This window comes from Streptomyces adelaidensis (assembly GCF_016598475.1).
Lineage (GTDB): Bacteria > Actinomycetota > Actinomycetes > Streptomycetales > Streptomycetaceae > Streptomyces > Streptomyces adelaidensis.
Map to the genome: position 1 here is coordinate 1 of NZ_JAEMUX010000054.1, position 57,393 is coordinate 57,393.

47 protein-coding genes and 8 pseudogenes are annotated in these 57,393 nt (G+C 70.7%); 26 read left to right on the top strand and 29 right to left on the bottom strand.

The features are described 5' to 3' along the window. Positions 1–406 precede the first annotated feature (406 nt). From eccD to I8N67_RS27060, 12 genes and pseudogenes are all read right to left on the bottom strand, one after another. On the bottom strand, positions 407–1,780 hold the full coding sequence (gene eccD, locus I8N67_RS27005) for a type VII secretion integral membrane protein EccD (RefSeq protein ID WP_234046356.1): 1,374 nt from the start codon (positions 1,778–1,780) through the stop codon (positions 407–409). 31 nt (positions 1,781–1,811) lie between these two features. Further along, positions 1,812–2,141 carry a hypothetical protein gene (locus tag I8N67_RS27010; RefSeq protein ID WP_200306456.1) on the bottom strand — a complete coding sequence of 110 codons (330 nt, stop codon included), beginning with the start codon at positions 2,139–2,141 and terminating at the stop codon, positions 1,812–1,814. 27 nt (positions 2,142–2,168) lie between these two features. After that, positions 2,169–2,480, bottom strand: a complete 312-nt coding sequence (locus I8N67_RS27015; protein ID WP_200306458.1) for a pore-forming ESAT-6 family protein — start codon at positions 2,478–2,480, stop codon at positions 2,169–2,171. Positions 2,481–2,527: 47 nt separating this feature from the next. After that, a complete protein-coding gene (locus I8N67_RS27020) occupies positions 2,528–2,860 on the bottom strand; it encodes a hypothetical protein (protein WP_200306460.1) in 333 nt (110 codons plus the stop codon). Between the two features lie 347 nt (positions 2,861–3,207). Then, the gene (gene rbsD / locus I8N67_RS27025) at positions 3,208–3,597 is read right to left on the bottom strand and encodes a D-ribose pyranase (protein ID WP_200306468.1); all 390 of its coding nucleotides are present in this window, start codon (positions 3,595–3,597) and stop codon (positions 3,208–3,210) included. Beyond that, the gene (locus tag I8N67_RS27030) at positions 3,594–4,493 is read right to left on the bottom strand and encodes a ribokinase (protein WP_200306470.1); all 900 of its coding nucleotides are present in this window, start codon (positions 4,491–4,493) and stop codon (positions 3,594–3,596) included. Before I8N67_RS27030 ends, rbsD begins: the two co-directional genes overlap by 4 nt. Positions 4,494–4,596: 103 nt before the next feature. After that, positions 4,597–6,390, bottom strand: a complete 1,794-nt coding sequence (locus tag I8N67_RS42940; RefSeq protein ID WP_234046357.1) for a LacI family DNA-binding transcriptional regulator — start codon at positions 6,388–6,390, stop codon at positions 4,597–4,599. Positions 6,391–6,579: 189 nt separating this feature from the next. After that, positions 6,580–7,377 (bottom strand): annotated as a pseudogene (locus I8N67_RS27045) (methyltransferase domain-containing protein); the annotation flags it as partial. Continuing rightward, positions 7,376–7,576 (bottom strand): annotated as a pseudogene (locus I8N67_RS27050) (helix-turn-helix domain-containing protein); the annotation flags it as partial. The pseudogenes I8N67_RS27045 and I8N67_RS27050, both read right to left, overlap by 2 nt. A gap of 13 nt (positions 7,577–7,589) precedes the next feature. After that, positions 7,590–8,108 (bottom strand): DUF6879 family protein, encoded by a 519-nt coding sequence (locus I8N67_RS27055; protein WP_200306472.1) that lies wholly within the window; start codon positions 8,106–8,108, stop codon positions 7,590–7,592. Continuing rightward, positions 8,089–8,353 (bottom strand): annotated as a pseudogene (locus tag I8N67_RS42945) (hypothetical protein). The gene I8N67_RS27055 and the pseudogene I8N67_RS42945 overlap by 20 nt, the downstream one beginning before the upstream one ends. Positions 8,354–8,449: 96 nt before the next feature. Further along, positions 8,450–8,854, bottom strand: a pseudogene (locus I8N67_RS27060) (ATP-binding protein). 180 nt (positions 8,855–9,034) lie between these two features. Between I8N67_RS27060 and I8N67_RS27065 the strand changes: the two are divergent. The 3 genes and pseudogenes from I8N67_RS27065 to I8N67_RS27075 all read left to right on the top strand — a co-directional run bounded on the left by I8N67_RS27065 (position 9,035) and on the right by I8N67_RS27075 (position 11,045). Further along, the gene (locus I8N67_RS27065; RefSeq protein WP_200306474.1) at positions 9,035–9,871 is read left to right on the top strand and encodes a helix-turn-helix domain-containing protein; all 837 of its coding nucleotides are present in this window, start codon (positions 9,035–9,037) and stop codon (positions 9,869–9,871) included. Positions 9,872–9,879: 8 nt separating this feature from the next. Continuing rightward, a pseudogene (locus tag I8N67_RS42950) lies at positions 9,880–10,047 on the top strand (DUF397 domain-containing protein); the annotation flags it as partial. A gap of 674 nt (positions 10,048–10,721) precedes the next feature. Beyond that, a complete protein-coding gene (locus tag I8N67_RS27075) occupies positions 10,722–11,045 on the top strand; it encodes a helix-turn-helix domain-containing protein (RefSeq protein ID WP_200306478.1) in 324 nt (107 codons plus the stop codon). 263 nt (positions 11,046–11,308) lie between these two features. On the opposite strand, the gene I8N67_RS27080 is transcribed toward I8N67_RS27075, so the two are convergent. Then, a complete protein-coding gene (locus I8N67_RS27080; RefSeq protein ID WP_234046358.1) occupies positions 11,309–11,584 on the bottom strand; it encodes an RICIN domain-containing protein in 276 nt (91 codons plus the stop codon). A gap of 220 nt (positions 11,585–11,804) precedes the next feature. Here I8N67_RS27080 and recD2 point away from each other — a divergent pair, with 220 nt between their 5' ends. Further along, on the top strand, positions 11,805–14,075 hold the full coding sequence (gene recD2 / locus I8N67_RS27085; RefSeq protein WP_200306480.1) for an SF1B family DNA helicase RecD2: 2,271 nt from the start codon (positions 11,805–11,807) through the stop codon (positions 14,073–14,075). Positions 14,076–14,334: 259 nt separating this feature from the next. Beyond that, on the top strand, positions 14,335–15,624 hold the full coding sequence (locus I8N67_RS27090; RefSeq protein WP_200306488.1) for a citrate synthase: 1,290 nt from the start codon (positions 14,335–14,337) through the stop codon (positions 15,622–15,624). Between the two features lie 646 nt (positions 15,625–16,270). Here the strand turns inward: I8N67_RS27090 and I8N67_RS27095 are convergent. Both I8N67_RS27095 and I8N67_RS27100 read right to left on the bottom strand, forming a co-directional pair. Then, on the bottom strand, positions 16,271–18,574 hold the full coding sequence (locus tag I8N67_RS27095; protein ID WP_200306490.1) for a heavy metal translocating P-type ATPase: 2,304 nt from the start codon (positions 18,572–18,574) through the stop codon (positions 16,271–16,273). A 64-nt stretch (positions 18,575–18,638) separates the two neighbouring features. Further along, positions 18,639–18,878: a heavy-metal-associated domain-containing protein gene (locus tag I8N67_RS27100; protein ID WP_200306492.1), complete on the bottom strand. Its 240-nt coding sequence runs from the start codon at positions 18,876–18,878 to the stop codon at positions 18,639–18,641. Positions 18,879–19,289: 411 nt separating this feature from the next. Between I8N67_RS27100 and I8N67_RS27105 the strand changes: the two are divergent. After that, positions 19,290–20,174: pseudogene (locus I8N67_RS27105) on the top strand (transposase); the annotation flags it as partial. 82 nt (positions 20,175–20,256) lie between these two features. Further along, positions 20,257–20,403, top strand: a pseudogene (locus I8N67_RS27110) (alcohol dehydrogenase); the annotation flags it as partial. A 110-nt stretch (positions 20,404–20,513) separates the two neighbouring features. Here I8N67_RS27110 and I8N67_RS27115 read toward each other — a convergent pair. Together I8N67_RS27115 and I8N67_RS27120 are read right to left on the bottom strand one after the other, a co-directional pair. Further along, positions 20,514–20,714: a helix-turn-helix transcriptional regulator gene (locus I8N67_RS27115; protein WP_200306494.1), complete on the bottom strand. Its 201-nt coding sequence runs from the start codon at positions 20,712–20,714 to the stop codon at positions 20,514–20,516. Between the two features lie 364 nt (positions 20,715–21,078). Continuing rightward, the gene (locus I8N67_RS27120; RefSeq protein ID WP_200306496.1) at positions 21,079–21,996 is read right to left on the bottom strand and encodes a sugar phosphate isomerase/epimerase family protein; all 918 of its coding nucleotides are present in this window, start codon (positions 21,994–21,996) and stop codon (positions 21,079–21,081) included. A 194-nt stretch (positions 21,997–22,190) separates the two neighbouring features. Here I8N67_RS27120 and iolC point away from each other — a divergent pair, with 194 nt between their 5' ends. The 8 genes from iolC (at position 22,191) to I8N67_RS27160 (ending at position 34,105) form a co-directional block, all read left to right on the top strand. Next, a complete protein-coding gene (gene iolC, locus I8N67_RS27125) occupies positions 22,191–23,141 on the top strand; it encodes a 5-dehydro-2-deoxygluconokinase (RefSeq protein WP_200306498.1) in 951 nt (316 codons plus the stop codon). Between the two features lie 158 nt (positions 23,142–23,299). After that, positions 23,300–24,178, top strand: a complete 879-nt coding sequence (locus I8N67_RS27130) for a Cgl0159 family (beta/alpha)8-fold protein (protein WP_200306561.1) — start codon at positions 23,300–23,302, stop codon at positions 24,176–24,178. Between the two features lie 8 nt (positions 24,179–24,186). Then, complete coding sequence (iolB, locus tag I8N67_RS27135) at positions 24,187–25,044, top strand: 5-deoxy-glucuronate isomerase (RefSeq protein WP_200306500.1); 858 nt, start codon at positions 24,187–24,189, stop codon at positions 25,042–25,044. Beyond that, on the top strand, positions 25,041–26,936 hold the full coding sequence (gene iolD, locus I8N67_RS27140; RefSeq protein ID WP_200306502.1) for a 3D-(3,5/4)-trihydroxycyclohexane-1,2-dione acylhydrolase (decyclizing): 1,896 nt from the start codon (positions 25,041–25,043) through the stop codon (positions 26,934–26,936). Before iolB ends, iolD begins: the two co-directional genes overlap by 4 nt. Positions 26,937–26,952: 16 nt before the next feature. Then, a complete protein-coding gene (mmsA, locus tag I8N67_RS27145) occupies positions 26,953–28,455 on the top strand; it encodes a CoA-acylating methylmalonate-semialdehyde dehydrogenase (RefSeq protein WP_200306511.1) in 1,503 nt (500 codons plus the stop codon). 338 nt (positions 28,456–28,793) lie between these two features. Beyond that, positions 28,794–31,454, top strand: coding sequence for an alpha/beta fold hydrolase (locus I8N67_RS27150; protein ID WP_200306513.1), 2,661 nt, complete (start codon positions 28,794–28,796; stop codon positions 31,452–31,454). Then, entirely contained in the window at positions 31,451–32,332 is an 882-nt protein-coding gene (locus I8N67_RS27155; RefSeq protein WP_200306515.1) for an ABC transporter permease, read from the top strand. The genes I8N67_RS27150 and I8N67_RS27155 overlap by 4 nt, the downstream gene beginning before the upstream one ends. Before the next feature lie 159 nt (positions 32,333–32,491). Further along, complete coding sequence (locus I8N67_RS27160) at positions 32,492–34,105, top strand: vWA domain-containing protein (RefSeq protein ID WP_200306517.1); 1,614 nt, start codon at positions 32,492–32,494, stop codon at positions 34,103–34,105. Between the two features lie 15 nt (positions 34,106–34,120). Here I8N67_RS27160 and I8N67_RS27165 read toward each other — a convergent pair whose 3' ends face one another. Next, complete coding sequence (locus tag I8N67_RS27165; RefSeq protein ID WP_200306519.1) at positions 34,121–34,738, bottom strand: chorismate mutase; 618 nt, start codon at positions 34,736–34,738, stop codon at positions 34,121–34,123. A 122-nt stretch (positions 34,739–34,860) separates the two neighbouring features. On the opposite strand from I8N67_RS27165, the gene I8N67_RS27170 reads away from it, so the two are divergent. The 3 genes from I8N67_RS27170 (at position 34,861) to I8N67_RS44315 (ending at position 38,229) form a co-directional block, all read left to right on the top strand. After that, positions 34,861–36,783: an AMP-dependent synthetase/ligase gene (locus I8N67_RS27170; RefSeq protein WP_200306521.1), complete on the top strand. Its 1,923-nt coding sequence runs from the start codon at positions 34,861–34,863 to the stop codon at positions 36,781–36,783. 217 nt (positions 36,784–37,000) lie between these two features. Continuing rightward, on the top strand, positions 37,001–37,258 hold the full coding sequence (locus I8N67_RS27175; RefSeq protein ID WP_200306523.1) for a chaplin: 258 nt from the start codon (positions 37,001–37,003) through the stop codon (positions 37,256–37,258). 107 nt (positions 37,259–37,365) lie between these two features. Further along, positions 37,366–38,229 (top strand): chaplin, encoded by an 864-nt coding sequence (locus I8N67_RS44315; protein WP_307835381.1) that lies wholly within the window; start codon positions 37,366–37,368, stop codon positions 38,227–38,229. Between the two features lie 55 nt (positions 38,230–38,284). Here I8N67_RS44315 and I8N67_RS27185 read toward each other — a convergent pair whose 3' ends face one another. Both I8N67_RS27185 and I8N67_RS27190 read right to left on the bottom strand, forming a co-directional pair. Further along, complete coding sequence (locus tag I8N67_RS27185) at positions 38,285–39,553, bottom strand: NAD(P)-binding domain-containing protein (RefSeq protein WP_200306525.1); 1,269 nt, start codon at positions 39,551–39,553, stop codon at positions 38,285–38,287. A 28-nt stretch (positions 39,554–39,581) separates the two neighbouring features. Next, complete coding sequence (locus I8N67_RS27190) at positions 39,582–40,829, bottom strand: carboxylate--amine ligase (RefSeq protein ID WP_234046360.1); 1,248 nt, start codon at positions 40,827–40,829, stop codon at positions 39,582–39,584. 176 nt (positions 40,830–41,005) lie between these two features. On the opposite strand from I8N67_RS27190, the gene I8N67_RS27195 reads away from it, so the two are divergent. Beyond that, the gene (locus tag I8N67_RS27195; protein ID WP_200306529.1) at positions 41,006–42,322 is read left to right on the top strand and encodes a glycoside hydrolase family 26 protein; all 1,317 of its coding nucleotides are present in this window, start codon (positions 41,006–41,008) and stop codon (positions 42,320–42,322) included. Positions 42,323–42,343: 21 nt separating this feature from the next. Here I8N67_RS27195 and I8N67_RS27200 read toward each other — a convergent pair. The 9 genes and pseudogenes from I8N67_RS27200 to I8N67_RS27240 all read right to left on the bottom strand — a co-directional run. Continuing rightward, positions 42,344–43,456 (bottom strand): annotated as a pseudogene (locus I8N67_RS27200) (GNAT family N-acetyltransferase); the annotation flags it as partial. A gap of 29 nt (positions 43,457–43,485) precedes the next feature. Then, positions 43,486–44,139, bottom strand: coding sequence for a YveK family protein (locus I8N67_RS27205; protein WP_200306565.1), 654 nt, complete (start codon positions 44,137–44,139; stop codon positions 43,486–43,488). A 26-nt stretch (positions 44,140–44,165) separates the two neighbouring features. Further along, positions 44,166–45,311, bottom strand: a complete 1,146-nt coding sequence (locus tag I8N67_RS27210; protein WP_200306531.1) for a glycosyltransferase — start codon at positions 45,309–45,311, stop codon at positions 44,166–44,168. Between the two features lie 4 nt (positions 45,312–45,315). Beyond that, positions 45,316–46,008 carry a polysaccharide deacetylase family protein gene (locus I8N67_RS27215; RefSeq protein ID WP_200306567.1) on the bottom strand — a complete coding sequence of 231 codons (693 nt, stop codon included), beginning with the start codon at positions 46,006–46,008 and terminating at the stop codon, positions 45,316–45,318. Positions 46,009–46,069: 61 nt separating this feature from the next. Then, positions 46,070–47,740 carry a lipid II flippase MurJ gene (locus I8N67_RS27220; RefSeq protein ID WP_200306533.1) on the bottom strand — a complete coding sequence of 557 codons (1,671 nt, stop codon included), beginning with the start codon at positions 47,738–47,740 and terminating at the stop codon, positions 46,070–46,072. After that, complete coding sequence (locus tag I8N67_RS27225) at positions 47,737–49,059, bottom strand: O-antigen ligase family protein (protein ID WP_200306569.1); 1,323 nt, start codon at positions 49,057–49,059, stop codon at positions 47,737–47,739. The genes I8N67_RS27220 and I8N67_RS27225 overlap by 4 nt, the downstream gene beginning before the upstream one ends. Before the next feature lie 63 nt (positions 49,060–49,122). Beyond that, complete coding sequence (locus I8N67_RS27230; RefSeq protein WP_200306541.1) at positions 49,123–50,559, bottom strand: exopolysaccharide biosynthesis polyprenyl glycosylphosphotransferase; 1,437 nt, start codon at positions 50,557–50,559, stop codon at positions 49,123–49,125. Beyond that, complete coding sequence (locus I8N67_RS27235) at positions 50,556–51,791, bottom strand: glycosyltransferase (RefSeq protein ID WP_200306543.1); 1,236 nt, start codon at positions 51,789–51,791, stop codon at positions 50,556–50,558. The genes I8N67_RS27230 and I8N67_RS27235 overlap by 4 nt, the downstream gene beginning before the upstream one ends. Positions 51,792–51,832: 41 nt before the next feature. Further along, positions 51,833–52,936 (bottom strand): DUF3344 domain-containing protein, encoded by a 1,104-nt coding sequence (locus I8N67_RS27240; RefSeq protein ID WP_200306545.1) that lies wholly within the window; start codon positions 52,934–52,936, stop codon positions 51,833–51,835. A gap of 260 nt (positions 52,937–53,196) precedes the next feature. Between I8N67_RS27240 and I8N67_RS27245 the strand changes: the two genes are divergently transcribed. The 7 genes from I8N67_RS27245 (at position 53,197) to I8N67_RS27280 (ending at position 57,327) form a co-directional block, all read left to right on the top strand. Then, positions 53,197–53,442 (top strand): chaplin, encoded by a 246-nt coding sequence (locus I8N67_RS27245; RefSeq protein ID WP_200306547.1) that lies wholly within the window; start codon positions 53,197–53,199, stop codon positions 53,440–53,442. Positions 53,443–53,672: 230 nt separating this feature from the next. Further along, positions 53,673–54,518 carry a hypothetical protein gene (locus I8N67_RS42955; RefSeq protein WP_234046362.1) on the top strand — a complete coding sequence of 282 codons (846 nt, stop codon included), beginning with the start codon at positions 53,673–53,675 and terminating at the stop codon, positions 54,516–54,518. 337 nt (positions 54,519–54,855) lie between these two features. Next, entirely contained in the window at positions 54,856–55,146 is a 291-nt protein-coding gene (locus I8N67_RS27260) for a hypothetical protein (RefSeq protein ID WP_200306553.1), read from the top strand. 262 nt (positions 55,147–55,408) lie between these two features. After that, complete coding sequence (locus I8N67_RS44680; protein ID WP_200306571.1) at positions 55,409–55,585, top strand: DUF5949 family protein; 177 nt, start codon at positions 55,409–55,411, stop codon at positions 55,583–55,585. Next, positions 55,585–56,220 (top strand): vitamin K epoxide reductase family protein, encoded by a 636-nt coding sequence (locus I8N67_RS27270; RefSeq protein WP_200306555.1) that lies wholly within the window; start codon positions 55,585–55,587, stop codon positions 56,218–56,220. Before I8N67_RS44680 ends, I8N67_RS27270 begins: the two co-directional genes overlap by 1 nt. Before the next feature lie 436 nt (positions 56,221–56,656). Further along, positions 56,657–56,899: a hypothetical protein gene (locus I8N67_RS27275; RefSeq protein WP_200306573.1), complete on the top strand. Its 243-nt coding sequence runs from the start codon at positions 56,657–56,659 to the stop codon at positions 56,897–56,899. A 155-nt stretch (positions 56,900–57,054) separates the two neighbouring features. Further along, entirely contained in the window at positions 57,055–57,327 is a 273-nt protein-coding gene (locus tag I8N67_RS27280; protein ID WP_200306557.1) for a hypothetical protein, read from the top strand. Positions 57,328–57,393: the final 66 nt, after the last annotated feature.

Sequence of the window (57,393 nt, forward strand, 5' to 3'; positions counted from 1 at the left end):
GGGCGGCGGCACGGCAGACCGCACCGCCTGCCGCGCAACGGGCTCCGGCACCGGCCGTACGGGCCGGTCATCCCCGGCGGTCTCCCCTGGGGGACCCGCCGGTTCCGCAGGCCCCGCGGACCCTGCCGTTTCCGAAGGTTCCGACGGCACCGACCGCACCAGCCGCAGCGTCGGCTCCGCCCGCCGGGCAGGCGCTCCAGGCGCCCCCGCCACACCGGACGTACCGGACGCACCCACCGCCGGACCAGCCGCTCCACCCGCACCAGCACCCGCACCAGCACCGGCCCCGGCACCAGCCCCGGGTCCATGACTCCCCCCGTCGGCGGAGCCAACCCCCTCCTGCCCCAGCTCGCGCAGCACATCCCGCTGCCAGTCCCCTGCCTGCGTCATGTGCGGCCCCCAGCTCCTAAGCGAAGGTGTCGAGCAGTCGTCCGTACACACCGAACACCCCGATGAGCAGCGGGAGCAGGGCGATGACGCCGATCGTTTCGAGGGTGTCGCCGAGGCGCCGGAGCCGTACGCGTACGTGCTCGGCGGGCTGTACCGCGAGCACCAGCAGCGGCAGGACGGCGAGCAGGACGAGGACGGCGAGCGGACCGGCGGCCTCGCCGGAGTGCTCCAGCCAGACCGAGACCAGCCGTACGGCGAGCGTCGCGGCCGCGCCGAGCAGCACCACGACCTCGGCGACCAGCGGGAAGGCCCGCGCGCGCAGGGCGAGGACGACCATGGTGACCACGGCCAGCAGGACCGTCCACTGGGTGGGCGCGCGCAGGGCGAACACCCCGGCCGTGGCGGCCGAGACGGCCGTCGTGACCGTGGCGAGGACGAGCCCCCGGTGGGTGGCGGCGAGGGCCGCCGAGACCTGGTGGCGGCTCACCGAGGTACCGCCGGAGCGCCGGTCGTCGAGGCCGGAGAGGCCCGACGCCATCAGCGCCAGCCGGGGCAGCAACCCGAGGACGATCACGGAGACCACCGCGAGCACGGCCCCCACCTCGGCCTGCTCGCCCACCGTCGACGACAGCCCGCCCGACACGAACGCGGCGACCGCCAGCCAGCACACCACGGCCCCGGCCAGCGCCCCGGCCCCGACCAGCCCACCGCGCCCGAGCGGGGTGAACAGGCCGAGCAGTACGAGGGTGACGATCCCGGCGGCGGCCATGGCCGCGACCTGCGGCGTACCGGTCCAACTCCGCGCCGCGGCCAGCGCCGAGGCGCCGAGCAGCCCCAGCGCACCGGCCGTCGTGATGAGCGTCGTCGCCAGCCCGCGCTTCCCGGCCCGCCCCAGCAGCGCGCCCGCGAGGGCGGCCACGACGGCGACGCCGAGCAGCGCCCCGGCGACGGTTCCGGGCTCGTACGCGGCGCGCGCGAACGACCCGGCGGCCAGGGCCCAGCCCACCGTGGCGATCCCGGCGGTGGCCCGGCGCGTGGCCGGCCGCCAGCGCCAGCCACGGGCGTCGAGGTCCTCGGCCGCCTCGTCCGTGACGTCGTGCACGACGGGTGCCGACGGCGCGTCCTCGGCCCGTACGAGCCGCAGTACGGCGCCGTCGGGGATAGCGGCGGACTCCAGCGTGCTGTCGTGGGCCAGCGCGGAACCGTCCGCGGTGACCAGATGCCGCAGCTCGGGCTGCCCGCCGACCCGGTCGTCGAGCAGCCGCATGACCTCGGGCAGCAGCAGTCCGACCGGCTCGCGCGACGGCAGCACGAGATCCACGCGCCGCCGCTCGCCCACCAGCGTGACCCGGCTGAGCGCCGTACGCACACCGTCCGTGGCTTGTCCCAAGGCCCCCGTAGACATCACGCGATCGAACCTATCATCGGCTAGAAGTGCTGGTCGGAGCCGTGGAAACGGCCGGGGAAGGCGTGCCGGAGGGAGTCACCGAGGGCGTGGCGGAAGGAGTACCTGACGGCTGTACCGAACTCCCGTACGGGCTCTTGCCGATGATGCGGTTCGACACGAAGGACCACCCCACACATCCCGCGCACAGCACCGCCGCGATGACGATGCCGACGAACACCTTCCCGACCCGCTCGTCCGCCGAGCGGCGCTGCCGCTGCGCCCCGAACAGCAGGGCGTCCCGCAGCCGTCGGCGCCGCACCGACACCGACTCCAGCAACTGGCTGTCGTAATCCTGCGCTGCCACGGCTACGGGACCTCGATCACTTCGGCGTCAGCCGATCTGGTCGACCGCCGCGCGGGCCTTGGCCAGCGTGGACTGCGCGGTGCCGTCGTTCTGTTCCAGCGTGGTGCGCACCAGGCGGATGATCTCGCGGACCTCGCCCGCGGCCTTCTTCCAGCGCTCTTCCTTGCCGTGGTAGTCGTCGGAGACGCCGTCGGCCTGGAACTCGGTCATCGCGGCCTTGACGGCGGCGTCGCGGTCGCCGAGCACCCGCTCCAACTGCCCCACGATCGTGCCGAGCGCGGTCTGCACCTCACCCGAGGCGCCGGTGTCGTACGAACGGCGGTCCTGATTCTGACCCATGGTTTCCTTCCCCCTTGTCCGGCTGTGCGGCTGTGCGGCTGTGCGGCTTATCGGGCGCCGAAGCGGGCCGCGTCGAAGTTGGCCAGGCCCATGTTCTGGTTGGCGTTGTCCTGGGACTCCACGTCACCCGTGCCGAACGCGTTGTCCATGCCCGACTGACCGCCCAGGATCGCGGCGAGCGAGCCGTTGAGGTCCGCGGTGATCTCGTCCGCGCGGTTCTTGAACGAGTCGAACGCGGCCTTGCCCGAGCCGTTGAACTTGCCCTCCAAGGGCTCCGCCGCGCTGATCAGCAGCTGGATCAGAGTCCCCAGGTCGTCACCCGATCCGACCGTGCTCTTCCCGAGCTCAGCCAGAGTCGTCGACCCCATGTCGAACTTCACGTCGTGTCCACCCCCGTGTGTCTGGGTCACCTACGTCCCGGACATGCTCTCCCACAACGCGTTGCACCCGCAACGCACTTGCTCGCGAAGTGACATGATCGGGACACAACCCGGACAAAAAAACATCTCCGGAATCACCGGAATCACCTTCGAAAAAATCTCCGGAGCCCGTGCAACCCTTCCGCCAACTCGCGGGTCGTACTTGGCATCAGGACTTCTCGGAGGGGGATCTGGGGGGATCGTGGGGGTTCTGATACGGAGGGGAAAGCCGAGGGGCCCGGTCCACTGAACCGGGCCCCTCGAAACGTCCCGGGTACGGGGGCGCTCCTGCTGGAAGAACACTCCCGCTAGAAGAACACCCCACACCGCAGCAGCACATTCGCGTACGGCCGCGCCTCCCCGGTCCGTACGACCAGCCGCGCCCCCGCCGACAGCTCCTTCAGCTTCTCGTGGGAGACCAGCTCCAGCTCGGGGAACCGGTCCTCCAGCAGAACGGTCGCGTCGAGATTCGCCTCACGGACCTCGTGCGCGGCGGTCGCGCCCTCGACCACGATCTCGTCGAGCAGCCCGTCCAGCACCTCCGCGAAGGACGGCACCCCGGCCCGGAAGGCGAGGTCGACCACGCGCGGCCCGTCCGGTACGGGCTTGCCCGCGTCGCACACCAGCACCCCGTGCCCGTGCCCCAACTCGGCGATGGCACCCGCGAGATGGCGGTTGAGTATCCCGGCCCGCTTCACAGCGCCGCGACCTCCTCGGCGGTCGGGAAGGACACCTGTGCCCCGGCCCTGGTGACGGCGGCGGCCCCCACCCGGGCCGCGTACGCGGCGGCCTCGGCCGGCTCCGCGCCCGCGCCCAGCCGCCACGCCAGCGCCGCGGTGAACGCGTCCCCGGCCCCCGTGGTGTCCACGGCGTCCACCTTCACGGCCGGCACCCGCGCACTGCCCTCGGCGGTCGCGACCAGCGCGCCCTGCGCGCCCAGCGTGACGACCACCGAACGCGGTCCGAGCGCCAGCAGCGCCCGCGCCCAGTCTTCCGGCGAACCCGCCAGCTCGCCCCCGGCGATGACCTTCGCCTCGTGCTCGTTGACGATCAGCGGATCACAGGCGGCCAGCACCTCCCCGGGCAACTCCCGAGGCGGCGACGGGTTCAGTACGAAACGGACACCCTCCGGCAACCGCCGTACGACCTCCACCACCGTCTCCAACGGGATCTCCAGCTGCGCCGAGACCACCCGCGAGGCCCGCAGCAGCGGGTCCGCCGCCCGGACGTCCTCGGGGGCCAGTTTCCCGTTGGCGCCGGGTGACACCACGATGCTGTTGTCGCCCGACGGGTCCACCGTGATCAACGCGACCCCGGTGGGCGCCCCGCCGACCAGCACGCCCGCCGTGTCGACCCCGGCCGCTCGCTGCGAGTCGAGCAGCAGCCGCCCGTGTCCGTCGTCGCCGACCCGCGCCAGCAGCGCCGTACGCGCCCCGAGCCGGGCCGCCGCCACCGCCTGATTGGCGCCCTTGCCGCCCGGGTGCACGGCCAGATCCGAACCGAGCACGGTCTCCCCGGCCCCCGGCCGCCGCTCGACACCGATGACCAGGTCGGCGTTGGCCGATCCCACGACCAGGAGGTCGTAGTCGTACATGAATTCTCCCTGTGGCAGGTGGGTTGGTGGCAGGTGAGCCGGAGCTGCTCTCAGCCGTCGTTCGGCATCCGTCGATCAGTCGTCGTTCATCGCTCGTCGTCCGTCAGCCGCTGAACTCGGCCACGTTCTCTTTCGTGACCACCTTCACCGGCACCATCACCGACTTCTCGACCTTCTCACCGTCGGCGGCCTTGACCGCGTTGCGCACGGCGATCCTGCCGAGTTCGGCCGGCTGCTGCGCGACCGACGCGTACAGCGTGCCCGCCTCGACGGCCTTGAGCCCGTCGGCGGTGCCGTCGAACCCGATGACCTGGACGGACTTGCCGGCCTTGGCGCCGAGGGCCTTGATCGCGCCGAGGGCCATCTCGTCGTTCTCCGCGAAGACGCCGTCGACGTCGGGGTTGGCCTGGAGAAGGTTCGTCATGACGTCGAGGCCCTTGGTGCGGTCCCAGTCGGCGGGCTGCCTGGCGAGGACCTTGATGCCCGGGTAGGCCTTCAGGCCCTCGGTGAAGCCGGCGCCGCGCTCGCGGCTGGCGGAGGTGCCCGCCTGGCCCTGGAGGATGACGATCTCGCCCTTACCGCCCAGCTTCTCGGCGAGCGACTCGGCGGCGAGCTTGCCGCCGCTGACGTTGTCGGAGGCGACGAGCGCGGTGGTGTCCGCGCCGTTGACCGCGCGGTCAACGGCCACCAGCGGGATGTCCGCCTTGTTCACGGCCTTCGCCGCCGGGGTCACCGCGTCGGAGTCCACCGGGTTGACGATGATCGTGCCGAGTCCCTCGCTGGTGAAGTTCTGCAGCTGGTTGGCCTGCTGCGAGGCGTCGTTCTGCGCGTCGGTGACGGACAGGTCCACGCCCAGTTTCTTCGCCTCGTCCTGCGATTGCGGTGGCGTCTGTTGAGGTGGTGGCTCACCGCACGACCGGCGTACGACGAGCCGCGCGGGAAGCGCGTCGGGCTCGGCCAGGGGCGCCCGCCCCTCGATGCGGTCGACCAGCACCCGTACGGCGGCCCGCCCCAACTCGCCCGTCGGCTGGGCGATCGCGGTGATCGGCGGATCGGTGTGCACGAACCACGGGATGTCGTCGAAGGCCGCCAGCCCGATGTCCTCGGGAACCCGCAGCCCACGCGCGCGGACGGCGTCCAGCGCGCCGAGCGCCATCAGGTTGTCGGCAGCGAAGACGACCTCGGGCGGCTCGGGCAGGTCGAGGAACCCTTCGGTCACCCGACGCCCGCTCTCGGCCTGGAAGTCGCCCTGCCCTATGTACGCGTCCGGCAACGCCAGCCCGTGCTCGCCCAGCGCCTCCCGGAACGCCTCGACCCGCTCCCGCCCGGTCGTGGTCGCCGCCGGCCCCGCGATGATCGCGAGCCGGCGGTGCCCGAGCCCGTACAGATGCGCGACAAGATCCCGTACGGCGCCCCGTCCCTCCGCCCGCACCACCGGCACGTCCACACCCGGGATCCACCGGTCCACGAACACCATCGGCGTGCCCGCGCGGGCGGCGTCCAGCATCAGCGGGGAGCCACCGTCGGTCGGCGACACGAGCAGCCCGTCGATCCGCCGGTCGAGCAGATTCCGCACATGGTGATCCTGCAACTCGGGCCGCTCATCGGCGTTCCCGATGATCACGCTGTACCCGAGCGCCCGCGCTTCCTCCTCGACGGCCCGCGCCAGCTCCGTGAAGTACGGGTTCATCACATCGCTGATCACCAGCCCGAGGGTGTGGGTCTGGTCGGTGCGCAGGGAGCGCGCGACGGCGTTCGGCCGATATCCCAGCACCGCCACGGCGGCCACCACACGCGCGCGGGCGTCCTCACTCACCGACGGATGATCGTTCAGCACCCGCGACACCGTGGCGACGGACACCCCGGCCTCGGCAGCGACATCCTTGATGCCGGCCATCGCCGCTCCACCTCCTCGTGGGACCAATGGAACTCTTGGAATCGATTACATCGACGTGTACGGAGGATTGGAATCGATTACACGGAGGCGAGGCAAGGGGGTGGCAGTGGCTGAAATCGAATCGTGACCGAGGAATCGTGGCTGGGATGTGCGGTCCCACGAGCTCCAGACGCTCAGCGGGGGACATGGGTGGTTCCAGCGGAGGGCTGGTTGGTCGCCGATCCAGTAGCCGTGCGCCGTGGGAGTGACTTCCATGCGAACGGAGGTGATGTCAGGTTCGCCGGCATTCCGCCAAGCGGTGACCGCGCTTTCGATGGCGTCCCAGATGAGGACCGGCCCTCCCTGCCGGACGTTCCACTCGTCCCCGTCAACGGTGAGGGCGGCGAACGCCTCACGGCTGGTGTCGAACAGGTAGACCGTCTCCCTGCTGCCGCCGACGGCTCGTACGAGCTGGGCGGCAGGTGCTGCGAGCTGGGCCAGGAAGGCGGGCATCCAGTCGTTGAGGACATCGGGGTGGAGACTGGTCCGCCGCTCGGTGTCGGCGTAGGCGGCGCGGGCGGAGAGGTCACCGGAGAACGGGACGGCCGCTTCCGCTCGGGCGGGCTTGAACGAGGTTCGGTCGATGATCCGGCCCTCTACGGTGCCGTCGTCCTTGACTGTGAGTTTCGCCAGGCCGGTGCCATAGGACCAGGCGCTGGGGCCCACTGTGGCGAGGATGATTCCGCCGGGCTTGGTCTGCCTGACCCAGGCGTACGGGATGCGGCGGAGGGCGCAGGTGGCGATGGTTCGGTCCTACGGGGCCCGGCGGGGGTGTCCGACGAGGCCGTCCCCGGTGACCGTCCAAGTGGAGTACCCCGCCTCCTCCAGGGCCTCGTCCGCCCGCTGCGATACGGCGGGGTCCACTTCCACGCTGGTGACGTTGTCCTCTCCCAGGCGGTGGCACATCAGGCCCGTGGAGTAGCCGGTGCCGGTTCCGATTTCCAGGACATGCCCGGCACCAGGCGCGGATGTCGTCAGCGGATGGTGAGGTCTTCGCGGTCGAGATCCGAGAGACCTTGGACGGGTGCCAACCGCATGCCTGGGCGAGTTGTCTGCCGTCCAACCCGGCGTCCTTGCATATCTCCCGAAGTCGATCGGCAAGGACTTGCCGGGCCGCATGAACGCTTGAAGATCCTGATGTCGCCATGGTGCGGTCCCGGTCAGCCCGGCGTGTACTCCTCGTGCGGTGTAGCGCGCTCCCAGACTGCTTCGAATGCTGAACTGACCAGTTCCACAGTCGCCCGTTCGGTGCACCATTCCCGGTCCACCACCTCCCCGACTCCGGAGAAGTAGGTGAACAACACCGATGACTCGTCGAACATCCACAGGTCGGTGCCGGGTAGCGCAATGTCGGCTGCCTTGCGTCGTGGCAGCCAGCGGACCGACTCACCCGCCGCGATATTGGCGAACGTGAGGTCATGCTCGAACCGGATGTAATCCGTGACCGGCTCCGACACGATTCGGGCCCGCCTCATCGCGACGCCGCGAGCCGTGGTCTCGGCCACCAGGTCGCGCCAGGGCCACCACCAGTCAGGCAGCTTCGCGAAGTCCTGGTCGTACTGATGTCCTGCGCGCCACCGGGCGAACTCCGGATCATCCGGCGTGTAGATGTCGCGCATTTCCAAGTGAACGGCGGAGTGTTGCGCTTTGGTGATTCCTTCACGTACGGGGTACTTCACCGAGGCAGTCCTCCGGTTGCGGGACGTACTTCAGCATCACGGCCGGAAGTCGGATGATCGTCTCGTGATCCGGTACGTCCGTCGAGTGGCCAGGGACGGAGCCGATCTCCTGGCACGCCTTCACCTCTTCCTCAGTGGCCTTGGTAGGACTGGATCAGAAGATCCCCGGTGCCCTCATCGAGCCAGATGGTCGGCGAGTCGTCAACGGGCGTGTTCGGGATGATCCCAAGGAAACGTAGCCGCACACCTTCTCCGTGCGTCGACACGATTGCGTCCGATTGCATGACCTTCACCTTGGTGATGGAGCGTGTCAAGGGGCCCTCGCTGTAGGGAACTTGGCCCTACGCCGCCACCAGCTCGCACCACACGTACTTGCCCGGACTGCCGAATCTGGCCGACGGCATTCAGCCCCAGTACTTCGTGCAGGCCACGACGAGACCCAGCCCCCGTCCGTCCTCCTGCTCACCCACCCGCTCCAACGGCTGCGGCGGTCGCGGCGGTTCGGGATCGGCGTCCCACGCCCCGATCCACACCGTGCCCTCCACCGACCGCCGCACCCGGAGCGCGGCGGGCCCCTTCGTGTGCCGTACGGCATTGGAAACCAGCTCGGTCGCGAGCAACTCCGCGGTGTCCACGAGGCCGATGAGGCCGTGCATGGTGAGGATCAGGCGCAGGGTGCGGCGGCAGATGGTGACCGCTCTGGGGTCGTTGGGGATCTGGAGGGTGTAGTCCCAGGTTTCGGGCATGGGGCATCAACTCCGGTGAGTGAGGGGGGTTTCGGGCACGGTGGCATTGCCGACGCCGTCGTGGCAGGACGGGACGGTGCGCTTCCGTAGCGTGTCCGTTGCGTCACCGACGGTATGGGTAACCTGTAACCCGAATCAAGTCGGTCGCGTGATCCGGCCCCGAAAGATGGAGAGCAACGCATGGTCCAGAGGCGCGAACCAACGGCTCGTCAGGTACGCCTGGGCATCGAACTGCGCAGGCTCCGCGAGGCCGCCGGCCTGACGGCCATCCAGTCGGCGGCGCTTCTCGGGGCGAACAGAGTGCAGATCAGCCATATCGAGCTGGGGCTCATCGGGGTGAGTGAGGAGCGACTGCGTCGACTCGCGTCCCATTACGCCTGTACGGACGTGGAGTTCATTGAAGCGCTGGTCGCGATGGCTGCGGACAGGACGCAGGGTTGGTGGGAGGAGTACCGGCGACTGTTGCCCACACCCTTCCTGGATCTCGCCGAGTTGGAACACCATGCCGAGTTCCTGTGGGAAGTGGCGATCCTGTACGTCCCGGGCATGCTTCAGACGGAGGGCTACGCCCGCGCGGTGTTCTCCTCCAGAGTGCCCGAACTCACGGACAAAGAGCTTGAGTTGCGCGTCCGCCATCGAATGGGGCGCCAGCGGATCGCGATCCCGTACGAGTTGGTGATCCACGAGGCGGCCTTGCGTATCAGGGTCGGCGATCGCGCCGCCTCCCGGGCTCAACTTGCCAAGCTTCTCGATCACTCCGATGCTGACCACGTCACCGTGCGCGTCATCCCCTTCGATCTGGATGGCTTCGCCCGAGCCGCCAGCACCATGACGTACGCGGGTGGCGCTGTGCCCAAACTCGACACGGTGGTGCGAGACGTGCCCACCGGTTCGGCATTCATCGACTCCGAAGCGCAACTCAACGCCTTTCGAACGCGCTTCCGTAAAGTGGAAGCCGTATCGCTCGACCCCGAACGGTCGCGTGACTTCATCAACCGGCTGGCGAAAGAGCTGTGAGGTGTCTTATGCATAACTGGCGGAAGTCGTCCTACTCGGGCCCGGACGACGGCAACGCCTGCGTGGAGATAGCCACCACCCCCACCCACATAGCCGTCCGCGACTCCAAAACCCCTGCCGACCGCACCCTCACCTTCCCCACCCCCGCCTTCGCCGCCTTCCTTGAAGCCCTGAAGGCGCACCCCGTCGCTGATCCGCCACCCTTGTCGTACCTCACCGGTACCGTCGGATCATGGCTCAACATGCGGGACCCCCGGGGCGAACGGCGACTCGCCGTGCTCGAAGGCGTGAAGGTTTAAACATCGGGATACGTCGAACTCCTGGGCGAGGCCGCGACACCTGAGGAAGCGGCCGCAGTGGCGGTGGCCAACTTGCCGCCGGAGGGTGGCGCGTGACTCCGCCGGCGGGCGGCTGACGCGTCCGCGTGGGTGGGTGACGCTCGGCGATGCGACCCCGGAGGGCGGCGATCGCAACGCCATCGACTTCTGTCTGGTCCGCCGGGCGCCCTGGCCTCGGCCTTCCGGCCCGGGCTCACGAGGCCTCGTACGAGTGAAGTCCCCGGATCCCGTCTCGTGGAAGAGCAGTGGGACGTGTAACTGACCGACGAGGCGGATCAGTGGCTGCACGACCTGGGGAAGTCCGATGCGGACTCGTACGTGCTCGTGAACCAGGCGACGCATCTGGATCCTTGCCTGCCACGGACCTGCTGAGGGTCGTCCACTGGTGGACCGGATCAAGGGATCGGCTTTACACAACCTCAAGGACTGGAACGCCGGTACGGCGAGGCCATTCCGCCGGCCGAGCGTCGGTACGCGGAGTGCGTGGCTGATCGGAAGAGGGAGTTGGAGAAGTGAACGGACACGTCGCGTGGTCGGCGAGCGGGCATCGGGAGCGGGCGGAGGAGTTGGCCGGCGGCCGGGACGCGTTCGTCGAAGGCACCCAGCGCATGCTCGCAGAGGCCCACGCCTGGCGGTTGGCCGACATACGCCAGGAGCGCGGCATCACCCAGGCTCAGGTGGCCGAGCGTATGGGTGTGAGCAAGGGACGGGTCTCGCAGATCGAGAGCGGCCAGGTCTCCGGCACAGACATCGTCGCGAGGTATGTCGAGGCGCTGGGCGGGAGTCTCGTCATGGTGGCGGTCTTCGGTGACGGGGAGCTGCGCAAGGTCGGGTGAGCACTGACGGTTCCGGCCAGGTACTGCTTGTCGTAGTCGCTGGGCAAGCGTCTCTGATCAGCTGAGCGATCCCATGCCGGACGTGGTGTCCGGCGTGGGATCTGCCCACCGTGGAGGAGTGGCGTGGGCGTGCAGGTGGGAGCCCGCCCCCCCAGTGCTGCTCGGTGGTCACGTACGCGAACGCGCCCGCCGCGGCCCCAGGAGCTGGCCGCGGCGGACGTCCGGTCACGAAGTGAACGTGTCGGTCACGAAGGTCACGAAGGTCACGAAGTGAACGGTGTCGAACCGTCCTCCGCGACGATGCTCCACAGATGATCGGCGGTGCCGCTGTCGTCCCACTGCAGGGCCTGGGCCCCGGACGACGTGGACATTCCATCGATGCCGAGCACCAGGCCGCTGTTCTTGTTGACGAGCTTGGCGTAGCCGCCGCCGGCGTCCACCACCGACCACAGGTGGTCGGCCGTGAGGGTGTCGCCGCACAGGGCGGCCGGCGCGCGGCTGTTACGTCTGGGACGGTGACGTGTAGAGGTGTCCTCCATTGGGCACTCATGCGATGGTTCGAAATGTTCGAAATGGCGAAGGTTGTTCGAAATCCCGAGAGACGGCAATGGCAGGGCTCACAGGAAGTCAATAGATAGGGCAAGGGCGACTTAAAGCGCTGTAAGCAGGCGGCGTGCATGCGGTCGGAGGTGCGGACCTGTCCGCACGTGAACCGCACACGTGATCCGCACTGTCGGACCTCGGCGGTACCGTCGGACCATGCCCAATCAGACGGGGGCCCCGCAGCAGCCGGGGACCGGCGAGCGCAACCTGGCCGTACTCGAAGGCGTGCTCGAACGCATCACATACGCGAACGAGGAGAACGGCTACACGGTCGCGCGCGTGGACACCGGCCGGGGCGCCGGCGACCTGCTCACCGTCGTCGGCGCGCTGCTCGGCGCGCAGGCCGGCGAGTCCCTGCGGATGGAGGGCCGCTGGGGCTCGCATCCGCAGTACGGCAAGCAGTTCACGGTCGAGAACTACACGACGCTCCTCCCCGCCACCATCCAGGGCATCCGCCGCTATCTCGGCTCCGGCCTGGTCAAGGGCATCGGCCCGGTCTTCGCCGACCGCATCACCCAGCACTTCGGCCTGGACACCCTCCAGATCATCGAGGAGGAGCCGAAGCGTCTCATCGAGGTCCCCGGCCTCGGCCCCAAGCGCACCAAGAAGATCGCCGACGCCTGGGACGAACAGAAGGCGATCAAGGAGGTCATGCTCTTCCTCCAGACGGTGGGGGTGTCGACGTCCATCGCCGTCCGTATCTACAAGAAGTACGGCGACGCCTCCATCTCCGTCGTCAAGAACCAGCCGTACCGCCTCGCGTCCGACGTCTGGGGCATCGGCTTCCTCACCGCCGACAGGATCGCCCAGTCCGTCGGCATCCCGCACGACAGCCCGGAGCGCGTCAAGGCGGGCCTGCAGTACGCCCTTTCGCAGGCCACCGACCAGGGCAACTGCTACCTCCCCGAGGAGCGGCTGATCGCCGACGCGGTCAAGCTCCTCCAGGTCGACACGGGCCTGGTCATCGAGTGCCTGGCCGAACTCGCCCTGCCGGACGAGGACTCAGGCGACCCCGGCGTCGTACGCGAGAAGGTGCCCGGCCAGGACGGCGGAGACCCGGTCACCGCGATCTACCTGGTCCCCTTCCACCGCGCCGAGCTCTCCCTCTCCGCCCAGCTGCTGCGCCTCCTGCGCACGGACGAGGACCGCATGCCCGGCTTCCATGACGTGGTCTGGGACAAGGCGCTGACGTGGCTCAAGGGGCGTACGGGCGCGGAGTTGGCCCCCGAGCAGGAGGCGGCCGTACGCCTCGCGCTCACCGAGAAGGTGGCCGTGCTGACCGGCGGCCCGGGCTGCGGCAAGTCCTTCACGGTCCGCTCGATCGTGGAGCTGGCCCGCGCCAAGAAGGCGAAGGTCGTGCTCGCCGCCCCCACCGGCCGTGCCGCCAAGCGCCTCGCCGAGCTGACCGGAGCCGACGCCTCCACCGTCCACCGTCTGCTGGAGCTGAAGCCCGGCGGCGACGCGGCCTACGACAGGGAACGCCCCCTGGACGCCGACCTGGTGGTCGTCGACGAGGCCTCCATGCTCGACCTCCTCCTCGCCAACAAGCTGGTGAAGGCGGTGGCTCCGGGGGCGCACATCCTTTTCGTCGGGGACGTCGACCAGTTGCCCAGCGTCGGCGCGGGCGAGGTCCTCCGGGACCTGCTGGCCGACGGCAGCCCCGTCCCGGCCGTCCGTCTCACGAAGGTCTTCCGCCAGGCCCAGCAGTCCGGCGTGGTGACCAACGCGCACCGGATCAACTCCGGGCAGCATCCGGTCACCGAGGGCATGAAGGACTTCTTCCTCTTCGTCGAGGACGACACGGAGGAGGCCGGGCGGCTCACGGTGGACGTGGCGGCCCGTCGTATTCCGGCCAAGTTCGGGCTCGACCCGCGCCGGGACATCCAGGTGCTCGCGCCGATGCACCGGGGCCCGGCCGGCGCGGGCAACCTCAACGGGCTGCTCCAGCAGGCCATCACGCCCGCCCGCCCCGACCTGCCCGAGAAGCGGTTCGGCGGCCGTGTCTTCCGCGTCGGCGACAAGGTCACCCAGATCCGCAACAACTACGACAAGGGCGCGAACGGCGTCTTCAACGGCACCGTCGGCGTGGTCACCGCCCTCGACCCGGTCGACCAGCGACTGACGGTCCTGACGGACGAGGACGAGGAAGTGGCGTACGAGTTCGACGAACTGGACGAGCTGGCGCACGCGTACGCCGTGACGATCCACCGCTCCCAGGGCAGCGAGTACCCGGCCGTGGTGATCCCGGTCACCACCGGGGCGTGGATGATGCTTCAGCGCAATCTGCTCTACACGGCGGTGACCAGGGCGAAGAAGCTGGTTGTCCTCGTCGGCTCCCGCAAGGCGATAGGCCAGGCGGTGCGCACGGTCTCCGCCGGTCGGCGCTGCACGGCCCTCGACTTCCGGCTCGCGCCACGGTCTCTTTGAGGGACACACGGTTCCTGTGCGGACCTCTCGTGAAGAGCCGTCGCCCCGTGAGTGAAATTTGATCGATCAAACGAGTCGTAAAGGTCACACAGCCCTTCCAGATGTCGGACGGAGGGGGCAGGATGAACAAGTTGGCGGCACTCAGTGCCGCCGATAGGCCCGATGGTCGACCCCGAGTGCACTCTCCTGCGCCAACTGGGGGATGGTAGAGACAGTCAGGGCACCTCGAAGAAGAGGCACTACGTCGGTGAGGGATGACGTGAGCGACAACTCTGTAGTACTGCGGTACGGCGACGGCGAGTACACCTACCCGGTGATCGACAGCACCGTCGGCGACAAGGGCTTCGACATCGGGAAGCTCCGGGCCCAGACCGGTCTGGTCACCCTGGACAGCGGTTACGGCAACACCGCCGCCTATAAATCCGCCGTCACCTATCTCGACGGTGAGCAGGGCATCCTTCGGTACCGCGGGTACCCGATCGAGCAGCTGGCCGAGCGCTCCACCTTCCTTGAGGTGGCGTACCTGCTGATCAACGGCGAACTGCCGACCGTTGACGAGCTCTCCACCTTCAGGGGTGAGATCACGCAGCACACCCTGCTGCACGAGGACGTCAAGAACTTCTACCGGGGCTTCCCGCGTGACGCCCACCCGATGGCGATGCTGTCCTCCGTGGTCAGCGCCCTGTCGACGTTCTACCAGGACAGTCACAACCCGTTCGACGAGCGGCAGCGCAACCTCTCCACGATCCGGCTGCTCGCCAAGCTGCCGACCATCGCGGCGTACGCGTACAAGAAGTCGATCGGTCACCCGTTCGTCTACCCGCGCAACGACCTCGGTTACGTCGAGAACTTCCTGCGCATGACCTTCTCGGTCCCGGCCCAGGAGTACGACCTCGACCCGGTCGTCGTCTCGGCGCTCGACAAGCTGCTGATCCTGCACGCGGACCACGAGCAGAACTGTTCGACCTCCACGGTCCGCCTGGTCGGCTCCTCGCAGGCGAACATGTTCGCCTCGATCTCCGCCGGTATCTCCGCGCTCTGGGGCCCGCTGCACGGCGGCGCCAACCAGTCCGTCCTGGAGATGCTCGAAGGCATCAAGGCCAACGGCGGCGATGTCGACTCCTTCATCCGCAAGGTGAAGAACAAGGAGGACGGCGTCCGCCTGATGGGCTTCGGCCACCGGGTGTACAAGTCCTTCGACCCGCGCGCGAAGATCATCAAGGCGGCCGCGCACGACGTCCTCTCGGCCCTCGGCAAGTCCGACGAGCTGCTGGACATCGCCCTGAAGCTGGAGGAGCACGCGCTCTCCGACGACTACTTCGTCTCGCGCAACCTCTACCCGAACGTGGACTTCTACACGGGTCTGATCTACCGCGCCATGGGCTTCCCGACCGAGATGTTCACGGTCCTCTTCGCCCTCGGCCGCCTCCCGGGCTGGATCGCCCAGTGGCACGAGATGATCAAGGAGCCCGGCTCTCGCATCGGCCGCCCGCGCCAGATCTACACGGGCGTCGTCGAGCGCGACTTCGTGCCGGTCGAGTCCCGCTAGCAGGGTCCCGCCGGCCGGGGGCCCGCCAGGGCGCACCGCACACGCTGAACACACTGCAGAGCCCCGTACGGAGAGCCGTCCGTGCGGGGCTTCGTGGTTTCTCGGTACGGCCGCCGCGGGCCGCCTGTGAGCCGCGAGCGCGGCTGCATGCGGGCATTAAGAAGGCGCCCTGCAACGCTGGTCCCCCCACGGGCCGGCGAGCAGGGCGCCTTCCCATGTCCCGGTGCGGATTCCCCCCACGGGATCCGGCCGGGCGTCTGGTGGGCCAGCGCCTGAATCGCTGAGCTGAACGAGCAAAACTCGTCCTACCTGTGTGCGGTCTGCCGGGACGCGTACGTACGGGAGGGCCGCTCAAAGCTCCCCGGTGCACGTGCCCCGGCAACGCAATTCCGGGAACGTCCCCCAAGACATCCCCAGATGTCAGTCACGCCCCCCAAGACGCTTCTGACATCGCCAACTTAGACTCACGAACCCCTTCGATGGTTACGTTCACACTACTGTGATCTGCGTCTCTTGCCGTATGTCCTGAAGATACGCAAGAGGGCAGAAGCGGTGATCGGGACCCCAGCGTAAGGATGATGCGTGAGCCTTGTGAAGAGCTTATGTGAGGCTCGTTCCGGACTCTAGAGGGACTTTTGCCCCACCGTCACGAGAATGTCCTGAGTCGCAAGCTGTTCGTTACCACAAAAACGGACGAAAAGGCCATTGCGGCCCCCGCGATCATCGGGTTGAGCAATCCGGCGGCGGCCAGCGGCAGCGCCGCCACGTTGTATGCGAAGGCCCACACCAGATTTCCCCTGATCGTGGCCAGGGTCCGCCGCGACAGCCGGATCGCGTCGGCGGCCACCCGCAGGTCCCCGCGGACGAGCGTCAGGTCGCCCGCCTCGATCGCCGCGTCCGTCCCCGTGCCCATGGCGAGCCCGAGATCGGCCGTGGCCAGCGCGGCCGCGTCGTTGACCCCGTCCCCGACCATCGCGACCGTGCGGCCCTCGCGCTGGAGCCGCCGTACGACGTCGACCTTGTCCTCGGGCAGCACCTCGGCGATGACGTTCCCGGGGGAGATGCCGACCGCCGCGGCCACGGACCGGGCGACCCGCTCGTTGTCGCCGGTCAGCAGTACCGGGGTGAGCCCGAGCGCCCGCAACCGCCGGACGGCCTCGGCGCTGCTCTCCTTGACCGCGTCGGCGACCGTGACGACACCGAGTGCCACTCCGTCGCGGGCGACCACGACCGCCGTGTGTCCCGCGTTCTCGGCGGCCGCCCTGGCGCTCTCCAGGGCTTCGGGGAGCGGCCCGTCGAGGACGCGGCCCACCTGGACGTCGTGGCCGTCCACACGGCCGCGTACGCCCCGCCCGGGCAGGTTCTCGAAGTGCTCGACGGCGGGCAGGGTGCCGACGCGCTCCTCGGCGCCCGCGGCGATCGCCCGGCCGACGGGGTGTTCGGAGGCGTGTTCGACGGCGCCGGCGAGACGCAGAACGTCCTCCTCGCGGACGTCTTCGGTGGCGTCCTCGGTGACGTACACCTGCTGGAGGGTCATCCGGCCGGTGGTGACGGTGCCGGTCTTGTCCAGGACGACGGTGTCGACGCGGCGGGTGGACTCCAGCATCTCGGGGCCCTTGATGAGGATGCCGAGCTGGGCGCCGCGGCCGGTGCCGACCAGCAGGGCGGTCGGCGTGGCGAGACCGAGCGCGCACGGGCAGGCGATGATCAGGACCGCGACGGCCGCCGTGAAGGCGGCGGTGGTGTCGTCCGTGACGCCGAGCCAGGCGCCGAAGGTGGCGACGGCGACGAGCAGGACCACCGGGACGAACACGGCGGAGATCCGGTCGGCGAGCCGCTGCACCTGAGCCTTGCCGTTCTGCGCGTCCTCCACCAGCCGGGCCATCCGGGCCAGCTGGGTGTCCGCGCCGATCCGGGTCGCCTCGACGACGAGCCGGCCCCCGGCGTTCACGGTCGCGCCCGTGACGGTGTCCCCGACCGTCACGTCCACCGGCACCGACTCGCCGGTCAGCAGGGACGCGTCGACGGCGGAGACGCCCTCGACGACCGTCCCGTCGGTGGCGAACTTCTCCCCGGGGCGTACGACGAAGCGGTCGCCGACGACGAGCCGCCCCACCGGAATCCGCACTTCCCGTCCCTCGCGGAGCACCGAGACGTCCTTGGCGCCCAGCGTCAGCAGCGCCCTGAGCGCGGCGCCGGCGCGGCGCTTGGCACGGGCTTCCAGCCAGCGGCCGAGCAGGATGAACGCGACGACCCCGGCGGCCACTTCGAGATAGATGGTCGACGAGGCCGCCGTACGGGACACGGTGAACGTGAAGCCGTGCCGCATCCCCGGCATGCCCGCGTGCCCCCAGAACAGCGCCCACAGGGACCAGCCGAAGGCGGCCAGCGTGCCGACCGAGACGAGGGTGTCCATCGTGGCCGCGCCGTGCCGGAGGTTGGTGAACGCGGCCCGGTGGAAGGGCAGCCCGCCCCATACGACGACCGGCGCGGCGAGCGTCAGCGAGAGCCACTGCCAGTTGTCGAACTGGAGTGCCGGGATCATGGACATCAGGATCACGGGGGCGGCGAGCAGCGCCGAGACGGCGAGTCGGCGGCGCAGGGCGGCGAGCTCGGGATCGTCCTCCGCCTCCGCCGCCCGCTCCGGCTCCGCGGCGGCCTCCGGGGGTGCCGGGGGCGGTGGCTCCTCGGCGGTGTAGCCCGTCTTCACCACGGTGGCGATCAGCTCGGCGACCGCCACGCGCGCGGGGTAGGTGACCTTCGCCTTCTCCGTCGCGTAGTTCACCGAGGCCGTGACCCCGTCCATGCGGTTGAGCTTCTTCTCGACGCGGGCCGCGCAGGAGGCGCAGGTCATCCCGCCGATGGTCAGCTCGACCTCATGGGCGGGCTCACTTATGCCGCCTACGTCGCCGTTCGGGGGCGCGGGGGCCGCTGCCGTGGTGCTGGTCATGTCCGTGTCCGTGCTCCTGGGGGCGGGCTGGGCGGGCTGGGGTGGTCCGGTGCGGGCCGGTGCCTCAGGCCTTGCCGACCAGCTCGAAGCCCGCCTCGTCGACGGCGGCGCGCACGGCCTCCTCGTCGAGCGGGACGGCCGAGATCACGGTGACCTCGCCGCTGGAGGCGACGGCCTTCACGGAGGAGACACCGGCGAGCTCGGAGATCTCACCCGATACGGCGCCTTCGCAGTGCCCGCAGCTCATGCCGCTCACCTTGTAGACGGCGGTGACGGAGCCCTGGGTGTCGGTCTCGGTGGTCATGTCGTTACTCCTCGTCGGGGCGTGTGGGGTTCGAGTAACCCTTCAGAATGCCCAGCTTATACCCCCTAGGGGTATGAATCCAAGAGTGATGTGGCAGGAGCGACAGGCGCGGTGGGCTGCCTGGGTCGTCAGGGGCGCGGCGGCGGGGTCCGGGAGGGGCTCGCGGGGCCGGTGGGCAGTCTGTCGCCCACCAGCGGCTCCAGGTAGCGGAGCAGGACGTTCTTCAGCGGGATCTTGCGAGGAACCCTGGGGCTGCAGCCCCCGGAGGAATCGCATCCTGAGGTGAGCGGCGCGGAGCGCCGCTGAGTCTTGCCGCGCGGAGCACGGCCGGGAGACAGGCCCCGGAGGGTCCGCTGAGTAGTTCCCGGTGTTCGAATGCCGGTACCGGAGGTACCGGGTAGCGTCACGGGTGTGAAGCTGGTGGTGCAGGTGAAGCTGCTGCCGACGCCCGTACAGGCGGCGGCACTTGAGGCAACCCTGCACGCGTGCAACGAAGCAGCTTCCTGGGCGTCGTCGGTGGCGTTCGAGAAAGACGTGAAGCGGAACTTCGCCCTGCGGGAGCACACCTACGACCAGATCAAGGACCAGTGGGGGCTGGGTGCGCAGGCCGCCCAGCACGTGATCAAGAAAACCTGTGACGCCTACACGACGTTGAAGGCGAACCTGAAGGCCGGGAACCTGGGCAAGCCGTGGTCGAAGCGCTACCGGCGGGCCGCCGAGAAGCCGGTCGTCTTCCGTCCCGGGGGTGCGCAGCCCTATGACGACCGGATGCTGTCCTGGCAGATCCCGGACCGGACCGTGTCGATCTGGACGCTGCACGGCCGGGTGAAGGGCGTGGCGTTCACCGCCTCCCCCGAGCATCTGGCCCGCCTGGCCCTGTACCGCAAGGGCGAGTCGGATCTGCTGCACCGGGACGGCATGTGGTTCCTGAACGCCACCTGCGAGATCCCCGAGGCCGAACCCGACACCGGTACCGAGGGGTTCCTCGGGATCGACCTGGGCATCGTGAACATCGCCACCACCAGCGATGGTCAGATCATGGCCGGACGCCAGCTCAACCGGGGACGCCTGCGCGAACGCGCGTTGCGCCAGAAACTGCAGAAGAAGAACACCCCCTCCGCCAAGCGCCGGCTGAAGAAGCGGCGCCGCAAGGAGGCGCGGCGGGCGAAGGACATCAACCACAAGATCGCGAAACATGTGGTGGCCGAGGCAGAACGCACCGGTCGCGGGATCGGCCTGGAAGACCTGACGGGCATCCGCGAGCGGGTACGGCTTCGCAAGCCCCAACGGGCCACCCACTGCCCGGGAACTTTAGTCCCGGGCAGTTGACCTCCTGGGTGTACGCGTCGCGCCGGCGACCTCGCGGCGCCCAGTACGCCGCGTCGCGGCGGGGGAGTGGGTGGCCGTACCCGGCTGGGGCAAAGTGGGGCTGTCGGCGGTGATGATCGCGGCGGCCGCCGGCGCCCTGGTGATCGCCGTCGACGTTTCCGCCCAGGCCCTGGACCTGGCCCGCAGGGCCGCGGCACGGCCCGCTCACCGGTGAGCACGGGTTTCACGGAAAACTCGTCCGCGCATCCTCGACAGCGGGCGGAGACCGGCGCGAACGAACAAGCGCCGGCCCGGCACCCACCCGCGTCATTCGCCCTTGCGCCCCCGGTTCCCCGGTCTGGAGGCGACCCAGGCGCGGACCGTGTCCGCGTACCAGTAGGGCTTGCCGCCCTCCACCTGGTCGGGCGGCGGCAGCAGCCCGTGTTTGCGGTACGAGCGGACGGTGTCGGGCTGCACACGGATGTGCGCCGCGATGTCCTTGTACGACCAGAGGCGTCGGTCGGTCATCATTGGCACCTCCCCGCGCGCACCACGGCGGCGGCCGGGAAGACCGTCAGAAGAGCCGGGTGACACGCTGGCGATCACAAGCCTGTGTCCCTCGAACGACACACGCCGATCACCAGGAAGCCCCCGTCGCCCACATGTGACCCAAGCCCCGCATACACGTGACACGCGTGACGGAGCGGAGTCTTTTGTGACACGAGCGACGATTCAGGACGCAGTACAAGCAGTACAAGCAGTACAACTCGGGAGCGAGGGCAGCGCCCCCGAAGGGGCGCGGGGAACCGCGCGACAAGCCACGAACCACCCGCGGCCTGCCATCAACCCGCAGTTCCCCGACGCTTGTCAGTCGTCCGGCCCCGCAGGGCGCTCACGCCCCGCAGGACCTCAAGAACGCCCTGGTCCGCTGAGCGATCGGCAGCGGAGCGTCCGGCGCACACGGATACATGTCCTGCTCGACGATCGCGAACAGATCGACGTCGAGCTTCGCGGCAGCGGCCAGCACCGGCCCCAGCTCGGGCACACCCTTCGGGGGCTCGCACATGACGCCCTTCGCGACGGCCGGCCCGAACGGGATCTCGTTCGCGCGGACGTCGGCCAGGATCTCGGGGTCGACCTGCTTGAGGTGCAGATAGCCGATGCGCTCGCCGTACGTCTCGATCAGCTTGACGCTGTCGCCGCCGCAGTAGGCGTAGTGACCGGTGTCGAGGCAGAGGGAGACGACCGAGGAGTCCGTCCCGTCGAGGAAGCGGGCGACGTTCGCCTCGCTGTCGATGTGGGTGTCGGCGTGCGGGTGGACGACGATCTGCAGTCCGTACCGCTCACGCACCTCTCGCCCGAGCCGCTCGGTCAGCTGGGTGAGGTGCCGCCACTGCTCGACGGTCAGCTCGCTGGGCTCCAGCACCTTGCCCGTCTTGTCGTCCCGCCAGAAGGACGGGATGACGACGAGGTGCTTGGCGCCCATGGCCTGGGTGAGGACCGCGTTGTCGGCCACGTGCGCCCAGGTCTTCTCCCAGACATCCGGACCGTGGTGCAGCCCGGTGAAGACCGTGCCGGCGGACACTTTCAGGCCGCGCTTGGCGGTCTCTTCGGTGAGGACCGCCGGGTCCGTCGGCAGATAGCCGTACGGGCCCAGCTCGATCCATTCGTAGCCCGAATCGGCGACCTCGTCGAGGAAGCGCTGCCAGGGCACCTGCTGGGGGTCGTCGGGGAACCAGACGCCCCAGGAGTCCGGCGCCGAGCCGACCCGGATGCGGGAGAGTGAGGACTGAGGTGACAACGACGTCATGGGCGCTAGCTTCGGTCCCGAAGCGGAGGGTGTCAATAGGTAGTCCGAATGTCTGGACAAAGTATTGACAGGGTCGCTCGAACGGGGCTAGACCTTGTGCGTGGCCGGACCCGGGTCACGGGGCCGTAGGGACACGGACCCGCCCCGGTTCGGTCGCGGCGCGGCCGGCGCACAGGAACGCTGAAGGGAAGTCGATGGCGTACGACCTGATCACCATGGGGCGGATCGGTGTGGATCTCTACCCGTTGCAGACGGGGGTCCCGCTGCCGCAGGTGACGTCCTTCGGGAAGTTCCTCGGCGGCTCGGCGGCGAACGTCGCGGTGGCCGCCTCCCGACTCGGCCGCGCCACCGCCGTCGTCACCCGCACGGGCGAGGACCCCTTCGGCGAGTACCTCCACCAGGCGCTGCGCGACTTCGGTGTCGACGACCGCTGGGTCACGCCGGTCGCGGGCCTCCCGACCCCGGTCACCTTCTGCGAGGTCTTCCCGCCGGACGACTTCCCGCTGTACTTCTACCGGCGCCCCAAGGCCCCGGACCTGGAGATCGACGCCCACGAGCTGGACCTCGAAGCCATCGCCGGAACCCGGATCTTCTGGGTGACCGGCACGGGCCTGAGCGAGGAGCCCAGCCGTACGGCGACGCTCGCGGCCCTCGCCCACCGGGCCAAGGCCGGGACGACGGTCTTCGACCTCGACTGGCGTCCCATGTTCTGGACCGATCCGGCCACGGCCCGCCCGTTCTACGAGGAGGCCCTGCGGCACACCACGGTCGCCGTCGGCAACCTGGACGAGGTCGAGGTCGCCACCGGGGTGCGCGAGCCGCACGCCGCCGCCCGCGCCCTCCTGGACGCCGGGGTCGAACTCGCCGTCGTCAAGCAGGGCCCCAAGGGTGTCCTCGCGGTCAACAGCAAGGGTGAGTCGGCGGAGGTCCCGCCGCTCCCCGTGAACGTCCTCAACGGCCTCGGCGCCGGTGACGCCTTCGGCGGCTCCCTCTGCCACGGCCTGCTCGAAGGCTGGGGCCTGGAGCGGATCATGCGGTACGCCAACGCCGCCGGTGCCATCGTCGCCTCGCGCCTGGAGTGCTCCTCCGCGATGCCGACGGTGGACGAGATCGAGGCGGCAGTCGCGGCGGGAGCGGTCCTGTGAACGGCGCTCCTGCGAACGGCGGTCCTGTGAACGGCGCTCCTGTGAACGGCGCTCCTGTGAACGGCGCTCCTGTGAACGGCGCTCCTGTGAACGGCGGTTCTGTGAGCACCACCGAGCCCGGCCGTTCCGGCAACCCCGCCGCCGGCCCCCTCGGCCCGATCGACGTCTCCGCCCTCGTCCGCACCCGGGTCCACCACCCCGAGGCGATCGCCGAGGCCGCCGCCCGCCGCATCCGGCGTCCCCTGATCGGTGACAGCGGCCGGCTGATGATCGTCGCCGCCGACCACCCCGCCCGCGGCGCGCTCTCCGTCGGCGACCGCAAGCTCGCCATGGCGAACCGCGCGGACCTCCTCGAACGACTGTGCCTGGCGCTGTCCCGCCCCGGGGTGGACGGTGTGCTCGCGACCGCCGACATCCTCGACGACCTGCTCCTCCTCGGCGCGCTCGACGGCAAGGTCGTCATGGGCTCGATGAACCGAGGCGGTCTGTCCGGCGCCAGCTTCGAACTCGACGACCGTTTCACCGGCCACCGCCCCGAGGACATGGAGCGCCTCGGCTTCGACGCAGGCAAGCTGCTGCTCCGCATCGACTACGACGACCCGGGCTCGCTCACCACCCTGGAGTCCACCGCGCGCGCCGTCGACGCGATGGCCGAGCGCCGGCTCCCGCTCTTCGTCGAGCCGTTCATCAGCCGCCGCGACCCCGCGACCGGCAAGGTCAAGAACGACCTGAGCGCCGACGCCGTCACCAAGTCGATCGCCATAGCGGCCGGCCTCGGCGGCAGTTCGGCGTACACCTGGCTGAAGGTGCCCGTCACCGACAACCCCGACGACATGGCCCGCGTGATGGAGACCTCCACGCTGCCGGCCGTACTGCTCGGCGGCGATGTCGGCGCGGACCAGGAGGGCGCGTACGAGAAGTGGCGGGGTGCGCTGCGACTGCCCACCGTGCAGGGCCTGGTGGTCGGCCGCTCGTTGCTCTATCCGGCGGACGACGACGTGAGTGCCGCCGTGGACACCGCCGTAGGACTGTTGTGAGGGCCGCGATGACACAGAAGACCGAACTGCACGTACCCAAGGGCACCACCGCGAACGCCCGGTACGTCGTCGACATCGACCCCGAGCGGGCCGGCTGGACCCACAGCAGCCTGCGGATCGTGGAGTTGGAGCCGGGCGGGACGCACGCGTTCACGACCGGGGACAGCGAATGGATCGTGCTGTCCCTCAACGGCGGTTGTACCGTGCGGGTATCGGGCGAATCCGGTGAATCGGGCGGCGAAGCAGGCGCGGAGTTCCAGATCCTGGGCAGGGAGAGCGTGTTCGCCGGAGTCTCCGACTTCGTGTACGCGCCCCGCGACGCCCGGGTACAGATCGCCTCCGGCGCGGGAGGCCGCTTCGCTTTGGCAGGAGCGAAGTGCGAGCGACTACTCCCCGCCCGCTACGGCCCCGCGCCGGAGGTCCCCGTGGAAGACCGGGGCAGCGGCAACTGCGCCCGCCAGGTGCGCAACTTCGCCTCCGCCGACGCCTTCGAGTGCGACAAGCTCATCACCGTCGAGGTCATCACCCCCGGCGGCAACTGGTCCTCGTACCCGCCGCACAAGCACGACGAGAACCGGCCGGGGGAGGAGACCGAGCTCGAAGAGATCTACTACTTCGAGATCGACGGCCCGAACGGCTTCGGCTACCAGCGCGTGTCCCCCTCCCGCGAGGGCGGCTCCGAGGTGCTCGCCGAGGTCCGCTCCGGTGACGCCGTACTCGTGCCCGACGGCTGGCACGGGCCGTCCATCGCGCAGCCCGGCCACAGCATGTACTACCTGAACGTGATGGCAGGCCCGGGCTCCGAGCGGCAGTGGCGGATCTGCTTCCACCCCGCCCACGTCGAAGGCACAGGGGGGTACCGGTGACCGGATCGACCACATCGACCACGCGGCTCACGGTCGCCCAGGCGCTCGTCCGCTTCCTCGCCGCCCAGTACACCGAACGCGACGGCGAGCGGCAGCGGCTGATCGGCGCCACCTGGGGCATCTTCGGCCACGGCAACGTCGCCGGCCTCGGCCAGGCACTGATCGAGTACGCCGACGACATGCCGTACCACCAGGGCCGAAACGAGCAGTCGATGGTCCACGCGGCCGTCGGCTACGCCCGCCAGTCGGGCCGCCTCTCCACGCACGCCGTGACGACGTCGATCGGCCCCGGCGCCACCAACCTCGTCACCGGCGCCGCCCTCGCCACCATCAACCACCTCCCGGTGCTGCTCCTCCCCGGCGACACCTTCGCCACCCGCCCGGCCGACCCGGTCCTCCAGCAGCTCGAAGTGCCGTACGCGGGCGACATCAGCGTCAACGACACGCTCCGCCCGGTGTCGAGGTACTTCGACCGCGTCACCCGACCCGAGGCCCTCATCCCGGCCGCGCTCCAGGCGATGCGGGTCCTCACCGACCCCGTCGAGACGGGTGCGGTCACCCTCGCGCTTCCGCAGGACGTGCAGGCGGAGGCGTACGACTGGCCGGACGAGTTCTTCGCCGAGCGGACCTGGAACGTTCGCCGCCCGGCGGCCGACGTCGCCGAACTGACCGCCGCGATCGGCGCGATCCGCGCGGCCCGCCGCCCGCTGATCGTCGCCGGCGGCGGTGTCCACCACGCCCGCGCCGAGGAGGCGCTCGCCGAACTCGCCGACGCCACCGGCATCCCGGTCGCCTCCACCCAGGCCGGCAAGGGCTCCCTCCGCCACGACCACCCGCAGGACGTCGGCGCGATCGGCCACACCGGCACCGCGACCGCGAACGAACTCGCCCGCACCGCCGACCTGGTGATCGGCGTGGGCACCCGGTACACGGACTTCACCACCGCCTCCGGCACCCTCTTCGCCGCCGACGGGGTCCGCTTCCTCAACCTCAACATCGCGCCCTACGACGGTCACAAGCTCTCCGCGCTGCCGCTGATCGCCGACGCGCGCGCGGGACTCGAAGCGCTCGCCGAGGCCCTCGAACTGCACGGGCACCGGGTCGCGGACGCGTACGTCGCCGAGTACGGAGAGGACAAGCAGCGCTGGGAGCACCGCGTCGACGCCTGCTACGAGGCCGACGAACCGGACACCCGGCCCACCCAGGCCCAGGTGCTCGGCCTCCTCGACGAGATCGTCGACGAGGACGACATCATCATCAACGCGGCCGGCTCCCTCCCCGGTGACCTGCACAAACTGTGGCGGGCGCGGTCGCGGGACCAGTACCACCTGGAGTACGGCTACTCCTGCATGGGGTACGAGATCCCGGCCGCGATCGGTGTCCGGATGGCCGCTCCCGGGCGCCCGGTGTGGGCGCTGGTCGGCGACGGCACGTATCTGATGATGCCGACCGAGATCGTCACGGCGGTGCAGGAGAACGTGCCGATCAAGGTGCTGCTCATCCAGAACCACGGATACGCGTCCATCGGCGGTCTGTCCCAGCAGACCGGCGCCGAGCGGTTCGGCACCGCGTACCGCTTCCGTTCGGACGACGGCACGTTCACGGGCGCCCCGCTGCCCGTGGATCTCGCCGCCAACGCGGCCAGTCTCGGCATGCGCGTCCTGCGCGCCAAGACCGTCCGTGAACTGCGGGCCGCCCTCGCCGAGGCGCGGGCCGCCGACACACCCACATGTGTCTACGTGGAGACCGAAACGGCCGACACAGTGTCGGGCCCGCCTCCCGCGCAGGCCTGGTGGGATGTACCTGTGGCCGAGACCGCGACCCGTTCGTCGGCGGTCAAGGCCCGCGAGGAGTACGACCGGCACGTCTCAACCCGACGCCGCCATCTGTGAGCAAGGAGTTCTCGGCATGACGAAGATCGTCAACCACTGGATCGGCGGCAAGACCGTCGAAGGCGCGTCGGGTACGTTCGGGCCGGTCACGGACCCGGCGACCGGCGCGGTCACCACCAAGGTCGCCTTCGCGACCGTCGACGAGGTCGACGCGGCGGTACGCACCGCCAAGGAGGCCTTCGCCACCTGGGGCCAGTCCTCACTGGCCAAGCGCACGGAGATCCTGTTCCGCTTCCGCGCGCTGCTCGACGCCAACCGCGACGCGATCGCCGAGCTGATCACCGCCGAGCACGGCAAGGTGCACAGCGACGCGCTCGGCGAGGTCGCGCGCGGCCTGGAGATCGTCGACCTGGCCTGCGGCATCAACGTCCAGCTGAAGGGCGAGCTGTCGACGCAGGTCGCCAGCCGTGTGGACGTCGCCTCCATCCGCCAGCCGCTCGGTGTCGTCGCCGGCATCACGCCGTTCAACTTCCCGGCGATGGTCCCGATGTGGATGTTCCCGATGGCCATCGCCACCGGCAACACCTTCATCCTGAAGCCGTCCGAGAAGGACCCGTCGGCGTCCCTGAAGATCGCCGAGCTGCTCTCGGAAGCCGGTCTGCCCGACGGCGTCTTCAACGTCGTCCACGGCGACAAGGTGGCGGTCGACCGCCTCCTCGACCACCCGGACGTCAAGGCCGTCTCCTTCGTCGGCTCGACCCCGATCGCCCGCTACATCCACACCACGGCCTCCGCGAAGGGCAAGCGCGTCCAGGCCCTCGGCGGCGCCAAGAACCACATGCTGGTCCTGCCCGACGCCGACCTGGACGCGGCCGCCGACGCCGCCGTGTCCGCCGCCTACGGCTCGGCCGGCGAGCGCTGCATGGCCATCTCCGCCGTCGTCGCCGTCGGCGCGATCGGCGACCAGCTCGTGGACAAGATCCGCGAGCGCGCCGAGAAGATCAAGATCGGCCCCGGCAACGACCCGACGTCGGAAATGGGCCCGCTGATCACGGCGGTCCACCGCGACAAGGTCGCGTCGTACGTCACGGGCGCGGCGGCCGAGGGCGCGGAGGTCGTCCTCGACGGCACCGGCTACACGGTCGACGGCTTCGAGGACGGCCACTGGATCGGCATCTCGCTCCTCGACAAGGTCCCGACCTCGGCGAAGGCCTACCAGGACGAGATCTTCGGCCCGGTCCTCTGCGTCCTGCGCGTGGACACGTACGAGGAGGGCATGACGCTGATCAACGCCTCCCCCTTCGGCAACGGCACCGCGATCTTCACCCGCGACGGCGGCGCCGCCCGCCGCTTCCAGCTGGAGGTCGAGGCCGGCATGGTCGGCGTCAACGTCCCCATCCCGGTCCCCGTCGGCTACCACTCCTTCGGCGGCTGGAAGGACTCCCTCTTCGGCGACCACCACATCTACGGCAACGACGGCACCCACTTCTACACCCGAGGCAAGGTGGTAACCACCCGCTGGCCCGACCCCGCCGACGCCCCCACAGGCGTAGACCTGGGCTTCCCCCGCAACCACTGATCAACACCCGCAGCCCCCCGCCCCTTGAAGGCCCGCAGGGCCTTTCAAGGGGCGCGGGGAACTGCGCGAGAAGCCCCCACCGGACCCGCACCCAAAACCGGGGCTCGAAGGGGCGCAGCCCCGTCTTTCAAGGGGCGCGGGGAACTGCGCGAGAAGCCCCCACGCACCCACGGCCGACAACCCACCCGCCCGACTTACCAGGTTGCTGTCAGTCCGCCCCCCCACCCCCGCATACCGCGACCGCTGTATGCCGGATTCCCCCCGTACGACCGTGGGATGGCCCACTCCTCCACCCGGAGACGGCTCCGGGCCCCCCACCCCGCCCGTACCGTTGACGCATGGATCTTCGACTGCCCGGCCCGCGACTGCGCGGAGCGCTACGGCGGCGCCCACGGCGGAGCATCGCCGCAGCGGCCGCCGTCGTCGTGCTCGCCGGCGCCGGCACCTGGACGGCCACCGCCTCCGACGAAGCCGCGCCTGTGAAGCGCTCCGACCAGGCCATGACCACAGCTGAGGGCGTGCGCATCGACACCTCGTACTTCACGTCCGGCGATGACGGCCGCCGCCCGGCCGTCCTGCTCGGCCACGGCTTCGGCGGCAGCAAGGACGACGTACGACGCCAGGCCGAGGACCTCGCCCGGGACGGCTACGCGGTGCTGACGTGGTCGGCCCGCGGCTTCGGCGAGTCGACCGGCAAGATCGGGCTGAACGACCCGAAGGGCGAGGTAGCCGACGTCTCGAAGCTGATCGACTGGCTCGCGACCCGCTCCGAGGTGCAGCTCGACAAGGAGGGCGACCCCCGGGTCGGCGCCGCCGGCGCCTCGTACGGCGGAGCGATCTCGCTGCTGGCCGCCGGGTACGACGACCGGGTCGACGCCATCGCACCCGCGATCACGTACTGGAACCTGTCGGACGCCCTGTTCCCGAACGGCGTCTTCAAGAAGCTGTGGGCCGGCATCTTCGTCAACAGCGGCGGCGGCTGCGCGAATTTCGAGGACCAGCTCTGCGAGATGTACCAGCGGGTCGCCGAGGACGGGCAGCCCGACGCGGAGGCGGTCAAGCTCCTCGACGAGCGCAGCCCCGAGGCCGTGGGCGACCGCATCAAGGTGCCCACGCTGCTGCTGCAGGGCCAGACCGACTCCCTCTTCCCGCTCGGCCAGGCCGACGCCGCCGCCAAGGCGATCAAGGCCAACGGCGCGCCCGTGGAAGTCGACTGGATCTCCGGCGGCCACGACGGCGGCGACATGGAGACGTCCCGCGTCCAGGCCCGTGTCAACTCCTGGTTCGACCGCTATCTCAAGGACGACAAGAGCGCTGACACCGGCTCCGCGTTCCGCGTCACCCGCACTCTCGACACCGGCTCCGACGACGGCGAGACCAGCCTGAGCGGTACGACCGACGACACGTACCCGGGCCTGGGGAGCGACCCGAAGTCGATCGCCCTCGCCGGACGCGAGCAGAGCTTCGAGAACCCGGCCGGCGCCAACCCGCCCTCCGTGTCGGCCCTGACCGGCCTCGGCTCCGTCGTCGGCGGCCTCTCCCAGCTGTCCTCCCTCGGCGTCAGCATCTCCCTCGACTTCCCCGGCCAGTTCGCCGCGTTCGAGTCGAAGCCCGTCGCGGACGACCTCCAGATCACCGGTTCGCCCACGGCGACGGTCCATGTGAAGTCGACCACCGAGGACGCCGTCCTCTTCGCCAAGGTCTACGACGTCGGCGCGGACGGCCGCTCCCAGGTGCTGCCCTCCCAGCTCGTCGAGCCCGTCCGGGTGGAGGGCGCCAAGGCGGGCAAGGACGTCAAGCTCACCCTCCCGGCCATCGACTACGAGCTGGAGGACGGCCACAGCCTCCGCCTCGTCCTCGCCTCCACGGACCTCGGCTACGCCTCCCCGGCCACCCCGGCGACCTACACCGTCTCCCTGAAGGGCGACCTGGAGGTGCCCACGCCGCTCGGCCGGGCCGACCGGACGAACGTCCTGCCCGCCTGGGTCTGGTACCTGCCGATCGTCGGCGCGGTGATCGCCGCCGCCCTGCTGGTGACGGGACGCCGCCGCGTCGCGACCCCCGTCCCCGACCCGGCACTGGCCGAGGTCCCGCTCCAGATCACGGACCTGAGCAAGAAGTACAAGAACGGTGACCGCTACAGCGTCCGCGACCTCTCCATCCGGGTCGAGAAGGGCCAGGTCCTCGGCCTGCTCGGGCCGAACGGCGCGGGCAAGACGACGACCCTGCGCATGCTGATGGGCCTGATCCAGCCGGACGGCGGCCAGATCCGCGTCTTCGGCCACGCGATCGTGCCGGGCGCCCCGGTGCTCTCCCGGGTCGGCGCCTTCGTCGAGGGCGCGGGCTTCCTCCCGCACCTGTCCGGCCGCGACAACCTGGAGCTGTACTGGCAGGCCACCGGCCGCCCGGCCGAGGACGCCCACCTGGAGGAGGCCCTGAAGATCGCCGGCCTCGGCGACGCCCTGGCCCGCGCTGTCCGCACCTACTCCCAGGGCATGCGCCAGCGCCTGGCCATCGCCCAGGCCATGCTGGGCCTGCCCGACCTGCTGATACTCGATGAGCCGACGAACGGCCTCGACCCGCCGCAGATCCGCGAGATGCGCGAGGTCATGATCCGCTACGCGGCGGCCGGCCGTACGGTCATCGTCTCCAGCCACCTGCTGGCGGAGGTCGAACAGACCTGCACCCACCTGGTCGTCATGGACCACGGCAAGCTCGTCCAGGCGGGCCCCGTCAGCGAGATCGTCGGCTCCGGCGACACCGTGCTGATCGGCACGTCCGAGCCCCTGGACGAGCCCGTCGTCGACAAGATCGCCGCCCTGCAGGGCGTCGAATCGGCCGTCCGCACGGACGACGGCCTCGTCGTCCGCCTCGACGCCGACGGCAGCGCCCAGCGCCTGGTCGCCGAACTCGTACGGCTGGAAGTACCGGTCGAGTCGGTGGGCCCGCACCGCCGCCTCGAAGACGCCTTCCTCACCCTGATCGGAGAATCCGCATGAGCGCGCTGGCCGAGCGTGCCGAGCACGCAGCACCCGTCGAGGCCGCCGAGGGCTACCGTGCGGGCGGCACCCTGCCCCTGCGGGTCGAGCTGGTCCGCCAGCTCAAGCGCCGCCGCACGATGGTCATGGGCGCCGTCCTGTTCGCCCTGCCGATCATCCTGGTCATCGCCTTTTGGATCAACGGCGCCCCGGGCGAGGGCAACACCCAGATGAACCTGATGGACTCGGCGACGGCGTCCGCGGCGAACTTCGCCGCGGTGAACCTCTTCTCCGCCGCGAGCTTCCTGCTGGTCATCCCCGTCGCGCTGTTCTGCGGCGACACGGTCGCCTCGGAGGCCGGCTGGTCCTCCCTGCGCTATCTCCTCGCCGCCCCCGTGCCCCGCGCCCGGCTGCTGTGGTCCAAGCTCGTCGTCGGACTCACCCTCAGCCTGGCAGCGATGGTGCTGCTGCCGATCGTCGCCCTCGCGATCGGCACGGTGGCCTACGGCTGGGGCCCTCTGGAGCTGCCCACCGGCGGCGAACTGGGCTCCGGCGCCGCCGCCTGGGCCATGCTGGTCAGCGTCGGGTACATCTTCGTGTCCCAACTGGTCACCGCCGCCCTGGCGTTCTGGCTCTCCACCCGCACCGACGCACCGCTCGGCGCGGTCGGCGGCGCGGTCGGCCTGACCATCATCGGCAGCGTGCTCAACTCGGTGACCGCCCTCGGCGACTGGCGCGACTTCCTGCCCGCGCACTGGCAGTACGCCTGGCTCGACGTCGTCAACCCGCAGCCCGACTACACGACCATGATCCAGGGCATCTCCATTTCCATATCGTACGCACTCGTGCTGTTCGCCCTGGCCTTCCGCGGTTTCGGCCGCAAGGACGTCGTGTCCTAGGTCACCGGAGGATCACCCACCGGTCTCGGCCGGCCCCCGCCGTGGCCGCTTCGAGACGCATCCGCAACACCCCGTAGCGCACATCCGGGCCCCCTCGGCCGTCACAGTCACAACAGTCGCCCACAGCAAGGCGACAGGTGACCTGCCGAGGGGGCCCGGATGCATACGTATCGCAGGACAGGGACGACGACGTCACGGCGGCGGTCGAGTACCGCGTTCCTCGCCCTGGGCACGGCCGCCGCCCTGCTCCTCACCGGCTGCGGCAACAGCGGCGACAGCGGCGACCGGGGCAACTCCTCGTCGTACGACCGGGGGCAGAGCGGCGGCCGCACGGACGACGGTTTCCCGGCCCCCGCCCCCGAGGGCACCGGCACCGGCGAACAGCGGGGCGAGCAGCCGGACGACGAGTCCCGGGACATCGCCCCGACCCCCGACGACCACCTCTCCACCTTCGCCCTCGACGTCGACACCGCCTCCTACGGCTACGCCCGCCGCACCCTGGCCGACGGCAGCCTGCCCGACCCGTCGACGGTCCGCCCGGAGGAGTTCGTCAACAGCTTCCGCCAGGACTACGAACGCCCCGACGGCGACGGCTTCACGGTCACCGTCGACGGCGCCCGCACGAAGGACGGCCAATACAGTCAAGACGGAGCCTGGTCCCTCGTCCGCGTCGGCCTCGCCACCCGCGCCGCCGGGAGCGACAGCGAACGCCCGCCCGCCGCCCTCACCTTCGTCATCGACGTCTCCGGTTCCATGTCCGAACCGGGCCGCCTCGACCTCGCCCAGGACGCCATGCGCACGATGACGGACCGGCTGCGCGACGACGACTCCGTCGCCGTCGTCACCTTCAGCGACGAGGCCGAGACCGTCCTGCCGATGACCCGCCTCGACGACAACCGGGGCAAGATCCGGGACGCCGTCGACAGCCTGGAGCCCACCGACTCCACCAACCTCGCCGCAGGCGTCGAGACCGGCTACGAGACCGCCGTCGAGGGCCTGCGCAAGGGCGCGACCAACCGCGTCGTGCTCCTCTCCGACGCCCTCGCCAACACCGGCGAGACCGATGCCGACACCATCCTCGAACGCATCGGGAGCGAACGCCGCGAACACGGCATCACCCTCTTCGGCGTCGGCGTCGGCAGCGACTACGGCGACGCCCTCATGGAACGCCTCGCCGACAAAGGCGACGGCCACACCACCTACGTCTCCACCGAGGAGGAGGCCGAGAAGCTCTTCTGCGAGGAACTCCCGCGCAACATCGACCTCACCGCCCGCGACGCCAAGGCCCAGGTCGCCTTCGACGAGGGGACGGTCGAGGAGTTCCGCCTGATCGGCTACGACAACCGGCAGGTCGCCGACGAGGACTTCCGCGACGACCGCGTCGACGGCGGCGAGGTCGGCCCCGGCCACACCGTCACCGCCCTCTACGCCGTCCGCGTCAGGTCCGGCGCCGAAGGCCACCTCGCCACCGCCACCGTCCGCTGGCTCGACCCCGACAGCCGCACCCCGCACGAGGAGTCGGCCGACATGGAGGCATCGGACCTGCACGGCAACCTGTGGAGCTCCTCCCCGCACGGCCTCCAGGTCGCCGCCGTGGCCGCGTACTTCGCCGACCGCCTCCTCCAGACGGACGGCAACCTGTCCGCCCTCCCGGGCAGCCTTTCGATCCGCGAACTGTCCTACCGCGCCGACACCCTGGCCAAGGACCGCGAGGACAAGGACCTGTACGCCCTCGCCGAGGCGATCGGCACGGCGGAGGAGCTGATGACCTAGAAGGCGGCTGATGACCTAAGAGCGGTCCGCGCACACCGAGGGCAACGCCCGCACCAGCCCCTCCCCGTGCAGCCGGTCCAGCCGGTGCCCGTACGCCGACCACACCGCCGCCACCCGCAGCCGGGGCCCGCACGACGCCCCGGCCCGCGCCCCCTCCGTCTCCTCCAGCGCGGTCAGCAACCGGGTGGTGATCCGGTCCAGCACCGGCCGCACCTCCTTCACCAGGTCCGGCCGCTCGGTGGGCCGCTCCTGCGGATGAGCGTCCCAGCGGGCGTAAAGACCGCGCTGCACCAGCTTGTTGGCCTCGATCTGGTCCCGGAACACGGCGGTCACGGCAGCCGGATCGAGGCCCAGCCCCACCGCCCGCGCGGCCACGTCGTCCAGGACCGCCTTCTCCCGCACCGGATCGTCGATGGGCGTCGCCGTGCCGTACTTCGCCGCCGCGACCTTGTCCGCGACGAGCAGCCGCTCCGCGAACAGATCCGTCAGCACGGTGAGCGACGGGGCGGCCGCAGCCGTACGAAGAGGGGGAACGGAGGCGGGCCGGGCGACGGCCGGTACGGCACCGGACAGAGCCACGGCGGACGAGACACACACAGCGATCAGGACGTATTTGAAGCGGTGGGGGCGCATGATCCACCCCTATCACAGGCACCCCCTCGCATCTCGGAGTGGGCCGAAACCATTGAAATTTCCTTATGCATCGGTAAGTTGACTCATCGGTAACGTAGGAACCGTCGGCCTCGGGGAGCGTGATGGGCGTACGCAAGGACTTGAACCAGGCGAAGCAGCGCACCGACCTGGCGGACCGGGTCAGGGTCGAGGTCGTCAGGGACGCGCAGGGTGTCGTCCGCGAGGCGCGCACCCCCGCCCTCGCGCGCCCCGCGACGAGCGGCAGCATCGCCGACCTCCCCTACCGCAACGCGACCGAGGCCCCCGACGCCGTGGTCCTGCGCCGCGCCGACCACCACGGCACCTGGCACCCGGTCACCGCCACCGCCTTCGCCCGCGAAGTCAGCGCCACCGCGAAGGGGTTGATCGCGGCCGGCCTCGAACCGGGCGGCCGGGTCGCGGTGATGTCCCGCACCCGCTACGAGTGGACGGTCCTCGACTTCGCCGTCTGGGCGGCCGGCGGCCAGTCCGTCCCCGTCTACGCCACGTCCTCGCCGGAGCAGATCGAGTGGATCGTCCGGGACTCCGGCTCCCGCTTCGTGATCGTGGAGACCCCCGAGAACGCGGCCGCCGTCGCCACCGCCACCGCCCGCCACTCCCGGCCCCCACACGTCTGGCAGCTCGACGCGGGCGCCCTGGACCGACTCGCCGACCTGGGCCGGGGCATCCCCGAGGCCGAGGTCACCAAGCGCCGCGCCGCCCTCACCCCCGACACGGCCGCGACGATCTGCTACACCTCCGGCACCACCGGCCGGCCCAAGGGCTGTGTCCTCACCCACGCCAACCTCCACGCGGAGGCCGCCAACACGGTCGAGCTGCTCCACCCGGTCTTCACGGAGGTCAGCGGCCAGGTCGCCTCCACCCTCCTCTTCCTCCCGCTGGCCCACATCCTCGGCCGTACGATCCAGATCGCCTGTCTGATGGCCCGGATCGAGCTGGGCCACTGCCCGAGCATCAAGCCCGCCGAACTGCGGCCCGCGTTCAAGAAGTTCCGCCCCACCTTCCTCGTCGGCGTCCCGTACCTCTTCGAGCGGATCCACGCCACCGGCCGCGCCACCGCCGAACGCATCGGCCGCGGCGCCTCCTTCGACCGCGCCCACCGCCTCGGCGTCCGCTTCGCCCGCGCCTACCTAGACAAGTTCCTGGACCGGGGCCCCGGTCCGACCCCCGGCCTGTACGCCGCCTGGGCCCTGTACGACCTGCTGGTCTACCGCCGCATCCGCAGCGAGCTGGGCGGCCGTATGCGCTACGCCATCAGCGGCGGCTCCCCGCTCGACCGCGACCTCAACCTCTTCTTCTACGCCGCCGGGATCATCATCTACGAGGGCTACGGCCTCACCGAGACCACCGCCGCCGCCACCATCGTGCCGCCCCTCAAACCGCGCCCCGGCACCGTCGGCCAGCCCGTCCCCGGCACCTCGGTCCGCATCGCCGACGACGGCGAGATCCTGATCAAGGGCTCCATCGTCTTCGGCACCTACTGGAACAACCCGGTCGCCACCGACGCCGCCCTCACCGACGACTGGTTCGCCACCGGCGACCTCGGCGCCCTCGACGAGGACGGCTACCTCACCATCACCGGCCGCAAGAAGGACATCCTCGTCACCTCCGGCGGCAAGAACGTCTCCCCGGCCGTCCTGGAGGACCGGCTGCGCAGCCGCCCCCCGGTCGGCCAGTGCATCGTCGTCGGCGACAACCGCCCCTTCGTCGCCGCCCTCATCACCCTCGACCCCGAGGACATCGCCCACTGGCTCTACGTCAACGGGATGCCCGCGGAGACCCCGTCCGCCGAACTGGTCCACGATCCCCGGATGCGCGCCGACGTGCAGAAGGCCGTGGACTACGCGAACCAGGCGGTCTCCCGGGCCGAATCCATTCGCGAGTTCCGGCTGGTGGAGGGTGGTTTCACCGAGGAGAACGGCCTGCTCACCCCGTCCCTCAAGATCAAGCGTCATCGGGTGGCGGCGGCGTATGCGGCGGAGATAGAGGCGCTGTACGGCGCTTGAGGAGCTTCAGGTGCCATAGGCGCCGAGCGAAGCGTTTCTGTGGCGGGGGAGACCCCTTGGATGATCCGGTCAGTCACCGCGCGCGCGGCGTTCGGGTGAATTCTGAAGCGCGTCGTGTTCCGCGGTTTCTTCATTCGTCCATCCCTCGTTTACAGCCTGCAGGTCATGGTGCGAGCCGTTCAAGCTGTGCTCGCTCGGTTTCGGCCGTCATCGGTGCATGACCGCGAAGAAGGGAAAACACGTGAAGCTCAAGCAGAGCGCCGCGGCCGCCGCCGGCGCGATCATGGCCATCGGCGTGGCCACTCCGGCCGTGGCCGACGCGGACGCCAAGGGGGTCGCCGCTCACTCCCCGGGTGTTCTCTCCGGCAACGTGATCCAGGTTCCCGTGCACGTTCCCATCAACGTGTGCGGCAACACCGTCAACATCGTCGGACTGCTGAACCCGGCGGCCGGCAACGTGTGCATCAACAAGTGATGTAGCACGTCAGCCGCCCGGTTGTGTCCCGGCCGGCCTTGGCCCGTATTCACGGTGCCAAGGCCGGCCTTTCCCCCTTTTGGAACAAGCAGGAAGACAACAAGATAGTGCGACATACCCTGAGCAAGGGAATGGTGGCGGCGGCGGCCGCGACAGGCATTCTGTCCCTGTACAGCTCCTCGGCGTTCGCGGAATCGGACGCGACCGGTGCGGCCGAAGGCTCGCCCGGCGTCCTGTCGGGCAACAGCGTCCAGGCTCCCGTGCACATTCCCATCAACGTCTGCGGCAACACCGTCGACATCGTCGGTGTCGGCAACCCGGCCTTCGGCAACGCCTGCGTCAACGAGGACTCGGCGTCCCCGAAGTTCCACGACGCTCCGACGCACGGTTCTTCCGGGCATGACGACGGGAAGGGAGCGCACGGTCCCTCGGGCGAGCACAAGCCCTCGGAGCCGCACGGTCCCGCTGAGGAGCACGCTCCCTGGGACGCGCCCGGTCCGGGGGAGGAGCATGACCCCTCGGGCATGCACAAGGCTTCTGGCGCGTCGGCGGACGGCGAGGCCCAGGGCTCGCCCGGCGTCCTGTCGGGCAACAGCGTCCAGGCTCCCGTGCACGTTCCGGTCAACGTGTGCGGCAACACCGTGGACGTGATCGCCGCGCTCAACCCCGCCTTCGGCAACGAGTGCGTCAACACGGGGTCCCCGAAGGTCCACGACGGTCCCCCTGAGGAGCACCGCGACACCCCGCCGGACAAGCCCCGGCACCAGCCGCCCACGACCCCTCGGGTGATTCCGCCGGCCGAGCCGCCCACGACCCCACCGGGCAAGCCTTCCGTCACTCCGCCGGCGAACCCGGCGGCCCTGGCGGAGACCGGCAGCGAAGGTCTGCTCGCGGCCTCGGCCGCCGGCGCCGCGCTGATCGCGGGCGGGGCCATCATGTACCGGCGGAGCCGAGTGTTCTCCCGCCGGTGACACCCTGGGTGCCGGACGCTCAGCGTCCGGCACCCGAGGCCTTGCGGCCCTTTCCTCAACTCCGGATGACGATCCCGGTCCCGGCCGGCCGCACCCCGCCTCCCGGCGCCGGGATCCCGTTGCCCGGTGTGCCCGAGCGCAGTCGCCGCCGTACCCCTCGTACCAGCGTCCCCGCCGTGAACGTCGCGCCGTGCACGAAGCGCATCGCGGGGCCGAAGCCGGAGGCCGTCGTCAGGCCCGCGAAGAACAGTCCGGGTACCGACGACTCGAAGTCCCGCCCGACCGCGGGCGAACCGTCGGACACGGTCTCCAGGCTTCCGCGTACGTTCTCCGCCAGCAGTCCCAGTCGGTCGCAGGTGGCCCTGAAGCCGGTGGCCGCGATGACATGGTCGGTTTCCAGAGACGTCGGCTTGCCGCTGAGGCTCACCGTCTCCAGCCGTACACGGCCGTCCGACTCGTACGCGGACGTGATCCGCTGCCCCAGCCGCACCTCGACGACCGGCTCGAACCGCTCGCGCACCCACCAGGCGCCCGCCGGGCCGAGGGCGGTCGCCGCGATGTGTGCCCGTCCGGCCTCCGGGAGGAGGCGGAACCAGGCCGGCCGCTCGGCGTAGAGCCAGTTGCGCCAGCCGCAGCCCAGGCCGCTGAGCGGGGAGCGGGCCGACTGCCACGGCGAGCGCTCCCGGAGCGAGGGAACGTCGTTCCAGTTCAGGCGCGCGGCGCGCGCCAACACCCGGGCCCTCGCGCCCTGTTCGGCGAGCAGCGCGGCCGTCTCCAAGGCCGCCTGGCCGCCGCCGACCACCGTGACGTCCCGGCCCCGGAAACGCTCGAGATCACTGTGGTCGCTGCTGTGCGAAACATGGACCGGCGTCAACGCCCTGAGAGCGGACGGCACTTCGGTGAAGGGCAGGACGCCGATGGCCAGCGCCACCGTCCTCGCACGCAGCGCCTCCCCGTCGTCCAGGAGCGCTTCGAAGCCGCCTGGGCACAAGCGGAGCGCCTTCACCATCCGTTCGTCGACGGGCGGCACGGCGTGGCGCGCGAACCACAGGCCGTACGAGGCGAATGTCTCGACCGGGATCGGCTCGCCGTGCCGGGCCGTGATGCCCTGCTCCGCGCAGTACACGTCCAGGCGCCACTTGCCCTCCGGGTCCGAGAGGTTGGAGGCCCACGGCTCCGACTTCAGGAACATGCCGCGGGGCATGTGGTCGCGCCAGGACGCCATGGGCCGTCCGACGACGCGCAGGCTCAGCCCGGCGGCCGCGGCATGGGACGCGATGGACAGTCCATAGGGTCCGGCACCCACTACCAGCAGGTCGTGCATCAGCAATTACTCGCTCTCTCGTCGTCGTTCAGTCGGTCGGGGAGGTCGGGGACGGCAGCAATGCCGGGGCGCTCGCCTGCCGTACGATCCGCACCTCGGGAGTGGGGCGCCGGTCCGACAGGCGGCGGGCCGCGTGCCGGCACCACAGCGCCCAGAGCGCGACGCTGGGCGCGAGGTCGTCCCGGGCGTGCCAGGCGAACTCGCGCCCCCGGCGTGGACGCAGCGCGGTGAGCGGCGCGTAGTTCTCAACGACGAAGTCCCGGCCGGGCAGCGGGTCTCCGTCCGGGACCGGGCGATGCGTCAGATCCATATGCAGGGCTCGGACGACATCCACCCCGGCCGTGTCCGCGAAGAGCCGGAACTGGGCGCCGGGACGCGGGTTGAAGTCGAGCAGGTGGTACGCGCCCGCCGTGCCGTCCCGGCGGAAGTCGAGGTCGAAGACTCCCCGGAAGCCGAGCGCGCCGACCAGTCGCTCCGCCAGCGCCTGCATCTCGGGATTCGGCGTCCAGCACCCCACGGTGGTCAGACCCGCGCCGCGCGGCCAGGCACGCTGTTTGCGGCCGGGGCCTCCGCCGCGTACCACGCCGGCCCGGTCGGCGTACCCATGGAAGAACCAGTCACGGTCCGGACCCGGGGGCAGATGGGCCTGGAGCAGCAGTCGGCTGCCCGCCTCCTCCGTTCGCCGGAACAGCGCCTGAGCCTCCTCCTGCGAGTGCACCACCACCGTGCTGCGCAGTCCCGACCCGGGGGGCAGCCGCCACGGCCGACTCCACTTCGCCACCAGAGGGAGCCCCAGCTGCCGAGCGAAGGCGGTCGCCTGGGTCGCGCTGTCGGGGACCAGTGTCACCGGATGCGGAATGCCCACGCGCCCGCACACGGTGGCGAGCTCCGCCTTGTCGGCCACCCGCTCGGCGAGATCGACGGGCTGGTCGGGGAGCAGATAGCCGTACGCGAGGTCCGCACCCAGGCGGCACACCGCGATGGCGCTCGCGTCGTCCATGGGGATCAGGACGGAGGGCCGGGCGATCCGGTCGGCCACCCGGCGCAGGACGGCGGCGATCTCCTCGGTCGACGCGCCGGGCGGCGGCGGGGAGTGCGTCTCGGTCACGAAACGCGATCGGGCGTGGGGGCTGCCGGCGGAATCGGCGATCACGTGTACCTCCACACCGGCCCGGCCCAGGGTGCGTACGGCCCCCAGCGTTCCGTGATGGAAGGGATTGCGGTCGATCCGCAGCAGAACGGCGGGTACGCGGGTGTCGAGCAGTGACACGGACATTTCCTTTCAGGCCGTGCGGGTGGTCCGACCACCCGCACGGAGGGTCGGACCACCCGATCGACGAGCCTCGGCTGGCGGACTTCGTATTCGTATGACTGTGTGTCAGTAGGTGGGACGCAAAGCGATGGAAGCGAAAGCAGCGGGGGACGGAGCAGGAGCCGCAGAAAGGAATGGGCATGGCCCCACAGCGGCGGCGACGCCGGATCGGATGGCCGACGTGTGCCGCGGCCGGTGTCGTTGCATTGGTTGTCCTCGTCTCGGGACCGGGGTACGCCGTCGGCGCCGGGCTGGTGCGTGTCGGTGACCCTCCGGCACCCAGACCGACCGCGCTGACAACCCCCGGAACTCAGACAAGGCCGGTCGCGGCACCCCCGCCACCGGTGCCTTCCTCGCCGGTCGCCCCTGCCGTGCCGCCGGTCCCGGGCGCACCCGGCGCCCAGGAGCCCGAGACCGACAAAGAGTTCCCGGCCTTCGGCGCCTACCTCGGCTACGGCCCCCAGGGCACGGCCCGTATCGACCAGCTCAGCGACTGGCTGGGCGGGGCCGATCTGCGCGTGGCGCACACGTATCTGCCGGGCGACCGGTGGAGCAACATCGAGGGCCGGCCGGACTTCCTCGACGCGTGGGCGGACTGGCGGCGGGAGAGGGACGACCGGACGTTCGTCCTCAACGTGCCCATGATGGAGCGCAATGAGGAGGGCGTCTCCGACGCCGAGGTCCGCCGACTGCTGCGACGCGCGGCGGTGGGCGAATTCGACCACCACTTCCGCGCACTGGCCGAGCGGCTGGTCGAGCTGAAGCTGCCGGACACCGTCATCGTGCTCGGCTGGGAGATGAACGGCATCACGTACACCCATCGCTGCGGGCCGGACCCGGAGAACTGGAAGCGGTACTGGAACCGGATCGTCGCCACCATGCGAACGGTGCCGGGCCAGAAGTTCGCGTTCGACTGGACGCCGAACCGTGGCCGGGACGCCATCCCCTGGACCCAGTGCTATCCGGGTGACGGTACGGTCGACATCATCGGCATGGACTCGTACGACCAGCCGCGCGGACTGTCGTTCGACGAGCAGGTGACGGAGCCGTACGGGCTCCAGGCGCACGTGGATTTCGCGAAGGCCCACGGCAAGCCCATCTCGTACGCCGAGTGGGGGCTGTTCCACAACGGGGACAACCCGGAGTATATGGAGGGCATGCTCGACTGGATGGACGAGCACAAGCCGCTCTACAACACGCTCACCGACTACTGCCCGCACGGTGTGTGGCAGTGCACGGCCAACCCAAAGGCGTCCGAGGTCTACCGGTCCATGCTGTCCGGGCGTATCGACCCCGTTCCGGTCCCGGTGCCGACGGCTCCGCGGCCCGAGCCACCCAAGCCCACCACGCCGGCGCTCCCGTTCGACTGCACGCCGCTGGACCTGGGGGACTGGGTCGAGTACTGGCTCGGTGGGAAGCTCTGCCTGCGCTTCGACTGGTGGTCGCGCCACCGGTGACGCGGGGGCGGGCCGGTCACGGCCCGCCCCACGGCGTTCCCGCCGGCGACGGACCAGCTTCTTGCCCCGGCTGCGCCCGGCGGCGTCGCAGACGACCGCCGACAGCAGCGGTGCCGTACGCCGCCGGGCGAGGAGGAGGCGCTGGTTGACCACGGTGTCCGGGCGCCAGTGGAACTTGTACGACTCGGTCCCGCGCAGCATGCTCAGCACCTGGTGGTCGCCGCCGCTCACCTGTTCGGCGCAGGCGAGCAGCAGCATCGTGGAGACGTCGGCCTTCCGCTCCCGCAGCCGGGGATGGGCGCCGTAGAGATAGCCGCCCGCCAGCTGTCGCGACAGCAGGGTCACGTCGATGGCCATGACGTCACCGCCGACCCGGAACTCGGTCACCACGGCGTCCCCGGACCTGACCATCGGGCCGATCGAGCGGGCCAGGTGCTCGTGGAACCGGGGCCGAAGGTGCTCGGCGGTCACCTTGCGGCCCTGCCACTGCAACCGGTGCAGCTCCAGCAGGGTGTGCACGGCCGCGTCCACCTCGTCGTGCGGTACGGCGCGCGGCTCGACACCGAGGCCGGTGAGCTTGCGGATCTTCGCCCGGACGCGCTGGGCCCGGGCGGCCGGCAACCGCGTGAGCAGCTCGTCCATCGGCCGGGCGGGCAGCTCCAGGCACACCGAGTCGGCGACCCGCCGCCGGGGGCCGCGCCACCGGTCGTACACGTGCTCCACGGCGGCGCCGGGCCGCACCTCGCGGAAGTCGATCAGCGCGGTGCGGGCCAGGGCGAACAGTCCCTCGGTCAGCGCCGCCGCCGCGCGGTCGGTGTGCTCGTCGTCGATGAGGACGTCCGCGTAGTCGGAGATCGCGCCGCCGAGGGGGACCAGGGCGGGCAGCGGCAGCCGTACGAGCGTGAGCGGAGCGGCGGCGAGCAACTCCTCGCCCTCGCGCACCAGCACGACCCGGAGCCGACCGCGCTTGCCGTAGGACAGCCACCAGGAGTGGAGCCAGGCGTGGCTCTGGAACGGTGTGGCGGCGGAGCACCTCCGGTGGAGTCGGGTCCAGGCGGAGCCGAGCGCGGCGAACTCGCGTTCGTCGGTGCAGAGTTCGGTGCGCAGGGTGCTGTCTGTACGGATGCTGCCGATGCCGTTGCCCACGGCCGGGGGCGCGCCGGTCACAGGTGCCGGTGTGCGTCGGCGGCGGTGGCCGGGCCCGGTACGGAGGCCAGCGGTGGCGAGTCCGCGGTGCGACGCGGGCGCACCAGCAGGAGCAGCCCACCGAGCAGTCCGCCCGCACTGGCGCCCACCAGGCCCGTCACCGTCAGCGAGGCCGAGGACGCCTCGTTGGGCCTGGTGGCGCGCGCGAACTGCTGGAGTTCGACGTGCGTGCTGTCCTCGGTGAAGTCCGCGTGCCGGGTCAGGGCGCGCGACACGGCGTTGGCCATGTCGACGGCGAGGTCGGGCCGGGTGGAGGTGGCCGAGACGGCGACCATCGGCGCGTCCGGCGAGGTCGCCGTCCGTACGCTGTCCCGCAGCGTCCTGACCGGCACTCCGGCCCACACCTGCGCGTCGCCCAGCACCGCGAGCTGCGTGGCCACCCGCCCGTAGGCCTGGGCGAAACCGAGCGCTGCCTGTGGGTCCGACTGCTTGGCGGGCACGGCGACGACATAGCTCGTAGCCGTGTAGGTCGCAGGAGTCACCAGGCCGTACGAGGCCCCGAGCGCCCCGCCGAGCAGGACGCCGACCGCGAGCAGGAACCAGGGCGGCAGGTTCTTCACCCGGGCGAGCGGGCCGGCGCCTCGGGGGTTCCCGGGGGCTGGGCCGGGCATACGGTCTGTCTTGTCGGCGATGTCGGTCATACGGAACTCACTCTCAAAGGCGGGCTTCCGGGAGACGGGCTGGAGACGGCCGCGTACACGTCCATGAGCTGGGCGGCGCTGCGGGTGATGCAGTAGTGGTGGGCGGCGGGGGGGACGGTCCGGGGCCGCGGGCCCGCGGCGCGGATGTCGAGGAGGGCGCGTACGAAAGAGTCCGCGCTCCCCTGTACGCGCCCGGAGCCGTCGGCCGTGCCCTGCGGCAGGTCCTCGATCGCGGGGCACGAGACGTAGAGCACGGCCAACCCGGCCGCCATGGCCTCCACGACGGCGAGCCCGAAGGCCTCCTCGGCGCTGGGCGAGGCGAGGACGTCCATGGCGGTCAGCAGCGACGGCAGATCGGTGCCCGGGCATCCGCCCGCGGCCCGCTCACCGGTGAGCAGCACCCGGTCGGCGACCCCCACCTGCTGGGCGGCCCGCCGCAGCAGGTTCTCCTCCGGGCCGCCACCGACCAGCAACAGCCAGTAGTCGGCGGGGAGTTGGGCGAGCGCGCGGACGACGACGTCGAACCGCTTGCCCGCCGTGAGCCGTCCGACGCCGCCGATGACGTACGCGCCCTCCGGCAGCCCGAGCCGTCTGCGGGTGCGTTCGCGCAGCGCCGGGTCGAAGCGGAAGCGGGCGAGGTCGATGCCGTTCGGCACGACCTCGATGCGCGGCCCGGGCACGCCCCACAGCTTCAGCCGTTCGGCGACCGTGGGGGAGACGGCGACCGTGGCGCGGCCCAGGCGTTCGCTGGCGAGGTACAGCGCGCGGACCCCGGCGGAGAGCCGGCGGCCTTCCATCTGCGAGTCGCCCAGGGAGTGTTCGGTGGCCACGACGGCCCGCACACCGGCCAGGCGTGCGGCGACCCGGCCGTACACGCAGGCCCGGTACAGGTGTGTGTGCACGAGGTCGTAGCCGCCCGCGCGGATCAGCCGCACCAGGCGGGGCAGGGCCATGAGGTCGCGATTGCCGGACATGCCGAGGTGGGTGACGCGTACGCCGTCGGCGGTGAGGCCGTCGGCGACCCGGCCCGGGTTGGTGAGCGTCACCACGTCGCAGTCGACCGGCAGGTGCCGCAGCAGCAGCCGGAGTTGCTGCTCCGCGCCGCCGACCCCGAGGCCGGTGATGATGTGCAGGGCCTTCACGTCCTCAGACCTCCTCGACGGGGCGGCGGCGCACGCGGTGCAGCCGGTACTTGAGGAAGAGGCGTACGGCGGTGTCCTGCTCGCCGATGTGGACACGAGGGAGGGCGTACGGGCCGTTCAGTGGGCCGGGGTCGATGGCGCAGGCGTACGCGTAACCGGCGTTCCGTACGGCGTCGAGGGCCCGCTGGTCGATGGTGCCGTAGGGGTAGCAGAAGCCCTGTACCGGAGCGCCGATCAACTCCGAGAGCAGCGCTCTGCTCCCGGCGACCTCGGCGTGCAGTGTCTCGTCGTCCGCCTTGGTGAGGTCGACATGGGTGAGGCCGTGCGAGCCGATCTCGATGCCCTGCGTGGCGGCGGCCGTCAGGATGCCCCGCCGGCCCAGCAGGCGTTTGCGCGGGCCGAGCGGGTCCCATTGGTTCTCGCCGTCCAGCCGCCCCGGAAGGACGAAGACGGTGGCACCGCATTCGTGGTCGCGCAGCAGCGGCAGCGCGCCGTCGACGAAGTCCACGTATCCGTCGTCGAAGGTGAGCCCCACCAGCTTCCGCCCCTCACCCCGCGCGCGGGCGGCGAGCAGGTCGCTCACGCTCACCCCGCGCAGCCCCTGGCGGCGCAGCCAGGCCAGTTGCCGGCCGAGGCGGTCGGGGGAGACGGTGATGCGGTACGGGTCGTCGGAGCAGTCGCCGACGGAGTGGTACATCGCCACCCACAGACTCGTGCCGAAGGCGGGTCTGGTGCGGCCGGTGGGCGGGTCGGTCGGTTCAGCGGTTACGGACATACGGGAGCCTTCGTGTGACGGAATGGAGTGCGGATGCGAAGCCGCAGGCCCCCAGGGCCCGTGCCAGCGCGACGAAGACGACGGACACCACCGCGGATCCCACGGCGAGCCCGAGTACGGGTGTGTCCAGGCGGCTCGCGCAGAACAGTCCGACGGCGGCGGCGACCACGGCCGCCCGCACCGGCCTGCTCATCTCGGCCACCACCTGCCGGACGTGGATCGGTACCCCGCGCCCGCCGATGCCGTACAGCAGGAGCAGGGCCGTCACGGTGATCCCGGCGGCGTTGGCGGCGGCGATCCCGAGCACGCCCCAGCCGCCGACGGTGACGGCGCCGATGCAGGAGGTCACGAAGATCCCGGTGGCCATGGCGGCGAGCGGGTACCAGCTGGGTCGCCGGGTCGAGAAGTACGAACGGACCAGCGCGCCCACCATCGCGTGGCCCAGCAGCCCGAGGGCGTACACGCGCATCACGGCGGCCGTGGCGGCGGTGTCCTCGGGGGTGAACGCGCCGCGCTGGAAGAGGAGCTCGGTGATCTGCGGCGCGCAGGCGACGATCACCGCCGCGCCGAGCAGCACGATGCAGGAGACCAGCGCCAGGTCCTTCTGCACCCGGCTGCGGGCCAGCTCGGTGTCGCCCTGGGCCAACGCCTGCGCCACCACCGGGAAGGTGACGGTGCACAGCATCAGCGAGAACGTCATGGGGATCTGCGCCACCTTCTGCGCGTAGTTGAGGTGCGAGATGGCCCCGGCCGGGAGTGTGGAGCCGAGGAAGCGCTCGATGAGTACCTGGGACTGACGGCACAGTCCGAAGAGGAGAACGGTGCTGACGAGCGCGAGATCCATCGGACGCGCCGGCTCCGCCAGCTCCGCCACCGTGGCCGACTTCCGTCTCAACTCACGTACCAGGAACGGCAGTTGGGACAGGACCATCAGCCCGCCCCCCACCGCGACCCCGATCGCCGCCGCGCGCACCCCCCAGCGCCCGCCCAGGACGAACATCGCCGCGATGATCCCGGTGTTGTACGCCACGTAGATCGCGGCGGGTGCCACGAACCGGCGGTGGGCCCGCAGCGCCGCGCTGCAGTACCCGGCGAGCCCGAAGGTGAACACACAGGTCGCCGTCAGCCGGGCGCAGTCCACCGCGAGCCCCGGATCGGGCAGTCCGGGCGCGAGCACCTTCACCAGGTAGGGCGCCCCGGCGATCAGCAGCGCGGCCGCCGCCATGAAGGCGAGCGACAGCCGGGGCAGCGTGGTGGCGACCAGCGCGCGGACCGGATCGCCGGGGGCGCCCTGCGCACGGCGGGCCACGGCCACGCTGATCATCGGCACCAGCACGATGGCCAGGCCGTCCTCGATGAGCAGCGTCGCCGCGAACTCCGGCACGGTCCAGGCGACCAGGAAGGCGTCCGTCTCGGGTCCGGCTCCGAACAGGTACGACAGCGCCTGGTCGCGGCCGAGGCCCAGCAGCGACCCGACGGCCGTGAGCACGGCCGTGACGAGGGTCGCCCTGGCGAGGAACCGGCCGGTCGGCGGGGCGACATCAGTGGGCTCGGCAGCGGCCCGGGCGGCGGGTACGGGCGTGGGTGCGGGCGTGGGTACGGGCCCCGGTGCCGCCGGGGCTCCGTCGGTCGTCCCAGGAGGCGTCACCGTCATCGCGCTCCCGCCCCCTCCGGTGCGGTGACCCCGGCACGCTCCTCGGCGGACGCCCGGGAGGAGGACGTGGTGTCCGCCAGGGCCCACCAGGCCACCAGCCCGAAGGCCACGGCGGTCAGCACGGTCGAGGGCCCGCCGATGTCGGCGTACACGAAGTCGACCAGCACCCACACGAGCACCCCGCACGCGACGAGCCCGCAGTCGAGTCCACGGGGGCGACGGGCGGGCCCCCCAGGTCCACGGGCGGGCCCGCCCGGCTCACGTCGTACCCGCACCAGCCCCCGCGCCGCGCAGACCAGCAGCGCCAGCCAGCTCCCCACCAGGGTCACCAGTCCGACGAGCCCCTGCTCGCTCAGCACGAGGAGGTACATGTTGTGCGGCGACAGCAGGGGCTGCTTGCGGTAGGCGGTTCCGGCGCCCGCGATGTCGCTCCCGGACGACAGCGCCAGCGAGGCGCGCCCGTCCCGGTACTCGGCGAAACCCTTCAACCCCACGCCGGTCAGCGGCTGTTCGCGCCACATGTCGACGGCCGCCGCCCACATCGTGTACCGGTCGGTGACCGACTGGTCGGGGGCGTCCGTGACCTGGGTGATGCTGCTGATCCGCTCCTGGAACATCGCGGAGCCGATGCCGAGCCCGCCCACGAGGACCACCCCCGCGGCGGCCACCGCCGCGAACACCGTGACCGCCCGCCGCAGCCCTGCCAGTACCACCTGGAGCCCACATGCCGCCGCCGTGGCGATCCACGCACCCCGGCTGAACGACACCGCGAGCGGCACCACCAGCACGACCGCGCAGAGCACGGCCGCCGCCCGCTGCCCGGCGGCGGGCGGCCCGAGCGCCAGCCCCACCGCGCACACCAGCCCCAACGAGACGACCGTCGCCATCCCCATGACGTCCGTCGGCCCGAAGGTCCCCACCGCCCGGATGTCCTCACCCACGTACGAGGCCCCGGTCCCGGTGACGTACTGGTACACGCCCACGGCCCCCTGCCACAGCGCCAGCCCGACGAACGCCCAGGCCAGCACCCGGAAGTCCGCCCGGCTCCGCACACTCAGCAGCACCGCCGCCGGTACGAGTACGAAGATCTGCAGATACCGGGTGAGCCCGGAGATCCCGGCCTCCGGCGAGGTCGCCCCGGCCGCCGCCAGGGCGAGCCCCACGACGGGCAGCCCCAGCACCACGGCGGCCGTCCGGGACAGCGGGCGCCGCCGATCCCGTACAAGACGGATCCCGCACCACAGCACGAGCAGCCCGGAGACGGCGTCGGCCGCGTTCGCCCCGTCCTTGTCACCGGGGAGGACGGGCAGCGCCAGCATGGCGATCACCGCCAGCACCGGCAAAACGGACGAGGCGGCCCTGGCACCCAGCCGGGTCACGGCTCAACTCCCCGTGGGCCGGACGAGCGCGGCCGCCGTGCGCAGCAGGACGCAGACGTCCTGCCACAGCGACCAGTCGTCGATGTACGCGTTGTCGAAGCGGGCACGGTCCTCGATCGAGGTGTCGCCGCGCAGCCCGTGGATCTGGGCGAGGCCGGTAATGCCGGTCCGCATCCGATGGCGGTCTGCGTAGCCGGGGTACGTCTGGCTGAACTTCCCGACGAAGTAAGGCCGTTCCGGGCGAGGTCCGACCAGACTCATGTCGCCGCGCACCACGTTCCACAGCTGGAGCAGCTCGTCCAGCGAGGTGCGTCGCAGGAAGCGGCAGAACCAGCGCATCTCCTGCTCGTTCGCCACGCTCCACCGGGTCGCGGCCTCGTGCGCGTCGGCCGGGCGGTGCGTGCGGAACTTCAGCAGCGTGAACGGCCGCCCGCCCCTGCCGATCCGCTCCTGCCGGAACACCACCCCGGGCCCGTCGCACAGCCGCAGCACCACTGCGGTGGCCATCAGCAGCGGACTGACCACGAGCAGGAGGGTCCCGGAGACGGCGATGTCCAACGCCCGCTTACCAACGCCCTCGTGACGTTCCGTCAATTTCAGGCGACGGCACGGGAACCCGGCGAGACGCTCACCGCTCCGGTCGTACGACGGCGACTCCGCGTCCACCTGCCACAGCGCGCAGCCCGCCTCGGCCAACGCCCTCAGCAGCGGTCCGCGTTCGGTGCGGGAGCCCACGACGAGGACGGTCTGGACGCCGTTCTGGACGATCGCCCGCCGCACCTCCTCGTCCGTGCTCAGCACCGGCAGGCCCTCACCCCCGGCCGCCTGGTCGGCGACCACGCCCACGGGCCGAAGTCCGCACCCCGGGCGCCGAAGGAACGCGGCGGCCACGCGCTGCGCGGTCGCCGCAGGACCGACCACCAGGGCGGCACCCGGCCTGCGGACGAGCGCCCGGCGCCGCTGCCAGTGCACCGTGCCCCGGCCCGCGCAGCTCGCCGCCGACTGCAGGACGCAGCCGAGGGCCAGGGCGCCGACGGACAGGGAGTGGGCCGGGGAGTAGGCCGCGACCGCCGCCGCGAGCACGCACCAGCAGACGCCGATCCGCACGCAGACGGCGGGCAGCTCGTCCAGCACGGCAGGCACAGCGGGCGGCCGGTACAGCCGGGCCCGCGCGTTGAGGCACACGACGGCCAGCAGCAACCCGGCGACCAGCAGCGGGTGCCCCGGTGTCCGGGCGTCGGTGAGCACCTGCGCGACGAGGAGCGCCGCGCCCGCGTCCACCGTGAGCAGCGCGAGCCACGAGGAGTGCCGCCGTATGGCGGGCCGCGCGGCCGGGAACCCGGAGCCGCTTGCCCCGCGTGGAGCGATGACCGAGACGCTTGAGATTCCGTACTCCGGTGGCTGTCCGCCGGCGGAGGGAACGGTGCTTTCCGCAGTCACGTGAGGATGGACTTCCTGTACTCGGTGGGTTCCCCGCACGGGGCGTGCCCGACGGACGCGGAGCCAGGTGCGCGACCGTCGCTCGACGCGACCTCGCCTCTCGCACCGCTTCCGTCGGCCAGCAGTTCGCGGTACACGTCCGCCACGGCTCCAGCCGTGTGCCGCACGTCGTGGGTGGCCAGGACATGGTGGCGCCCTTGATGGCCGAGCGACTCGCGCCGCGATGGATCGCGCAGCAACCCGGTGATCGTGCGGGCAAGAGCCGCCGGATCCTCCGGGGGCACGGGTTCCTGACCCGGCGGCAGACTCTCGCGGGCGCCGTCCACGTCCGTGATCACGACCGGCCGCCCGCAGGCCATGGCTTCCAGCGGCGCCAGCGCCATGCCCTCCCAGCGGGACGGCAGGACGACGAGATCAGCGGCCTGGTACCAGGGCACGGCATCGGCGGCGGCCCCGGCGAACAGCACCCCGTCGGGCGCGAGCCCCCGCAGCGCCGGAGCGTCCGGCCCGTCGCCGACCAGCACGAGCCGGGCCCCCGGTACCTGCCGGACCACCGCGCTCCACGCCGCCAGCAGGATGTCCTGCCCCTTCTGCCGGCACAGCCGCCCCACACACACGACCAGCGGAGCATCGGCACCGAGACCGGCGAGCAGCGGAATCCCGGCTCGTACGACGCCGGGAGCCGCCGGCTGGAAGCGTCCCGGATCGACTCCGTTGGCGACCACCCGCCACCGGGCCCGCACCCCCGCACGTTCCCCGGTGACCCGTTCGGCCTCGCTCACGCAGACCACGCGGTCGGCCCAACGAGCGCCCCACCGCTCCCACTTCAGGGCGAGCGAGGCAGTGACCCCGCCGACCGCCTCGAACGACCAGGCGTGCGGCTGGAACACGGTCGGAATCCGCCCGCGTACAGCGAGCCGCGCGGCCAGCCCGGCCTTGGCGCTGTGTGCGTGGACCAGGTCGGGCCGCACGTCGGCGAGGACGCGCCGCAGGTGTCGTACCTCCTGGAGGAGCGTGGGCCCCGGCGAACGCGTCGCGTGCCAGTGCCGTACGTTCCCGCCGAGCGCCCGGAGGGCGGGTGCCAGAACACCGCCGGGGCAGGCGACGGTGACGTGCAGTCCCTCGGCGAGCTGTGCCCGCATCAGGTCCGTCACGACTCGGGCCACCCCGCCGTCCACGGGCTGGGTGATGTGCAGGATGTGCGACGGAGGGTCCATCGGTGACAGGTGCATGGGAGTTCCTTGCGCACGGGCACGGCCCGGGTCGGTGTGCGTCATGACTTGGCGTCCACGGCGACGAAGAGCACTCCGACCCAGGCGGCGTCCCGCTGCGAGGCGATCCGGAACGTCAACTGGTCCCCGCCGGGCCGGACCTCCTCGCTCAGATCGAGGACGTCGGAGTCGTAGCCGAGCGTGTTCGGATAGTCGGGCGAACGATCCGGTCCGGTCGAACCCGGCTCGCTGATCGTCGAGTTCAGGACATCGTCCTGGGGGTTGTCCGCGTCGCCCAGCGCGATCGGCTCCCCGCGACCGGTGGAAACGGTGAGCGCGTCACCGCGCGTGCCGCGGTCCCCGTTGTAGGCGACCAGACCGACCCGCCCGCCCGCGCCCTTGGGGAACGCCATGTCGGACAGCCCGACCACCTGGTCCCGGCCGGCCGCGAGCGCGTCGAAGCCGTCCCACAGCACCAGGTGCCGCAGCGGCTCCGACTTCTTCTCGTACGCCACCACCAGCGTCCAACCGCCCCAGGCACCGGCGGCCGAGTGACCCTTCGCCACATTGACCTGCGCCACGGTGTAGAGCCCCGGGCCGGTCGACCGCACCAGCCTCGTGACGTCCGCCGAGGCCTGGAAAGCGTCCGCGCCGCGCGCCACGCTGTGCCCGACCACCGTGTCCGCGAGCACCTCCTTGTACGCGCCGCCGGGCTCCGCGATCAGCACCCGCCCGTTCTCCTCCGGTGGCTTCTGTTCCCCCACACGCAGGTTGCCGCCCCAGTACAGACGGGCGTACGTCACCCGCGCCCCCTGCGGCAGACGGACCTCGCCATGGCTGGAGTTGTAGGTGTTCGGGTCGCTGTCCACGTCGATGTAGAACATGTCGAAGTCGCCGTTCGCCGCCGTACCGCCGCCGCGCGCGTCCGGGCACGACGGCGCGTCCGCATGCGGCATGGCCGTACGGCAGGTGATGGACGAGTTGGCGGCGCGGACGATCCCTCCGTGTTGAACCGCGCGGTGGCGCTGCTGGAAGGCGAGGCTCGCCGCCTCGGCCGTCGGCGCGGTCGACGTGGCCGTCGCGGCGGTGCTGGGCGTCCAGAGGGGAGCGAGAGCACAGCAGCCCACGATGGCGCGGCGCAGCAAGAGACCCGGGTTTTGGCGCATGACCGGCGGTGCCCTTTCGGGATGCTCGTTGGCCGAGGGGCGTCCCCGACCGGTGCACAGCGGCCTGCGCCGCGGAGAGCCGCAACCGTATCCGTCAATACGCCTATATCGGTGAAACCAGACATGCGTGTCGAAATCATGAAACCGTGCGCTTCGCGGATCACCCTTTCGGCGGCGCAACCACCGTGCGTGGCACGCGTTGATCGGGCGTCGGGCGCAGTGCCCGGATTTACCGCGTCACTACCAAGGAGCACTTCTCCATGTCGCGTATCGCGAAGGGCCTGGCCCTGACCTCCGTTGCCGCCGCCACCGCTGTGGCGGGCGCCGCCGGCGTCGCCGCTGCCGACAGCGGCGCGAAGGGTGTCGCCGCGCACTCTCCGGGTGTTCTGTCGGGCAACGTCGTCCAGGTCCCGGTCCACGTCCCGGTCAACGTCTGCGGGAACACCGTCAACATCCTCATCGGTGTGTTGAACCCCGCGTTCGGCAACACGTGCGTCAACCGCTGACGTAGTCGCGCACCGTTCCCCGGCCGCCCTTCCCGAGTGGGAGGGCGGCCGGTCTGCGTTGCCCCGAATGGAGGGAGGTGCGCGGAGCCCCCCGCGCGTGCGTCTCACCAGCGGCGACGTCGGTGATACGACGACGGACCGCTACGCATGGCGACTGAGCGGTTGCAGATGGTGAAGGCAGATTTCACGGTGAGTACAAGATCTGTCGCACCGATCGAAGGGAATACCCCATGCGTGCTCTGCCCGCCCGGCGCCTCGCGTCCTCCGCCCTCTGTGCCACGCTCGTGCTCGGGATCACCGCCCCCGCCGCGCTGGCGGCCGACAGTGACTCGAACCGTGTCCGCACCAAGGTGACGGCACCCGTCCCCGCCGCGGATGCGCTCATGACGCAAGTCAAGTCGCTCAATGGCCTCGCCGACGTCCTGAAGCCGGTCACCGCTCTGCTCGACTCCGTGCTCAAGGCGGACAACGGCCAGCTCTCCGCCGAGCGGGCGGCCGAACTCGGCGACGACGTCAAGAAGTCGCTCGCCGAGTTCACCGCTGTGGCTCCGGTGACCCCGCCGGCCACGCCCGCCAAGCCGCCGGCGGCCGCTCCCTCTACGGCGCCCGCCAAGCCGCCGGCGGCCGCTCCCTCTACGGCGCCCGCCAAGCCCGCGGCGCCCGCCAAGCCCGCGGCGCCCGCCAAGCCCGCCAAGCCCGCCAAGCCCGCCGAGCCCGCCGAGCCCGCCAAGTCTGAGGCCCCCGCCAAGCCCGCCAAGCCCGCAGCGTCGACGGCGCCGCGGCTCCCGTCCGCACCCTCGTCGCCGGTGCAGGGCGGAAGCGTCGCGTATGGCAGGCCCATGGTCCCGATCGACCTCAAGCGTGACGCGCTGGCCGACCTCCAGAAGCAGGTTGACGCCCTGCTCAAGGCGGCCACCTCCGATGACCGCGCACAGGTGGCGCCTGCGGCCAGAGCCGTGCTGGCCGGCACGGTCAACGTGGTGACCGCCAGCCTGGTCGGCGGCGGCCTGCCGAAGGCGAACCTGCCCGGTCTGCCCCCGCTGAACCCGCCGACCGGCGATCTGCGCCCGTCCTGACGGCCGGCCACGATCGCCCTCTCCGGACCGGGGAACGGTGCCTGAGGTGAAGCAGGCGCCGCCCCGCCGTCGGGCCGGCCTTCCCCAAACTCTGCTCGACCAGCGGAGAGCTCATGGTCGGCCCGACGGCTATTTCGTGCCCCTCGACTTACCCGTACGGACTTATATGAGAATGCGACACGCTGTTCACGCGGGTGAGTTGCGAAATTTTCATCCCCGCGGGGTTTCCGAGGCGGCCGGGTCTCGTTGGACAGGCGGCAGGGGGAGGCCAGGTGTTCCCCTGCCTGTGGAATGAGAATTCCCCCTGGTGGCATGAGTCGCCGAAGAAAGGAACACGATGAAGTCGCTGAAGGCTGCCGCTGTCGTTGCCGGGTCCATGGTCATCGCTGGTGCTGCCGTGCCGGCCCATGCCCACAACGCCGCGGATCTCGCGCCCCCCAGCCTCACCGGCGCCATGGGCACCGTCACCAAGAGTTCCCTCGATGTCGTTCCCATGCGGCAGCAGTCGAACTCGCTCGATACCGAGAACAAGGACTCCGTGCTCAACACCGTGAAGGGCACGACAACGGCACTCAACTCGCGCGGCGGCCCCACCCGGCTCCTCGGCGGCCTTCCCCTCCAGCGCTGATCGTTTTGTGAAACAGCCGCGCGGACTGGTTATCCGGACAGTCGTGCGCGAGTGAGCGACCTCGCACGCAGACCAGTTCCGCGCGTACGAAAAAGTCAGGGCCGATTCCGCAGTGGCGCGGAGTCGGCCCTCCGTGCTGCGCGGACCGTATATCCGCAACCGCGTTCGGCGTGCATTCCTTATTTGTGTGACAACCCCTGGATATCGCCGGGTGTGAGAAAACGCGGCGGGTAGCCTCCGAGGGCGCGGATATGATTGCGCGGTGACCTCAATTCTCACTCAAACGCGCCCTTTCCGTCTCGGCGACCTCGGCACGCTCGTCGTCGCGTCCTGGAGCGGCGAAGCCCCCGACGGCGACACGACCCGCCCTCCCGGCAACGCACGGACGTCGACCGGTACGGCGCACGTCCTCCTGACGGCCCGCAGCCTGCGTGCCTGATGGCGGCCGCGGCGTTGCAGCCCAGGCGGGCGGCACGATCGTCCGGGCGGCCCGAGCGGACGGCGGGCGGCCGCCGAGGGTTCGCCCTGCTGCTGGTGATCACGGGCGCGGCCGGGCTGCTGGCCTCCTGGGTCATCACGATCGACAAGTTCAAGCTGTTGGAGGACCCCGGCTTCACACCCGGGTGCAGCCTCAACCCCGTCGTCTCCTGCGGCAACATCATGGAGAGCGAACAGGCTTCGGCCTTCGGGTTCCCCAACCCGATGCTGGGCCTGGTGGCGTACGGCATCGTCATCTGCGTCGGCGTGAGCCTGCTGGCCGGGGCCGAGTTTCCGCGCTGGTACTGGCTGACCTTCAACGCCGGTACCCTGTTCGGCGTCGGCTTCTGCACTTGGCTGCAGTTCCAGTCCCTGTACCGGATCAACGCCCTGTGTCTGTGGTGCTGTCTGGCGTGGGTCGCCACGATCGTCATGTTCTGGTACGTGACGTCGTTCAATGTGCGGCGCCGATTCCTGCCCGCGCCGGGCTGGTTGCGCGGCTTGCTCGGGGAATTCACGTGGGTCCTCGCGGTGGTGCACACCGGCGTCATCGGGATGCTGATCCTGACGCGGTGGTGGGACTTCTGGACGAGTTGAGCGCTCGATCGAAGGGCGACCCGGCAAAGCACGAGGCGAGCCGACTGAACCAGGAACGACTGCGACCGTGTCCCACAGCCGTGGTTCTGATCGCGGGGCGGCCTGCGGGACCGAACCACTTCACTTCGCCACCACCGGGTTTCTCCTCCTGTGGCGCGAAAGGTGACGGGCGCCTTTCTGAGGATGGCCGGTCGGCGGCCCAAAAGGTCGCTGACCGGATCTCACCTCATTCCTGCCTATGCGGCGTGGGCTTCTTCATTCGGCTCGGGAAAGGTGCGGTGTGGAGCATGCTTCCCCCGTTTGCCGTAATTTCTGGCCATACGGGTGAATGGCCGGGCTGTCCTGTCGACCTGGTCGTTGATCCGGGTGTTCAATTCTACTCACGGGGCTACGCAACAGCGTTTCCCTTAGTGGAAAATCGAAAGGAAGAAATTCCGTGTCGAAGATCACCTTCGAAGAGCTGGACGGTCTGACCGGCGAGATGCTCCCGGAGCGCTCGGTCCTGTCCACCTTCGCCCCGGTCAACGGTGGCGGCGGCAACGACGGCGCCGTCGTGACGAACGCCTGCGTGTCGCACCACGCGGACACGGACAAGGGCCTGCTCAACCTGGGCCTCACGGGCAACGGCGGTGCCCAGTCCAGCATCACCTGCGCGCCGGGTAACGCTGTCGCCTTCTAATAACAACGGCGGCGGCCGGGGCATCCTGTCCCCGGCCGCCGCCGTGCATCAGTACGTCCGCACATGCTTTTGAATGGTGTGCTTTCGGCGCCATAAGCGGTGCTGGCGCCTACTTGAAGGCGCCGGCACCGCTTATGGCATGAGGAAGGAAAGTCATGTCTGGCATCGGTTATGAGGAACTCGACGCTCTGTCCGGTGAGTTGCTCCCCGGGAAGATGCTGCTCTCCATCGTAATTATCGACAACAGTACTCATAACACATATAACTTCCCCGCGGGCGGCGACGGCAAGGGCGGTGGAGCCACGGTCGCCTATGCCTGTCAGGCCCAGCAGACCCAGGGCTCAGGGGGCCTGCTCGCCGCGCTGGGCCTGGGCTCCCCGCCCAGCAGCAGTATGACCTGCATGCCGGCTGCGGTCATCGCCCGCTGAGACGCACCCCTGTGCAGCCGGCCGCGTTCACGTGACGGACGTACCGGTGCACCGGAAAGGCCGTCG

What these genes read in the sequence shown, in the direction of transcription:
- I8N67_RS27015 (WP_200306458.1), bottom strand. Translation starts at nt 2,480, where the DNA reads ATGGGTCAGAATCAGGACCGCCGTTCGTACGACACCGGCGCCTCGGGT.
- I8N67_RS27030 (WP_200306470.1), bottom strand. Translation starts at nt 4,493, where the DNA reads ATGTACGACTACGACCTCCTGGTCGTGGGATCGGCCAACGCCGACCTG.
- I8N67_RS42940 (WP_234046357.1), bottom strand. Translation starts at nt 6,390, where the DNA reads ATGGCCGGCATCAAGGATGTCGCTGCCGAGGCCGGGGTGTCCGTCGCC.
- I8N67_RS27065 (WP_200306474.1), top strand. Translation starts at nt 9,035, where the DNA reads ATGGTCCAGAGGCGCGAACCAACGGCTCGTCAGGTACGCCTGGGCATC.
- I8N67_RS27080 (WP_234046358.1), bottom strand. Translation starts at nt 11,584, where the DNA reads ATGGAGGACACCTCTACACGTCACCGTCCCAGACGTAACAGCCGCGCG.
- recD2 (WP_200306480.1), top strand. Translation starts at nt 11,805, where the DNA reads ATGCCCAATCAGACGGGGGCCCCGCAGCAGCCGGGGACCGGCGAGCGC.
- I8N67_RS27095 (WP_200306490.1), bottom strand. Translation starts at nt 18,574, where the DNA reads ATGACCAGCACCACGGCAGCGGCCCCCGCGCCCCCGAACGGCGACGTA.
- I8N67_RS27100 (WP_200306492.1), bottom strand. Translation starts at nt 18,878, where the DNA reads ATGACCACCGAGACCGACACCCAGGGCTCCGTCACCGCCGTCTACAAG.
- I8N67_RS27115 (WP_200306494.1), bottom strand. Translation starts at nt 20,714, where the DNA reads ATGACCGACCGACGCCTCTGGTCGTACAAGGACATCGCGGCGCACATC.
- I8N67_RS27120 (WP_200306496.1), bottom strand. Translation starts at nt 21,996, where the DNA reads ATGACGTCGTTGTCACCTCAGTCCTCACTCTCCCGCATCCGGGTCGGC.
- iolC (WP_200306498.1), top strand. Translation starts at nt 22,191, where the DNA reads ATGGCGTACGACCTGATCACCATGGGGCGGATCGGTGTGGATCTCTAC.
- iolB (WP_200306500.1), top strand. Translation starts at nt 24,187, where the DNA reads ATGACACAGAAGACCGAACTGCACGTACCCAAGGGCACCACCGCGAAC.
- mmsA (WP_200306511.1), top strand. Translation starts at nt 26,953, where the DNA reads ATGACGAAGATCGTCAACCACTGGATCGGCGGCAAGACCGTCGAAGGC.
- I8N67_RS27150 (WP_200306513.1), top strand. Translation starts at nt 28,794, where the DNA reads ATGGATCTTCGACTGCCCGGCCCGCGACTGCGCGGAGCGCTACGGCGG.
- I8N67_RS27155 (WP_200306515.1), top strand. Translation starts at nt 31,451, where the DNA reads ATGAGCGCGCTGGCCGAGCGTGCCGAGCACGCAGCACCCGTCGAGGCC.
- I8N67_RS27160 (WP_200306517.1), top strand. Translation starts at nt 32,492, where the DNA reads ATGCATACGTATCGCAGGACAGGGACGACGACGTCACGGCGGCGGTCG.
- I8N67_RS27165 (WP_200306519.1), bottom strand. Translation starts at nt 34,738, where the DNA reads ATGCGCCCCCACCGCTTCAAATACGTCCTGATCGCTGTGTGTGTCTCG.
- I8N67_RS27170 (WP_200306521.1), top strand. Translation starts at nt 34,861, where the DNA reads ATGGGCGTACGCAAGGACTTGAACCAGGCGAAGCAGCGCACCGACCTG.
- I8N67_RS27175 (WP_200306523.1), top strand. Translation starts at nt 37,001, where the DNA reads ATGACCGCGAAGAAGGGAAAACACGTGAAGCTCAAGCAGAGCGCCGCG.
- I8N67_RS27185 (WP_200306525.1), bottom strand. Translation starts at nt 39,553, where the DNA reads ATGCACGACCTGCTGGTAGTGGGTGCCGGACCCTATGGACTGTCCATC.
- I8N67_RS27190 (WP_234046360.1), bottom strand. Translation starts at nt 40,829, where the DNA reads ATGTCCGTGTCACTGCTCGACACCCGCGTACCCGCCGTTCTGCTGCGG.
- I8N67_RS27195 (WP_200306529.1), top strand. Translation starts at nt 41,006, where the DNA reads ATGGCCCCACAGCGGCGGCGACGCCGGATCGGATGGCCGACGTGTGCC.
- I8N67_RS27205 (WP_200306565.1), bottom strand. Translation starts at nt 44,139, where the DNA reads ATGCCCGGCCCAGCCCCCGGGAACCCCCGAGGCGCCGGCCCGCTCGCC.
- I8N67_RS27215 (WP_200306567.1), bottom strand. Translation starts at nt 46,008, where the DNA reads ATGTACCACTCCGTCGGCGACTGCTCCGACGACCCGTACCGCATCACC.
- I8N67_RS27220 (WP_200306533.1), bottom strand. Translation starts at nt 47,740, where the DNA reads ATGACGGTGACGCCTCCTGGGACGACCGACGGAGCCCCGGCGGCACCG.
- I8N67_RS27225 (WP_200306569.1), bottom strand. Translation starts at nt 49,059, where the DNA reads ATGCTGGCGCTGCCCGTCCTCCCCGGTGACAAGGACGGGGCGAACGCG.
- I8N67_RS27235 (WP_200306543.1), bottom strand. Translation starts at nt 51,791, where the DNA reads ATGCACCTGTCACCGATGGACCCTCCGTCGCACATCCTGCACATCACC.
- I8N67_RS27240 (WP_200306545.1), bottom strand. Translation starts at nt 52,936, where the DNA reads ATGCGCCAAAACCCGGGTCTCTTGCTGCGCCGCGCCATCGTGGGCTGC.
- I8N67_RS27245 (WP_200306547.1), top strand. Translation starts at nt 53,197, where the DNA reads ATGTCGCGTATCGCGAAGGGCCTGGCCCTGACCTCCGTTGCCGCCGCC.
- I8N67_RS42955 (WP_234046362.1), top strand. Translation starts at nt 53,673, where the DNA reads ATGCGTGCTCTGCCCGCCCGGCGCCTCGCGTCCTCCGCCCTCTGTGCC.
- I8N67_RS27260 (WP_200306553.1), top strand. Translation starts at nt 54,856, where the DNA reads ATGAAGTCGCTGAAGGCTGCCGCTGTCGTTGCCGGGTCCATGGTCATC.
- I8N67_RS27270 (WP_200306555.1), top strand. Translation starts at nt 55,585, where the DNA reads ATGGCGGCCGCGGCGTTGCAGCCCAGGCGGGCGGCACGATCGTCCGGG.
- I8N67_RS27280 (WP_200306557.1), top strand. Translation starts at nt 57,055, where the DNA reads ATGTCTGGCATCGGTTATGAGGAACTCGACGCTCTGTCCGGTGAGTTG.